Below are 57,671 nucleotides of genomic sequence, written 5' to 3' on the forward strand. Positions count from 1 at the left end.
GTAACATCATCGATGCGGACGAGAAAAGAAAGTTCATAATGGGGAGTGGAGGTATATTTGCTACCACACTTGACACGGAGATAATCATCCACTATTTTTCCATAGCACCATATACCAATCCTCGCGAATCTCTCCAGTGGGCATTTTCACGTATAAAAGCAGCCTATTCCGTTGTGGTGCTTCACGACACCTTCCTTGCTGCCGCAAGAGACTCTTTCGGTATTCGACCACTTTTTTACGGTAAGTTCCAAAGTGGATACATTGTAGCATCGGAAGATGTGGCGTTGAGGGTTATAGGTTGCGAAGACATAGTAGAAATCGAGCCCGGAACGATCGTGTTCTTCACTGATAGGACTCCCCCAGAAGTTGTTAGATTCGCAAAGCGAAACGACAGGTTCTGCTCGTTTGAATTCGTTTATTTTGCGCGACCGGATAGCAATTTCTACGGTGTGAACGTCCACGAAGTGAGAAAAGCACTCGGTATGAAATTGTACGAAGAACACAAACTTGGAGCTGATGTGGTTGTCCCTGTACTGGATAGTGGATTTTCTGGTGCACTCGGATACAGTCAGGCGTCAGGAATACCGATAGAGTACGGACTGATAAGGAACCATTACGTTGGCAGAAGCTTCATTATGCCAAAGAACAGACAAGATATCGTCCGAAAAAAATTGTCCGCTCTCTCTGCCGTACTGGAAGGGAAAGAAGTGATACTGATAGACGACTCGATTGTTCGTGGAACGACCATGAAGCTAATAGTTGAGATGGTTAAGGAAGCTGGCGTGAAAAAAGTCTACGTAGGTATCCATTCTCCACCTGTTATTGGTCCTTGTAACTACGGGATAGACACTTCAAGAAGAAGCGAGCTCATAGCGTCCGAAAACGATATTAAAAGTTTGCAAGAATACATCGGTGCAGACAGGTTGGTTTATCTGTCCGTTGGAGCATACCGAGAAGTTTTCGAAAAATGTGGGGTGCATGGTGTATGCATGGGCTGTTTCGATCTGAACTATCCAGCGTAAGTAAAGAATTACCAACTATCGTTGTTCTTGCTTCCGGAAACGGGAGCAATTTCCAAGTCTTGGCGGAAAAATCGATTTCTGGTGAATTGAGGGCTAATTTGAAAGCGCTTATTGTTGATAGACCGTGCGGCGCAGTTGAGCGGGCTAAGAAATTAGGAATAGAAGTAGAAATGCTTTCTAAACCCTGGCATGAAGACCTCGAGAGAGTTCTCGATACTTTGAAACCAGATTTGATCGTCTTGGCAGGTTTCATGAAAATCATACCGGAGCGCATTGTAAATAAGTACTTTCCAAGGATCGTTAACATCCACCCATCTTTGCTACCAGCGTTTCCTGGAAAAGACGCAATAAAGCAGGCATTTGATTACGGTGTCAAGGTAACAGGAATCACGATACATTTTGTCGATGCGGGTGTCGATACAGGTCCGATAATCTTTCAAAAGGCTATAGAAATAGAGGAAGGTTGGGACTTAGAGACCTTAGAATCGAAAATCCACGAACTTGAGCATGAAAGCTACTGGAAAGTGGTAAGCAATTTGCTCTATAAAGCATACAAGATAGAAGGCAGAAAGGTCAGATCCTGTTAACTTGTAGTGATGGAAGACAATAGAACACTCATAACACGCGCAATATCATTCCCGTTCAGTTTCAAGAGATTTCTCACTACACAAAAGCTATTTACGTACATTGGAAGATTCTCAATATTCTTAAATCCACGCTTGGCTCGTACAAAGTCTTGGAATAAGGAAAACTTCGATTCACATTGATTGTTTTGCCCAAGTCTCACAACAATATGATTGATATTCTTGTATAGTATCTTCACTGCACCATACGCACCAAGTCCATCTGTAATTAGTTCGATTGTTCTTTCGTTGTTACCAAAGAACTTCTCTAACAATATCTTCACTTGACCCATATCGCGATATTTGGATACATGCCAAGCAACAATAAGATTCGAATCGTGCTCAACTAAGAACCAAACGTAGTACTTTTTGGATTTAAACAAAACGACAGTTTCATCACCATGGACTTTGAAAGCATCTACAGGAACGAGGATGGAAAAGAAACAAGACAACTTAAGGATCCACTTGTAGATAGCGACATGAGAGACTTTGATATTAAGTGAGTCTCTGATGGAACGCAAGGACACAGCTTTGAAATAAAGGACGAAGGCTTTAAGGACAATAAAGATAGGGAAACGGAAGAACTTGAAAGAGTCGAAAGGAAGAGGGACAAATTGAGGTAAGTTAGTTGGGATTTCGTCTCTGGTATGGCAAGAACGGCAACGGAACTTAACGAAGGCTTTTTTGATTTTGTGGATTTGCATAGTTTTTCCACAGACAGGGCATTTAGGATAAGGGAAAGAGAAGAGCTTGTGTTTTTTTGAATGAACAAGTCTGAAAGTGCGCTTACAGTCTTTGCAAAAGTATTGTTGGTTACCGTACTTATCATGACCGTTTTTGTAGATGTTGGTAGAGCCGCATTTGGGGCAAGAGACTACAGAATTTTGCATAGTGGAGTACCTCCTTTTTGTGAGAATTGATGGTGGGGGGTGTTCCACTAATAAGAAGATAATACGGTTTTTGGAAATTTTCAATACTTTTAGTTAACAGCATCAAAGGTCACGTGGGGGGTGTAGTTCATGGAGTTTTTGAGTGCGGAAAACGTGGAGAAACTTGAACTGAAAAAGTTTGACATCAAGCTGAGGTATGGTGAGAACTCGCACGAGCAAGTTTACATCTTTGGAAAGCCTCAGTTTGAAGTATTGCACGAAGGAAAGCAACTTTCTTACAACAACATACTCGATGCGGAGGCTGCTTGGGTACTCGCAAGGAACTTGACAACCATCGGTGGTGGCGCAGCTGTAATAAAGCACCAAACACCATGTGGAGTAGCGTACTTGAAAAATGAAAGTGAAGACGGAAAGATAGAAGCAATCAAATTGTCAATCCAAGCAGATAGCGAATCGAGTTACGGTGGCATCCTTGCAACGAGCTTTCCGTTCACACTGGAGATGGCAAAAGCGTTAAATACATACCTTGAGGTTATCGTTGCTCCCGAATTTGAGCCACAGGCAGTGGAGTTCTTATCAAAGAAAAAAGTCAGGTTAATAAAGCCTAAAGAATACACACCATACGCAGGAAAAGTTGCATTTGGTAGTTTGGTTTTATCTGAAAGAAGATTCGAAGGTGAGCCCGAGCTGTTATTTGGCACACCTATCGACATTAAAGACGTGAAATTCGCTCTCATCGTTGTCGAAGCGGTAAAGTCAAATGCGATTGTGATCGTAAAAGACGGAGTTACCGTTGGAATTGGTGGCGGGCAGCCGTCAAGGAAGAGGTCTGCGTGGATCGCAACAACATTGGCAGGAAACAATGCGAAAGATGCAATAGCAGCATCGGATGCGTTCTTCCCATTTACCGATGGCTTGGAGATCCTCATAAATGCGGGTGTGAAATGCGTTGTTGCACCACTTGGTTCCATACGAGACGAGGAAGTCCTAAGCTTTGCTCGTGAAAAAGGCGTCACGTTCTACAAATCACCTATAAGACTCTTTAGACACTGAAGATATCGGTATCTGGGGAGTGATTTTATGGAAAAAATCAGGAAAGTGCTGATTCTTGGAAATGGTGGTAGAGAGCACGCTATTGGCTGGGCTTTTAAAAATGCGCACTTTGAAGTCTACTTTTTCCCTGGCAACGCGGGGACCAAGTTGATCGGTGAGAATTTAAATATCAGTGAGCAGGAAATTTTCAACACTGCTGTTCTGAACGATTTTGACTTGGTTATCCCCGGCTCAGAAGATTTTTTGGTGAAAGGTGTAGCCGACGGGAAAGAGAACGTCTTCGGACCTGACTCAGCTGGTGCACGGCTTGAAGGTTCAAAATGCTTTGCTAAGCTTTTTATGGAAAAATACAACATCCCAACAGCCAAATTCCAAATTGCTAAGAACAAAGTTCAGCTTGCAAATGCTCTCAAATTCTTTTCCCCACCTTACGTGATTAAGGCAGATGGCCTTGCGCAAGGCAAAGGTGTGATTATAGAGGACGACTTTTCAACAGCCTTAGAAAAAGGTTGTAAACTAATAGACGGAAGTTTGATTCCCAATGTCAGTGGTCCAGTTGTCGTCGATGAGTTTTTAAATGGCTGGGAACTTTCCGCCATAGCTATCGTAAGTGGGCGAAAATTTGCCTTGCTGCCATTCACCCGAGATTACAAACGTGCATTCACAGGTAACAAGGGTCCAAACACAGGTGGAATGGGCGCGTACGGTCCAGTTGAGATAGATGAACGGCTGAAAGAAAAGATAAAAGAGATATTTGAGAAAACATTGTACGGTCTGGAAAAGGAAGGGATTTTTTACAAGGGATTCCTTTACATAGGGCTGATGGTTGTAGAAAACGAGCCGTACGTTCTTGAATACAATGTCCGACTCGGTGATCCCGAAACAGAGGTCATAGTCTCTATGGAACCAGAGAGATTTGTTGAAAACGTCTTAAAAGCATTTAGCAAGAAAGACTTTGAAGAGTACGTACCTTCAAAGTACGCAGTTGATGTTGTCGTTGCATCTGAAGGTTATCCAGAAAATCCAAGGAAGGGGCAAAAGATAACGATTGGAACGACTGATAGTATAGAAAGCGAAGGAAGTTTAATATTCTTTGCAGGCGTTAAAGAAGTAAACGGCGAGTTATTTGTTTCTGGCGGTAGAGTTATCCACTCAGTTGGAACCGATGTAGAACTGAAAAAAGCAAGAGAAAAGGCTTATGGTAACATAAATAATATCCATTTCGAAGGTATGTTCTACAGAGAGGATATAGCTTTGTAACGCACTGCTATTTACATTGTGAGTCAACTATGCAAAATTAAATTTTTGTTTTGAGTGTGAGATAGCATAATCAATATTGAACTTCTCTTTCTTTCTCAACATTGCGTACAACGTTCGCAATAACTTGTGTACTACTGACATTATCGCTTTTTTGTACGGTATACCTTGCTGCCTTTTTCGTTCATAGTATGTTCGGAAATATTCGTTGTGAATCACTACACTCACTGCCATTAGCCATAGTATTCGTCTTAGGTGGGCATTGCCCCTTTTCGATATGTGTCCTTCTACTTTGCTTTTGCCTGATTGGGCAATGCTTGGATCGAGTCCACAATACGCAATGAGTTTTTTGTATGTACTAAATCTTGAGATATCTCCAACTTCTGCCAAGAAATGCATCGCGCTGTTTTCACCAATACCTGGTATTGACGTGAGTATCTCGATATCAAGGTTTATCGCACTACATTCGCAATATTCTTTCATCATCTTGTCGTATTCTTCAAGCTGTTGCTGTAAAAATTGTAGTTCTTTGATATTTTGCACAAGAATCTTTTCTTTCATCGGCCAATATTGAGCAATCGAGTTATTAGCGAGTTCTTTAAGTTTTTGAGCATTAAGTTTTGTACTTCTGCCACGGTCTTTGGAAAAGAACACATCCAGATTACGAGCCTTTTGAATAGCCTTGGCAGAAGGGAAATGAGAAAGAAGATTGAGGATAGTGTCACTGTAGATATTGGTAACTCTTTCGAGTTCAGGGAAAAGAACGTTGAGCAGTTTTTCGATATTGTCTTTAACTTTTGCGATGCGGTGGATAATGTTTTCGCGTGCTCTGACAATATCACGAAGCTCAGAGTTGACAAAAGCAGAAGAAGGAATTTGATGTTGTAGGTAAAACAAAGCAGTAGCGATAATGCGAGCATCGATTTTGTCGGTTTTGGTCTTTCGAAGAGAAGCAAAGTTTTTAACAGTTAGAGGATTAAAAACAGCGCAAGCAAAGTCGTTGGAAGAAAGGAAAGCCAGAAGGTTGAGATGATAACAGCCAGTAGATTCCATAGCGATGATGATGGATTGTTTTGGGAAGGCAGAGAGTTTGTTTGCGAAGGAGGAAAAGCCTTGCTGGGACATATCGAAAGAAGATTCGAAGATGATGGAACTGGGATTAGAGATAGCGCAGACGTTGAACTTATCCTTGGAAACATCGATGCCGACGAATATGGAGAAGTTATTCATACAAGAACCTCCTTTCGAATGATGAGGGCAGGGAGCCTACTGAACCAATCCTCCATGCTGACGAGGGCTGAAAGCCCAACCAACTTATCATGGTTAAAGGCAGGCAACAGACTCCTTAAATGGCTTAAAAGCCAAGGTGACATAAGTTGTCCTGCCCTCAATTTTTTTAAGCTAAATTATTTATACCATATTTTTATGTAGGAGGTGAAAGTATGAAAGGTATAAATGGTGAAAAGAAATATACGTACTCAGGTTCTGGCGTGGATGTTCTGAGGAATGATGAATTCACTGATTACATCAAAAACGTTGTGAAGGTCCCGGAATGGGCTGTTAAAGAACCAACCGGATACGCGACGATCTTGAATTTCACAAATCCACCGATAGTGTTGACAGCGGACGGAGTTGGTTCTAAGCTGCTACTACACATCGAACACAACCGTTGGGATGATGCAGCCCAAGACCTAATTGCTATGAATTACAACGACATTGTTTGTGTTGGAGGGGTCCCGAAGGCATTTGTTGATTATCTGGGTGTGAATCACATCGATAAACAGCACTACGAATTCATAGAGGCGTTGGTGAAAAAACTTACCGAATACGAAATGGCACTTGTTGCTGGTGAAACTGCGGAAATACCATCCATTTACAGCGATAAAGATTGGGATGTTGCAGGTTTTTGCGTAGGAGTGCTCCAAAGACGGATGCCTGTTGAAACGATATCTTACGGGGATATTATCGTAGGATTGTCAGCCAGTGGTTTTCATTCTAACGGATGGTCGCTGATAAGGAAGATACTGAAGGAAGAAAAAATAAGAATTGAAGATTTAGATTTCGACCTTTTGAAAGGAACCAAGATATACAGCGAAGTTACTAATGTATTTGAATTGGTAAAAGGCATTGCGCATGTTACAGGTGGGGGAATATTGAGAGCGTTAAAAAGAATTTTGAAGGACAAAGGATGGCATATAAGTATCAAATTGCCAGATTACATGCGTTGGGTTTTAAATTACGTTGAAATTGAAGAGGCTATGAAAACGTTCAATATGGGATACGGAATGATTTTGGTTGTCTCAAAAGAGCACCTAGAGAAAGTCATGGAACATGTCCAAGGTGAGATCATAGGCGTTGTTAGTACAAATACCGAAATTGTGGTAGAATAGTGTAGTAATCGAAAATTATAGGAGGTGAACAACTTGAAGCTACATCCTGCGGTGATAGTGCTAATAGTTGTGCTCGTCGTTGTATTGATAAGTGTTTTCTGGGCAATAGGTATATACAACAGGATGGTCTCTTTAGAACAAAGGGTACAAGAGTCTTACAGTCAGATCCAAAACCAGCTTCAAAGAAGGGCGGATTTAATACCCAACCTTGTAGAAACTGTGAAAGGTTATGCTGCGCATGAAAAAGAGATTTTTGAAGCACTTGCGAACGCGAGGGCAAAACTGGCAGGTGCTCAAACTCCGCAAGAACAAGCAACAGCTGATGCGGAACTGAGCAATGTACTTTCAAGATTGCTTGTCATTGTTGAAAATTATCCAACGCTGAAGGCTGATGCCAACTTCCGCCAGCTCATGGATGAACTTGCCGGTACGGAAAACAGAATAGCAGTTGCAAGGAAAGATTACAACGAGGCTGTTAGAGAGTACAACGCATTCATAAAAAGATTCCCGAACGTACTTATCGCAAATGCATATGGATTTAAAGAAAAGCAATATTTTGAGGCAAAGCCCGGAGCGGAAGAACCACCGAGTGTGAAATTTTGAACCTTTTAAACAAGTAGTAAGAATTAAAAAGCCCGGGATGGCCGGGCTTTTTTACTTTATTTTGGAAATTACTTTAGGTATGTAATAATCTTCAATTGCTGCGTAAAGTGCTCCATAGAGGTACGTATCTTTTGAAAAGGTTGGTGGCAAAATCTTAAGAATTTTACTCGCATGTTCGAGAGAATAGGACTTTACTTTGTCTTCCAAGAATTTGTAGAACTCTTGACTCAGACCTGCGAGTTCGCCACCAACAATAAGATACTCCGGATTAAGCGAATTGACCACATTTGCTAAAGCTTTTGAAAGTAAATCGATGTATTTAAGCACCTTTGGGGAATTTTTCCAATCTTCTGAGGTGAAAAACTTTTGAAGATTTCGCGAATACTCGCCGAAGTTTTTGGATACGGAAATGTAAGGATCTATACACCCATCTTTACCGCACTTACAATGTTCGGCACCTTCTAAATCAATCGTAGTATGACCGAATTCACCTGCTGTAAATGAAGGCCCACGAAATATCTCGCCGTTAATCCACAAACCTGTACCAAAACCTTCACGAACGGTTACAAATACAGAACATTTGGACTTTCTAACCTCTTCTCTCTTAAAAGCTTCGGCTATCATGGCAAGATTCGCCTCGTTATCTGCGTAAACCACCTTACCTGTGATTTCAATCTTTATATTTTTCCAACCATGTGTTGGAACAAAAAGAATGGTATCATTCTCAACATCAACCATACCTGGAATAGAAAAAGCTACAACTTCCACGTCTTTTGTACCTTTGTAGGAATGGATTAAAGATTCCGCTTCAGCTATGATTTCATAAAAATCGTCTGGTGTAGCCGAAGATTCGAGCTTTTCAATAGTTCCATCTGCGTAACCGAAAGCATAATTTGTGACGTACGCACCTACATCGACTAGTAATACACGAAAAGACTTTGGGTTAATTTTTAAAGAGATGGCCCTTCTCCCAACCTTTTTCTCTTTCCCTTGCTTCAAAGTACCAATTTCGACCACATAATTCTCGTTTATAAGTTCGTTAACGCACCGTGTTACAGTGCTTGGTGAGAGTGCGGTTAACTCAACAAGCTTTACGCGTTCAATTGTTCCATAGTGATGGATCGTACGCAGTATCAGAGAATAGTTATTTTCTTTCATCGTTGTATGGAGTATTTTTTTCAGTTTAGTCGCCCCCGATGTTCTTTAATTTTTGTTTCCTCAACGGATATAAGCTGCTAATTGTAAAACTCAGAAAGTACTTTATCTTACTTTGCTCCTTGTCTTAATATCAAAAACTACAGCAGCTATTAGAACCCCACCTCTGATAATGTATTGCAAAGAGATACCCACACCGAGCAGATTCATTCCATTTATTAGCGAAGCCATAACAAGTGCTCCAATAAGCGAATTCATGACTTTACCAACACCACCTGCAGCCGAAACACCACCAACGTAAGCTGCCGCAATCGCATCCAGCTCAAACAACGTACCGGCATCTGGTGTTGCCGACTGGAGTCGTGATGTGTACAGAATTCCTGATATTGCTGTTAAGAATCCCATTGAACCGAAAACGAAGAGTGTGATTTTCTCTACATCGATACCACTCAACCTAGCAGCTTCGGGATTTCCACCAACTGCATAAATATGTCTACCAAGAACTGTTTTTGTTGTCAAGACATGGTATGCGTAAGTTATAAGCAATGTTATTACAAACGTCCAAGAAAGTCCATTGTAATTTGCAAGCGTCCAGAACACAAAGAATATTATGGAACTTACGAAGAACAGTTTTATAATGAACATACGAAGTGAAAGTACTTCGAAGTTGTACTTGATCTTATTATTCCTGTTCTTAATCTCTCCGTATATGTAAAAACCAATTATTGCAAATCCTATTAAGAGAGTAAGGATGTGGATATTTTCGTTCTTGAATATATCAGGAATAAACCCATTTCCTATTGCGTTGAAAGCTTCGTTAGATACGATGATTGTTCCCGTACTTTGGGTAAAAAGGAGTAAAGAACCCCTAAATATCAACATACCAGCGAGAGTGGCGACGAAAGCAGGCAACCCAACCTTAGCTACCCAGAAACCGTTGACAAGGCCAAATACAGTGCCAAGTGCGATTACTATCAAAATAGTTGGCAAAACTGGCATACCTTCTCTGAGCATTCTTGCTGCGATAGCGCCAAGAAAACCCGCCATGAATCCAACTGAAAGGTCTATGTGCCTTATAACAATCACAAGTGTCATTCCAACTGCAAGAACTGCGATGTATCCCATCTGGTTGAAAAGGTTGCTAATATTTCTCGATGAAAAGAACAAACCGCGAGTGAGTATCGTGAAGATTATCATTATGGCACCGAGGGCAATATACATACCGTATTCGCGAATGTTTTTCTTGATTAGCGTGACCAGTTCCTCTGTAAATCTCATGCTTTCTGTCCTCCTTTTTTAACTTTTATTATTTTAAAAAGTTCCTTTACCTTGAGAAAATTAATAATCAACGGCCATATGCATGATTTTTTCTTGAGTTGCTTCATCTCTGTCTAATTCTCCAACGATCTTTCCCCCAGCCATAACATACACCCTGTCACTCATTCCAAGTACTTCAGGCAATTCTGAGGAGATCATGATAATACTCATTCCTTCTTCTTCGACAAGTCTGTTCATAAGTGTGTAGATTTCGTACTTCGCACCTACATCTATACCACGCGTTGGTTCATCAAGGATAAGAAGTTTTGGTTTTACAAATAACCACTTGGCAATAGCAACTTTTTGCTGGTTCCCACCACTTAAATTCATGACCTTTTGTTCGATCGATGGTGTCTTGATCCTGAGTGAATTTTTGAAATTTTCAGCGATAACTATCTCTTCGTTTTCATTTACAAAGAATCCCTTTTTCAGTTGCTTTAATCCAGCAAGAGTGATATTAGTCTTTACGTCAAAATCTAATATCAATCCAGTTCCTTTCCTGTCTTCTGAAAGGTAAGCAAACCCCTCTTTAATTGCATGAGTAGGGGACTCAAAGTGTACCTTCTTCCCATCGAAGAACATCTCACCTTCGACTATATATCCTTTTGGATTTCCGAATAAACTGAGTGCAAGTTCAGTTCGACCAGCCCCCATTAAACCTGCGATTCCAACAATCTCTCCTTTTCTCACGTACATGCTTGCGTTCTTTACAACGTATCTGTTGAGAGATATATCGTATGCTTTCCAATTTTTGATTTCAAATATCTTCTCACCAAATTCTCTCTTTTTTCTTTTTGGATAGATGTCCTCTATTTCTCGTCCAACCATGTATCTCACAATGTTTGCTTCAGTAAATTGGGATCTGTCTTCCAACCTTGCAACCATCTTTCCATCTCGTAGAATACTAATGGTATCCGCAACTTCTATAACTTCCTTCAACTTGTGAGATATGAGTATCGATGTAATCCCGCGTTGTTTTAGTTCTCTAATGATTCTCAATAAGTTTTCGCTGTCATCCTCGTTCAACGATGAAGTTGGCTCATCCAAGATGAGAAGTTTGACGTTTTTGCTCAACGCTTTTGCGATCTCGACAATTTGCTGTAATCCAACACCGAGGTCCTTAACTTTGACAGAAGGATCTAAGTCCGGTCTTAATGTTTTAAGGATCTCCTTTGCCTTTACTATAGTTTCATTCCAGTCTATAAAACGTCCCTTCTTTATTTCGTGGCCAAGGAAGATATTTTCATACACTGTCAGTTCAGGAACAACGGCAAGTTCTTGGTAAATAGTGCTTATGCCGACGTTCTGACTATCATGGACATTTTTAAACCTCTGTTCTTTTCCTTCAAACACAATAGTTCCTTCATATTCCCCATAAGGGTAGAAACCACTTAATATCTTCATCAAAGTGGACTTACCTGAACCATTTTCACCCACTAAACAGTGAATCTCGCCACGCTTTACTTTGAAATCAACGTTGTCGAGTGCACGTACACCGGGGAATTCTTTGGTTATACCGTGCATTTCAAGGATGTACTCATTTGCCATTTAATCACCTCCGTGATAACGACTTTCTTTCGCCGCGTGCTTTTCTAAAAACTGGGCGGTGATATTTCACACCACCCAGTTTTGCTTTACTATATAATCAAACTATTACTAAAGTTTCCTTGTAACAATTACCACTTAAAATCTTTTTCTGAGTAGTAACCAGATTCAATGAGTATCTTCTTAACGTTTTCCTTTGTAACAACTTGAATCTCTGATTGAATAGCTGGTACTTTCTTCTTACCGTTGTCGTACGTTGCAGTTGTTACGGGTTTCTTACCTTCCAACAAGAGTTGAGCCGCATTGATGGCATCCCTAACCAAGAGCCTGACGTCTTTAAAAACGGTCATGGACTGTTTACCGTCGATTATATACTGAACAGATGGTTTTTCTGCATCCTGACCTGTGATAAAGTAAGCTTTGACGTCTTTATCAGCTCTGAACGCGTCTGCTATTGCTCTTGCGGTTCCATCGTTTGGAGCGAGTATATAAACAGTTCCTTTGTCGGAGGCCTTTGCTTTTGTAAGGTCATCTTCCGCTTTTCTCTTGGCTACGTTGAAATCCCAGTTTGTTGTTATTTGGCCGATTATTCTAGCCATTTCGTCTCTTGTTAGGTCCTTTTTGTTCTGAAGTTTAACCGCTTCGGAGGAGTTTATGATCCTGAAAGTACCATCCGCGATCTTGGGTTGGAGAATTTCCCATGCACCCTGGAAGAAGAGGAATGAGTTGTTGTCAGAAAGAGCACCTGCATAAAGATAAAGTGGATTTCCCTTCGTCCCCGCCTTGACGTTCTGGACAAGGAATCTACCCATAGCTCGACCCACTTCAACACTGTCGAATGTAACGTAGTAATCAACTGCGTCCGTTCCCATAATAAGCCTGTCGTAAGAGATTACGTAAACTCCAGCTTTCTTTGCAATTTCTGCTGCTGCAGCTGCTGCAACCGCATCGTGTGGGCATATGATGAGAACCTTAATACCTTTTGCAATAAGAGCTTCAACGTTTTCCCTTTCTTTTGCTGGAAGACCTTGGCTAAAGAGTATCTCAACCGAATACTTTGTGTTCTTCAGTGCTTCTCTGAATCTCGTTTCGTCTTGTACCCATCGTGGTTCTGCGTTTGTTGGAAGAACAACACCAACGTCAACTGCAAAGTTTAACACCGCTGCAAGTAGTAATACTGAAAAAATCCCTAAAAGCAGAATCCGTTTCATACTTTCGCCTCCCTTTGTGCTACGTGATTTGGGTGTTGCCACCCTTGTTTTGAAATATATCATATTTGCCTCTGAAAACATAATTCAATAGGTCTTCCTTATATTTCTTTCAGAAAGAAAAAAATAACCATCTTTTTCAAATCCTTTTCCTTACTCTTTCTTTCTTCAGTTTTCTTCTATTTTCGATGTAAGTTTTCAAAAACGTCATGAGTCTTGCGGATTTAAACGCATCGCTTAGGATTTCCAGCCGTAAGGGAGCAGAAATAGTTTTTTATGTAGTCGATGGTAATAGAGTGTTCGAAATTTTTGTAGTATAATTATTCCAAACAAGTTATAACCCATTCAGGAGGGGATATCAGTGAAAACCGACTTACTCTTTGCGGAAATAGGTTCTACAACTACTGTTTTAACGGCATTTCATTTTGGTTTTAAGCCAAGAGTAATTGCTCAAACGGAGCACTGGACAACGGTTAATGAGGGTGATGTGACAATTGGAATAGAGCTGGCCTTGAAAAAGATGGAAGAAGAGCTTGGTGAGAAGGTAGTTTGGGAGAAATTTGCAGCAACAAGCAGTGCAGCCGGTGGTTTAAAGATGACGGTCCATGGCCTTGTCTACGACATGACGGTGCGGGCTGCCAAGGAAGCAGCACTTGGCGCTGGCGCGGTTATTAAGTACGTAACGGCTGGTAAGATGGATGAGTTCCATTTGAAGAAGATAGAATCTATACAACCAAAGTTGATTCTTCTTGCCGGTGGTGTGGACTACGGTGAAAGTGAAACGGTTATCCATAACGCAAAGATGCTTGCCAAGTTGCCACTGGATGTGCCTATCGTATATGCAGGAAACGTAGCCGCAGCCGAGCATGTAGAGTTCATCCTCACAAACGCTGGAAAGAGGGTCTACGTAACAGAGAACGTTTATCCAAGGATCGATTATCTAAATGTCGAGCCGACAAGGAATGTGATAAAGGAAGTGTTCGCTGAGCACATAATAAAGGCTCCGGGTATGGACAAAATAAAAGGCATGGTCAACTACGAAATTATTCCAACACCTGCTGCAGTCATGACAACAACAGAACTGGCGTACGAGCACTTTGGTGACTGCTTGACAATAGACATAGGCGGGGCGACAACCGATGTTGATTCTGTTACCGACGGTTCTCCAGAAGTCCAGGAATTGCTTATCTCTCCCGAGCCTTTCGCAAAAAGAACAGTAGAGGGTGATTTGGGACTGTATGTTAATGCTCATAACGTTATCGAAATGATCGGTGAGGAGAATCTGAGAAAGCAATTCGAAGATTACGACGAACTTGTCAAAAGGATCAGTCCGTATCCTGCAACTGAGCGAGACGAATATTTCATAAGCAAACTTGCAACATTCTGCGCCCAGCAGGGGTTAAGAAGACATGCCGGAAGCAAAAAGCACCTCTACACCCCAACTGGTAGGAAGACAATAGCCGAAGGTAAGGATTTGACTGCCGTTCGAGTTATCTTCGGAACAGGGGGATTTTTATCAAGATCAAAACACGCAAAGGAAGTTTTAGAGAGTTTGAGACATCTTTCGAAACTTCATCCGATGGAGCTGCTACCACCGGAAGAAGTCAGGTTGTTTAGAGATAAGCATTACATATTTGCTGCGATAGGGCTTATCGCAAGTAAAATCGATAAGGATGTGGCAAAGCAATTGCTCGAGATGGATGTTGAACCATACTAAAAAATACAGGGGGAGAAATCATCATGGGCATTAGTGAAAATAATGCGATGAAGGAAAAAGTACTCGTTGTGAAGACAGAGGAAATTGAACGGCTGTGCAAAGGGAAAACAGGTGTAGTTAAGGTCCCACAAGAGGAATTCTTTAGTGTGCTAAAAGATGGTTTCTTCGTTGAGCGCGAAAAGGCGGAATACGATGAATCAATGCGACAAGTGATTCCGTACATTGTTTTAAAAGAGGGTGATGAATACATATTCTTCAGAAGAACGGCCAACCAGACGGAAAAAAGGCTCCACAATCTCATTACTCTTGGGGTCGGAGGGCACCTGAATATCGAAGATTCGCAAGATCCTGTGGAATGCTTTGAGAATGGTTTGAAGCGAGAACTGGCAGAAGAGGTTGATGTTGAGCTGAAATCATTGAGATACGTCGGCTTGATAAACGAAATTGAGAATCCCGTGAGCCGTGTCCATGTGGGAGTTCTTTACATTGCAGATGTGAAGTACAATGGAGTTGTTGAAAAGGAAAACTTCGTTGAACTACGTTCTAAAAGACTACAAGATTACGTTGGGGAGATGGAAGGATGGGCAAAGGTGGTAGCGTTGTACTTAGAACATTCGCAAAGCTGAATCTTTGCTTGGATGTTTTAAGAAAAAGAGAAGATGGTTTTCACGAAATAGATTCGCTCTTCCAGACGATTTCCCTCTTTGATAGAATGATTGTCAAAGTTAGGCAAGGTAATGGAGATTTGAAAATAGAATCGAATGTGGATATTGAGAACAACATTATTGAGAAGATTTGGAGTTTAGTAGGAGTTCGGGACCGTGATGTACACGTCTTGCTCGAAAAGAATATACCGATCGGTGCAGGACTTGGTGGCGGAAGTAGTAATGCTGCAGGTTTTTTAGTTGCTTTAAAGTTGTTCGGACTGATATCTGAGCAAGAAGCCTTTGAATTGGCAAAAGCGGTGGGTAGCGATGTTCCGTTTTTCTTATACGGCGGCACCGCGATTGTTTCAGGCAAAGGTGAGGTTATCAAGGAGGTTGAACCTCTGGAAGGTTACGACGTCGATGTGTACTTTCCAGGTTTTTCGATATCAACAAAAGAAGCGTATGCAAAATTGAAACCGGAATGGTTTGGAAAAGCACCTTCGAAAGCTGCTGAGCTTTACGAAGCTTACCGTACAAGAGATTTCGAGAAGATAAAGTTAGGAACCTACAACATTTTTGAGAAGGTCATCCCTGATGAATTACTCGATAGGATTGAGGTGCTAAGAAGCGAAAATCCTGCAGCTCTCACCGGTTCAGGCAGTGCTTATTTCGTCTTGACACCGCAGGGCAAGTACCACTTTACTAAGAAGGGAGTGGAGATCGATGCCTTTGAAGAAGATTAGGGTGGAAGAGCTTGTTGTAGATAAAAGAATTATTCCGCCTATTGAATCTACGGAAGATGTTAGAAAAACTCAATCGTTTATCGGTCGACAGAGCGCTATAAAGGCTCTGCGTTTTGGTTTGGATATGGATAAAGAGGGATACAACATCTTTGTTGTAGGACTACCGGGCACCGGTAGGAAAACTTTTGTCAAACACTTTGTTAGCGAGTACGCACAAAAGAAACCTGTACCTTCTGATGTTGCGTACGTGATGGATTTCGACGACCCGCAGAAGGCTAATACTCTCTTCTTACCTGCAGGGAAAGGTGTTGAGTTCAAAAAGGACATGGAGAAACTCGTGGAGAACCTAACGGAGAAGATTTCAAAAGTGTTTGAAGGAGAAGATTACAAAGCGCGCAGAAAGGAGATAGACGAGGAATTCGAAAGTGAGCAGGAACGGGTTGTGAACGATCTAGTTGGAAAAGCACAAGCACTGGGCTTTTTGATAAAATTCACACAAACAGGTGTGAATTATTATCCTTTAAAGGATGGAAGACCATTGAAAGAAGAGGAGTTCGCCGCATTGAGCGAAGAAGAAAAGAAGAGATTCGAAGAAAATGAAAAGAAGGTTCAGTTATTAATAGAGGCAGCCACCGAGAATGTGCGTAAATTGGAGAATTTGTACAAAGAGCGGGTAAGAGATTTGAACCGTTACGCTTTGCTATTTGCTACCGAGGAGTTCTTCTCAGTGATTGAGGAAAAGTACCCGTTCAGCGATGTGAGGGAATTTATTCACAAGATCAGAGAAGATATCATCGAAAAGGTGAGTTCAACGAAGAAATTGGCAGAGCTTGAGTACTATTTCAGAAGAGCTTACAGTATAAACCTTGTAGTTGATAACTCGGATTTGAACTGCGCGCCTGTGGTTTTTGAAGATACGCCGACTTATCACAACCTGTTCGGTAAGATCGAATATATTGAACGTGAGGGAATGTTGTACACAGATTTCAATATGATTCGACCCGGCGCTTTGCATAAAGCAAATGGTGGATATTTGATCGTTGACGCACGGGAATTGCTTATCCACCCATTTGTGTGGGATAGACTTAAAAAGATACTCTTTTCAAAGCAGCTTGAGGTCGAGAACGTCGATACAGCCTACGGATATTCCACGATAGCGACTTTGAAAACTGAACCTATCCCACTGAGGGTAAAAGTGATACTCGTAGGTACCCCCGAGATATACGAACTACTGCACGAATACGATCCTGATTTTGAGAAACTTTTCAAGGTAAAGGTAGAAATGGATTGGGAACTTGATACCACTGTTGAGAACATTTCGGACCTGGTTGCGTTTATCACGGATTATACGCGTGAAAGGGAGATATTGCCTGTTAAAAGAAGCGCTATAGAGAAGATTGTTTGGTACTCAACAAGATTGTCAGGTGATAGGACTAAGCTTTCGATGAAACTCGGGTCAATAATAGACCTTTTGGAAGAGGCAAACTTTTTTGCTGTAAAGAGAAATTCAAAATACGTTGAGTACGAAGATGTCTCTCGTGCTTTGAAAGAGCGGGAGGAACGACTGAAACTTGTTGTGGAAAAGTACGATGAGATGTTTAGAAGGGAAGACTTGATGGTTGATGTAACGGGCAAGGTTGTTGGACAGGTGAACGGTTTGACTGTTATAAACTTCGGAGATTTCGAATTCGGTCTGCCTGTAAGAATAACGGCAAAGACGTACCTTGGTAGTTCCGGGATTCTCGATATCCAAAGGGAAGCGGACTTGAGTGGGCAGATACATAGCAAAGCAGTAATGATTTTAACCGGTTATCTTGGAAGTAAGTACGCAAGAAAAGTACCTTTTTCAATAGGAGTCTCGATTTCGTTTGAGCAAGTCTACGGTTACGTTGAAGGTGATAGTGCTTCTCTTGCCGAGGTACTCGCCATTATTTCCGCTATTTCGAAAATTCCAATTAAGCAAAATATAGCGGTCACGGGTTCGATAAACCAACATGGACACGTTCAACCAGTCGGCGGTGTTACCGAAAAGGTGGAAGGCTTTTATCGAATCTGCAAAATTAAAGGTCTGACAGGTAATCAAGGAGTTATCATACCAAAGGCGAACGTGAGAAATCTCGTACTCTCTGACGAGGTGCTTGATGCTGTTAGAAATGGCCTATTCCACATTTGGACTGTGGATGATGTAGATGAAGCCGTAGAATTGATGACTGACATGAAAGCGGGAATCATGAACAAGAATTACGAATATCCACGCGGGACTGTTAATTACTACGTTGTTCAGGCTCTTAAACAGTCGCATGATATAGCTGAAGGGAAAGGTAAAGAGAAGAAGGCCAAGAAAAAGCGCGAAAAAATGTAAAATAGTTTAAAAGAAACGCTGATAAAGCAATAAGTAGACTATTCCAAAAGTTTGTGGTATAATTCAGCTTGTCTTGAAACGACAATGTAAGACTTTTTTAGGGAGGCGATTAAGTTGAAGAGGATAGCAGTGATGACTAGTGGAGGAGACTCTCCTGGAATGAATGCCGCTATAAGGGCTGTTGTTCGATACGGTATCAAGTCAGGACTGGAAGTTTACGGTATCAAGAGAGGTTATGCAGGACTTCTCGATGAAGACATAGAGCCTATGACTTTCGCTTCCGTTGGTGGTATCATGGAAAAAGGTGGTACAATCCTGAGAACGAGCAGATGTCCGGAGTTCGTTAGAAAAGAGACAAGAGCAGAGGCCGCGAAAATCCTCAAAAAGCACGGAATTGAAGGACTTGTAGTTATTGGTGGAGAAGGAAGCCTGCACGGTGCGATGTTTTTGGAAGAAGAACAAAAAGTCCCTGTTGTGGGGCTGCCCGGTACGATAGACAACGATATCGCCATGACAGACATGAGTATCGGTGTGGACACGTGTCTTAATACAGTTGTCGATGCGATACAAAAGTTAAAGGATACGGCAAGCTCACATGAAAGGGCATTCATAGTCGAGGTTATGGGTAGGTCTTCAGGTTATATCGCCACTGTAAGCGGGCTTGTAACAGGCGCAGAGGCGGTTATTATCCCAGAGGTGCCCGTCAATTACGAAGAGTTGGCAAATAAATTGCTCGAAGAGAGGGAAAGAGGAAAGATAAATTGTATAGTGGTTGTTGCAGAAGGTGCCGCAAGTGCGTACACAGTTGCAAGACACTTAGAGCACAGAATTGGATACGAAACGAGAATCACTATACTTGGTCACATCCAACGCGGAGGTTCACCGACTGCGTTTGATAGACTACTTGCTTCGAGAATGGGTGTGGCAGCTGTTGATGCCTTGCTGCGCGGCGAAAGTGGAGTCATGACCGCACTCCAGGGAGGAAAGATTGTAACCGTCAAGCTTGATGAGGTTTTGAAAGAAAAGAAGAGATTAGATATGGAATTGGTCAAGTTGGCTGGTATGCTTTCGTAATTTTGAAAAAAGTGAGTCGATAGAAGGTGTTAATTTGGTTGTAAAAAATGGTTACGTTTGGAACGGAAGGATTTTTGAGAAGAAGGACCTTTACATTGAGAATGGTGGATTTGTGCCCCACTCAGACAACGGACCTGTGGTTGACGCCACAGGTCTATTTGTAATGCCCGGATGGGTAGATTCGCATGCTCACATCATCGGAACTGGAGTGAAGATTCTAACGCACGACCTGGCAAAAGAAAATTTGGCAGATGTGTTGACAAGCGCAAGTAATTCTTCTGAAAACTTTGTAATTGCTCGTGGCTGGGAGACGTTACCTGAAAAAGCTTTGCTTGATAAGGCAAACGCACTAAAAAGACCTGTGGTGCTGATAAGAAAGTGTGGACATGTTGCGTGGATAAACAATTACATGAAAGAAAAGATTGGAAAGACGGGAAATAGTGCAAATAATGAGAACTTAATCTATGAGAATGAAATAGAAGAGATTTGGCATTCTTTAGGCGATGAGTTCTTTAAAAGGGCTTTTGAAATAGGTCAGCGGGTATTCTTAAAACACGGTGTCACGCAGGTGCATTCCGATGACTTTCATGGAGTCAGTTTTGATGTGCTAAAAGAATTGTTACAGAATAGCGAGCTTAGAGTGTTTGAAAAGCTTTACACTTACGAGCCTTGGAATTACGAATTTGGAGTGTATGGCAATTCCAAAATCGGTGGTATTAAGTTGTTCGCCGATGGTTCGCTTGGTGGGAGGACTGCGTGGATGCACAATCCGTACAAAGATACTGGAAATTACGGAATGAATACCTTACCCGACAATTTTGACGAAATAGTGAAGTTTGCCGAAGCCAAAGGCATACAGTTGAACATCCATGTGATTGGAGATAGGGCGCTTTCGGAAGTTCTAGAAAGGCTTGAAAAAAATAGAACGAAGTTGAGACACAGGTTGATACATCTGCAATTTGTTTCAGAAAGAGATTTTCCAAAACTAAAAAGGTACTACCTATCGGTTCAGCCACACTTCTTTTTCGAAGACATTCCCTTACTAGACAACGTATCTTTTGAGCTTGCTTATCCGTTTGTCAAAATGCACGAGGCTGGATGTTTGATGGCATTTTCCACTGATTCCCCCGTTTCACCTGTCGATCCAAAGTACGTGCTTGAACATGCGTTGAAGATGGGATTTACAAGGGAGGATGCGATCTATTACTATACAGAAGCAGGTTCTAAGATTGGTGGATACAAATGTGGAAAAATAGAAATAGGATACCATGCAGATTTTGCTTTATACGATGGTAACCCGTTGGAAAGAGATCCAGTTGCCGTCTTTGTTAACGGTAAGGAGGTAATGAGCAGATGAAGATAGACTACGGTAGTTATTTTGAAAGGCCAGAGGACGATTATTCGTTCGATATCATAGTCATAGGTGGAGGACATGCAGGAATCGAGGCTGCTTTGGCAAGTGCAAGGCTTGGGTTTAAAACGATGCTCATAACTGGCAACCCAGACAACGTGGGATGGGCATCGTGTAATCCCGCTATCGGTGGATCTGCCAAAGGGATTGTTGTGCGTGAAATAGATGCACTTGGTGGGGAGATGGCGAAAACCACCGATGAAACGATGATAAATGTGAGAATGCTCAATACAAGTAAGGGACCTGCAGTTCAAGCTTTGAGGGCACAGATAGACAAGTACGGTTATTCAAGAACGATGAAGAGAAAATTGGAAAGTCAAGAAAATCTGCTGCTGCGCTATGGAATTGTAAGGGAAATCATCGTCGAGAACGGTAAAGTTTCAGGGGTTGTGGACTCATTCGGAATAGATTATCGCGCACGTGCGGTTATTGTTACTACAGGAACGTTTTTAAGGGGACGTATATTTATCGGCAGAGAGACGATGGAAGCTGGTCGAATGGGCGATTTTTCAGCGCATGGCTTGACGGACTCACTGATAAAATTGGGATTCAAGGTGGGAAGGTTTAAAACTGGAACTCCCGCTCGTGTTTTGAAAAGGAGCATAGACTTTTCGAAAATGGTAAGACAAGACACCGACGACGTGCCTTGGGCGTTCTCGCACTTTAACGAACCAAAAGTACTGCCGAAAGATTATCCGTGCTGGTTAACTCATACCGTTCCAGAGACTCACAAAATCATAAGAGATTACCTTATCTTCTCACCTCTTTACGGTGAAGTGAAACTCATCCAATCGAAAGGGCCAAGGTACTGCCCTTCGATAGAAGACAAAGTGGTAAAATTCGAGCGTGAAAGTCATCAAGTGTTCGTTGAGCCGGAAGGAAAGGATACGGAAGAGTACTATCTTAATGGCTTATCGACCAGCCTGCCGTACGCTGCTCAAATCAAAATGCTTAGAACAATTCCCGGACTTGAAAATGTGGTCATCGTTAGACCGGCCTATGCGGTTGAATACGACTACATCGACCCAACACAGCTTTATCCCACATTAGAATCGAAACTTGTTGAGAATCTTTACTTCGCCGGACAGATCAACGGAACGAGTGGTTATGAAGAAGCGGCGGGTCAGGGGATAATAGCGGGAATCAACGCAGCATTGAAGCTGCGCGAGGAAGAGCAGCTGATTTTGAGAAGGTCGGAAAGTTACATAGGTGTCATGATCGATGACCTTGTTACAAAGGGCGCAGATGAGCCCTACAGATTGTTGTCATCAAGAGCGGAGTACAGATTACTTCTCAGGCACGATAACGCACATATCAGATTGGCAAAATACGGTTACAAAGTCGGGTTAATTCCAAAGAGTTTCTACGAAAGAGTTTTGGAAATTGAGCAAGAAGTGCAAAGGCAATTGGAAAGACTCGAAAATGTGAAAGTACCACCTTCAGGACAGGTCAATGACTTGTTAGTAAGAGTTGGTTCTACACCTTTAACGGAAGGTACAAGACTTGCAAAGCTGCTCAGAAGACCTGAGGTTAAATACGAAGATATTCATATGTTGGATCCAGAACCGATTACCGATAAAGAGGTCCTGACACAAGTAGAGATACAGCTTAAATACGAAGGTTACATTAAATCAATGCTGGAGCAGGTCAGAGTGTTTGATGAGTACGAAAATTTACAAATTGGAAACATAAAATTTACAGAAGTACCAAACTTGTCGACAGAAGCGCGCGAAAAATTAGAAAAAATCAAGCCATTCTCAATTGGACAAGCTATGCGAATCCCAGGTGTGACTCCTGCAGACATTATGGCATTGTTGACGTATATTAGGAAAAAATGAGAATTTTTGGAACTTAATCGGTAAAAACAATTAAGCGCCACCCAATTTTGACAAAACGAATTTTTATGGTAAAATATAACAGGATTTTTTTGTTACAATCAGAATAAGGGGTGGTAGAAGTGCGAAAAATATTGGTGTTTTTGATATTATCAATTGTTGGATTGACATTTGCATTTTATATAAACTACCAGGTTCAGTCGGGGGACACTCTTTACAGTATATCGAAGGGGTTTGGAATTCCTATTCCCGTTATTCTTGACTGGAATCCAGAGGTGTCACCATCAAGTTTAAAAGTTGGTCAAAAGTTGAAGATACCATTTGTACCTGGAGTGATGTATAAGCCTGTTAAAACGTTAACCCTTTCTGATTTGGCGAAGATATTTTTTATTGATCCCGAAGAGATTTTAGCGATCAATCCTTCAATTGGTAGTAAAGTTACAGCAGGTAAAGAAGTGTTTGTACCGCTTGGTAAAGTGAACACTTCTTTTACACAGCTTGCAGATTACATCTGGCCTGCTTATGGGCGCATTTCTTCGGAGTTTGGATGGAGGATCCATCCCATATACAATAAAACAATGTTCCACACGGGGATTGACATAACTGCAGATACGGGAAATCCTGTTTTTGCATCAAGGTCGGGGGTAGTTAAATTCGCTGGATGGAAGTCTGGATACGGAAATTTGATAATCATTGACCACGGCAGTGGAATAGAAACCTACTACGCACATTTATCGAAAATTAATGTTTTTGTTGGTTTAAGAGTAGAAAAGGGCGATTTGATCGGAAGAGTCGGAAGCACAGGTACGTCCACAGGCCCGCATGTACATTTCGAAGTTAGAATAGGCTCAGAAGCGAACGATCCTGTAGCCTATCTACCAAGAACGAACACTTATGTTATGAGGAGGGTGCTCTCTGAGTAATTTGAACAAAGATAGTAAGGTATTTAAAGAGGTTGTCTTTGTTTTTGATGAATTGAAGCAAGATGTTGTCGATGAAATACTTTACGGTGAATACGATTATTACGAGATAGAAAGCAGCGAGGGAAAATTCCTCGCTGTTGTTTCGCCATATGGGGAAAAATTGGAGGAAGTCAAGAAGACTTTAATGGACGCTGGCCTAACGTTTGTGGGTTACCGAGAGACGAGACCAGAAGACTGGTTTAAGAACATAATAACGGAGCCTTTTGAAATGATAGAAGGTGTTTGGGTTGACCCTGATGAGCACCATTTAGAAGAAAAGAATGGAATTGTTGTTTTGAAAATACCACAGGGGTTGGCTTTTGGAACAGGTCTGCATCAGACAACCAAGATGTCGGCTATGTACCTGAAAAAGTATTTGAAACCAGGTTTTGATGTTCTTGACCTTGGTTGTGGGAGTGGTATACTCGGCATACTTGCAAAAAAGCTTGGTGCTGGGAGAGTCTTGGCTGTCGACAACGACCCACTTGCCGTTGAGGTAGCTCAGGAAAATGCGATGAGAAATGACGTAGATATCGAAATAAGGTGGTCGGATCTATTCTCGAATGTTGATGGAAAGTTTGATATAATTGTTTCAAACATCATTGCAGAGATTCTCGTCGAAATGCTGAAAAATGCAAAGCACTATCTTAAAGATCACGGATTGCTTATACTATCAGGCATCATTGTTCAGAAAGCAAATCTTTTTGAAGGATACAATATTCTTGAAAAAATGGTGATGGACGAGTGGAACGCATTAGTGATAAAGATCTAAGAGTTATACACGCTCAGCTTGAAAGAAGCGTTGACAACGTTTTAGGAGTTGAAAAACGCTGCTCTTGTGGTTTCCCTCAGGTCATCCTCAGCTACCCCATCAGAGACGGTAAACCGTTCCCCACAATTCACTACCTTACATGCCCTCACCTAAGAAAAGAAGTTGCTAAGTTGGAGGAAAAAGGTTGGATCAAAAAATTCGAAGAGTTGCTTAGCAACAACACAGAGCTATTCGGAAAACTTCAAAATGCCCACAAGCAGGTTATATCCAAACGACAGGCTCTTTTAAAACCCGAAGATTCAGACTGGTCATCGGTGCTCACTTCTGTTGGTACTGGTGGAATCAGGGATTGGAAGACGATAAAATGTCTGCATCTGCATCTTGCGGATTATCTTGCTGGAATCGATAATCCAATTGGGGAAATGGTGTATAATCTCATTGTAGAAAAAGAGTGTGCGGATTGTTTTTGCAAGACTTTTGAACTTTGAGCTTCGTCTTTTCAGGGATGAAGGGGGGCAAGGATATGGAGGGTTCAAGTTTTCTAAGCTCTTCTAATATCTTCCTGCTTTTTGATTTCCAAAATCAGCCCGTTGATGTCCAGCTTGTCTACAAAGAGGCTCAGAAATATGGAAGAATCGTAGGTGGAAAAGCATACGGTTCGTGGTCGAAAAACAAAATGGCTGCATTCGCTTTGTATAACTACGGCATCGAACTTGTCGAAGTGCCGGAGGCAGAGTTCTTGCCAAATAAAAAGGGGAACGATATAAGGCTTTCGGTGGACTGTATAGAACAGGCACTCAGAAATGAGGTTGTAGATACGTTCTTCCTTGTTACAGGAGATGCAGATTTTACCGCACTGGTGTATAAACTTAAATCGTATGGTAAACGTGTCATAGCACTTGCCAGAACCAAATCAACAAGTTACGAGTTAGTCTCCGCTGTCGATAAGTTCATACCTTACGAGGACCTTGTGAAGAGCGAAAATCTCACCGATCCCGTTGATAGACTGGCTGAAGAAATGGAGATATTCCTGAAACGTTCCGGCAAAGAATTTACGCGTGACAACCTTTCTCGCTTCTTAACATCTTTTAACATCAATCCTTCAAAATACGGTTTCCAAACCATGCACGAACTTGTTGATGAAGTCTACGAAAGGAAGGTTCAGAAACCCGAAAGATTAAAGAACGTTAAATTGATGATTTTGAATGCGGTACTGTACGAATCGTTGAGTGAAAAGACACTACCAAAGTTCGCAGAAGAGAATAAGATTCCAATAAGCGATCTTAAAGCAGCGGTTGAAATTTTGGTAAACGACAACGTTTTGAAATTTTCAGAAGGTACATATGAAATAAACAGAAAAAAGGCGTTCTTTGCTACGTTGCTTGAAAAATATCCGGTGGTTCCCGAACACCTTTCGGAATTTGTAGAAAAGACTTACAAAGCGTTCGTTAACGGGCGTGTCAAGGCTTTAAATCAGCTCCTGCCAAGTGAATTTAAAGTCCCATCAAGCGAGTTTAAAAGCTACGTTGAAGCTATAAAAAGGAGCGGGTGTTTGAAAGGACTTGATGATAGTGACTACATATCGTACTCCACACCTGCGAAGATTGTATGCGATATTGAAACATTCAAAATATCCACATTCGCCTACTTTGTCAAGCGTGTGTTGGCACAGACTTTCGTCTTTGAAGATGAGTTGCACTACATAAGAGAGCTAATATTCTCAAATGACGAAACATTATTCACAAAGACTATGGATTACCTGCAGCAAACAGGGGAAGTAATAGAAGTGGGAGGTGTCTATTTCTACTCTCCGATATGAAGATAGAGATAATTATTCCAGGTAAAATCTCCAAGCATCTTTTACCAGCTCAAGAGTTCTACGAAGAAAAGATCTCGCGTTTTACAAAATTAGACATAAGCTTTGTTCCACTCGGTGGGGATATTAACACCACAGACCCAAAGGTCATACTCTCAAAAGAGGCAGAGTACATTTCAAGAAAACTAAGAGAGCGCAAATACACACTCATCGACCTTTGGGGAAAACAGATGAGTAGTGAAGAGTTTGCACAATATTTGGACAAAAGTTTTCTCAAAGATTCTGAATTAGTCTTTGTCATAGGTGGACCTCTTGGGATTGATGAAAGTCTAAGGAAAAAAGCCAATGAGAAGATTTCATTTTCGAAGATGACGTTTACACATGAGATGTGTTTAATTCTTTTGTTAGAGCAGATATTCAGAGGTTTTAAAATTTTGAGGAACGAGAAGTACCATTACTGAGGACTGTGCTTAAGAAAGCTTCAAATGTATCCGATAATTATCTCGGGAAGATTAATAACGTTTTGAAAAGGCGGTGACGTGTATGATCGACAAAATCAACAAAGCGGGAATGCAGAGTGCACAGAACGTTCCGGAGGTCAAAGGAAAAACCGAAAAGGGTGTAGAAAAATCTAAGGGGAAGGAAGTAAGAAAAGGTGCAAGTGATTCGATCGTAGTTGAGGAAGGAAGGAAAGTGGCCGAGTATATCGAGATGGCGAAGAGCTATCCTGAGATCAGAGTAGAACTCGTTAATAGTATCAAGCAGGCCATTGAAAACGGGACCTTTAAGGTTGATCCGGAAAAGATAGCTAAGAAGATATTGGAGGGGTAAGATGTTGCTAATGGAAAACTTGAAAAGCGAAGTCCGGGTTTTTGAAAGTATGATTCAAGCCTTTAGAGGGCTTGAAAGTGCTGTTTTAAACAGGCAGACAGATATGCTCTCAAAATATGCAGTTGCAATTGAGGAACTTTCCTTGGAAGTTTCGAGATTAGAAGACGAAAGGGATATTATTTTGAAAGAAATGGGGTACCACAATATAAAAGATTACATCAATAGGTCGACAGATGAAAACACTCCACAGGTAGCCTACCTTGCTGCTGAGATTGTTGAGAAACTCAACGAACTAACAATTGTTATCGAAAGCATAAGGCAAATATTCGAATTTGAGAATCACTACTTCGAGTTTCTCAACAATCTTGTCAGAGGTATTAACCCTTCCCCAAATTATTCGTTTAACCAAAACAGACATGGGGTTTCTTCTTACAGTTCAAACTACAACGCTCCCAGGTACGATAGTTTGAAGTAACTGTTTCCTCAGCCAATAGAGGGAGTGATGAGACTTGCCAGACATCAGCCTATTTGGGACACTGAACACCGGATTGCTTGGTATTTATGCGAGTAAATTGGCAATGAACGTGGTTGCACACAATATAGCCAACGCAAATACGCCCGGCTTTTCAAGGCAAAGGCCGGAACTTCTCACTATGCCACCTATACCGGCGAGTTCGCTAACGCAACCATCAATACCCCTTCAAATCGGAACGGGCGTTTACGTTCGTGATATAAAGCGAGTAAGAGATGCTTTTCTTGATATACAGTTTCGTCAAACGAACAACAAATACAACTACTGGGACACAGTAACTTCAAACCTCCACTTCGTTGAACAACTCTTAGCAGAACCTTCCGAAGCCGGTATTAGGTATCTGTATGATTCACTTTGGTCAGGAATCGAAGAAGTTATCACTGATCCAACAAACACAGCAGCAAAGCGCGGACTTGTGAGCAGGGCAGAGCAATTAGTCCAGCACGTGCAAGACCTCTACATGCGTTTAGAACAACTGCGCGTTGATTTGGACAACGAAATAGCACAACGCACTCAGCAGATAAACGCAATGGTTAAAAGGCTCGCTGATATAAACGCAAAGGTGAGAACAGCTGTAAGCTTGAGGTACACACCTAACGATCTACTCGATGAGCGAGATAGAATCTTAGATGAGTTGTCTAACCTTTCCGATATTTATTACTACGAGGATAACGCAGGTCAGATTACTCTCAGAATTGGTAACCAGATAGTTTTGACTGGTCAAGATGTAGTTGAATTGCGTGCACTCGAAAGACCGTACGGAAAAGGTTTCAAGGAGGTATTCGCCGGAAATTCAAAATTGGTGTTTAACGACGGAAAGCTGAAGAGCCTTTTCGATCTGCGTGATGAAATACTTGTAAAATACATGAACAGGCTTGACGAATTCGTGTTGTCACTTACGGATGAATTCAACCTGATACATCAAGATGGCTTCAACAGTGACGGGAGTGTAACTGGCTTAAAATTCTTCAACGATATTTCTGCAGAAAGGATAGAGGACTCCAAACTTTACCGGTTGGCTGGTGCCAAACGTGTTGAGAATGGACCTATCAATTTCATCTCTGGCATGAACGATAGAAAAGATTTCGCCGATATTACGACAAAACCGTTCATAGAAAAGGGTGCGATAGTGTTTTTTGACGGAACAGAGAAAATCTTTGCCGCGCGAGTTAACCCATACGACAAGGTCGAAGACTTTCAAAATACACTCTCGACAATTACCGATAGGTGGTTTGATTTGAAAGTTGGTGCCCACGGTGATGGGGGTTATAGGCTTTACTTTGAATCTTCGCAAAATCTTAGAAATACACTTGCGCTTGACTTCAACGGTAATATGTTCAATACAATGGGATTTGCGACGAAAAACGTGGATGTCTTTGTTGTTGATAGAAAGGATTTCAAAGTCAAAGCAGGAAGTTATAAGATCGCTATCAATGGGAAGGAAGAGATTTTGAATGTCACCGAAACAACAACACTCGAGGACTTGGCAACCCAGCTTAACACTCACTTTGGAACAGATATAAAGGCCTTTGTTCACGATGATAAATTACTCGTAATTCCCACGAAGGTGAACGAATTCAACTTGAAGAACATAAAACTATCGGATTCTGGTGGATTATTCACACAGGCGAACATCCGTGTTGAAACGTATAAGGCACTCGATACAGGTCGCGAAACGCTTGAAAACATACTCGGTAGAAGTCAGGCATTCTCTATTAGAATCGGTGCCACGGAGATAAGAATTGATCCCACGAAGACAACTTTGAGAGATTTAGCCAAGATGATAAATGATGCCAATACTGGTATCATAGCTGAAGTCACACCGCACGGCAAGTTTGTTTTGCGTGGTTCAAGGTCGCTTGATTTCGAGCTTAAGAAAGTAATCCAAGGTCCAGAAGCTCTGTGGACTGCTCTTGGATTTATAGACCCAGACGGTAACCCTTTGAACGATTGGGATGAAGGATTTGTGTTCCTCAATCCTTTCGAGCCACCGAAAGACCAGAGGATGAGGTACATTAAAGCTGATGCATTATTCATAGACAAGGGAATTCCGAAAGACCCATATCGATTTGTTGAGAAATTCGCAGTCAACTCGACGATAAGAAGCAATCCAGAAACGTTGGCTGTGGATATTGGATACACTGAGGAGAACCCGAACTGGGATGCAAAGGTCTTCAAACCATCCGGTCGTGCGAATACAGGCATAGTAGAGCTACTTTCGGCTTTGAGAAATAAAAAAGTCCTTAACGATGGACTTGAATCATTCAATGAATATCTTGGTAGTGTTGTGGCCGAACTCGGTGTTGAGAGTGAAACGGCGATGAAGATAAAAAGTAACACGGACTTGATGAAAAAAGAGATCGATGGAGAACGAGAAAGAGTGAAAGGTGTCTCTTTGGACGAGGAGATGGCGAATATGATAAAATACCAGCAAGCTTTCAATGCAGCCGCAAGAGTAATGACCGCTGTAGATGACATGATCTCAAGAGTTATAGACAGATTGGGTATGGTGGGAAGATAGTCTAATTAGGAGTTTGAATAATCTAAGGGGTGATTTGTGATGAGAATTACGAACAACATGATAAACGAAAGAACCCTTTTCAACATACAGCAGAGTTTGTACAGAATTGCTAGAATGCACGACAAACTCTCTTCTGGAAAAGAAGTTCAGTATCCAAGTGATGACGCTGTCATCGCTACGAGGTCTTCTAACATATCAAGTAGGTTGAGAGAACTCGAGCAATTCAAAAGGAACGTTGACCATGTCAATAACTTCGTTCAATCGTACGATACCACGCTCCAGGAGCTCTCGGATTTGTACCACCGAGTTCGAGAATTGATGGTCCGTGGTGCAAATGGAACAAATACCGTTGATGAGAGGAATTCAATAGCTGCTGAACTTAAGGCATTAAAGGAGCACCTTATTGAAATTGCAAATACTAAGGTCGGAGATGAATATATTTTCGGAGGTGCGAGATCAGAATTAAGACCTGTGGATGAAAACGGCAACATACAGACACCAATGGAAGCTAACGTGAGAAGGAAAATCAACGCATTAGGTTACACCATCACTTACGGTGTTACCGTCTATGACGTTTTCACATTGGAAAATGGTAAAACGGTATTTTCAACAATTGATGATGCGATAAATGCACTGTACGAAGGAAATGAAAAGAAGCTCTCTGAAATATCGTTAAAAGAGATCGGGATTTTGGAACGTTCCGTGATGGAGCACTTCGCATCTGTTGGTGCAACCTCTCGCATGGCAGAGATGGTTGCCTCAAGGATTGAAGATTTGAAACTCTTCAACACAGAATACCTTTCAAAAGAGCAGGATGCAGATTTAACGAAAATTTTAACTGATTTGAGCATGCAGCAGGCGGTTCTTGAAGCTTCATTAAAATCGGCAGCCATGGCCATACAAAAATCACTTGTCGATTTTGTCGGTGGATGATATTCGCTGTTCGCACGAGAGGTAAGTGGTGAAATGCATCTTGAAAGGTTTTCACCTGACATTTTGAGAGTAATAAAAACAATCGATACACCATATCATAAGCCGACGCACGCGTCGGCTTTTTTAGTTTGGTATTCAAAACCAACGAGTGATATAAGAACCGTTGCTGAACTTGGTAGTGGGACCGGTGTAGTTGCATTTGCATTAGCTAAATTGTATAATCTTAGTGTTGAAGGGATTGAAATCCAGAGTGAACTTGTTGAACTTGCTCAGCAGGGGGCAAAGTTAAACGGGCTTGAAGACAAAGTGAGTTTCAAAAACTTGGACGTTAAAGACGTTAGAGACTATTATAAACCAGAAACCTTCGATATGATTGTGTCAAACTTCCCGTTTCACGTTGCAGGCAGAGGGAAAGAAAGTCCATATCAAGTGCGTCGCTTGAGTAGGGCAGCGGATTTAGAAACCATAAACTCTTTCATTCAAGGCGCTTCGTACTTGTTGAGAAACCGTGGGACATTTGTATTCGTTTTCTCACCGAGTATATTACTTACCGTCTTGGAGTACTTGGACAGTTCCAATCTTACTGTACAAAGAATGTGCTTTTTACACGGCACACCAGAAAAAGAGGCGAAATTGGTGGTTGTTAGAGGAAAGAAAAATGGTGGGCAGCAGTTGGTAGTTGATCCACCGCAGTGGGGGGTGTAGAAAAGATGGTAGAAAGGTACGCACTTGAACCATTGAAAAGCCTTTGGACACTCAAAGCACAGTACGAAAGATGGTTGGAAGTAGAACTTGCTGTAGTTGAGGCTTACGAAGAGGTCGGGATCGCACCAAGAGGGACAGCTGAGAAGATAAAAGATAAAGCCGTCATAGATGTTGACGATATCTTAGCTATTGAACAGATAGTTGATCATGATGTTATCGCTTTCATAAAGTCTGTAACAAAAAATATGGGTGATGAGGCAAGATACTTTCATTACGGTTTGACCTCTTCTGATGTGGTGGATACAGCCAATTCACTTGCCCTTGTGCGTGCAACGGATGTCATTATAGAATCGATGCTCAGGCTAAGTGATGTTTTGTACGAAAAAGCTCTTCGATACAAATCACTTCCAACGATTGGCAGAACGCACGGGATACATGCCGAACCTACGTCATTTGGATTGAAATTTCTTTCTTGGTATGCAGAACTTCTAAGGAATATTGAGAGACTCAAAGCCGTGCGTGAGGAAATAGCCGTCGGTAAACTGAGCGGTGCGGTTGGTAATTACGCAAATATTTCACCAGAAGTTGAAAAAATAGCACTTCAAAAACTCGGACTAAAACCAACACCTGTTGCAACACAAGTCATATCGAGAGATTACATAGCACACCTGATTTCTATATTTGCTTTGATTGCAGGTTTGATAGAACGAATAGCAATAGAGATAAGGCACCTACAACGCACAGAGGTACTTGAAGCAATGGAACCTTTTAAGGAAGGACAAAGAGGTTCCTCTGCAATGCCGCACAAGAAAAATCCCATTCTCTGCGAGCGACTAACCGGTATGGCAAGACTCATGAGAAGCTACGCTCAGGTTGCATTCGAAAACATGGCGCTGTGGCATGAAAGGGACATATCGCATTCATCTGCCGAGCGGTACGTACTGCCAGATTCGACGATGACGATGTATTACATGCTTGAGAAAACAAGATATTTGATTGAGAATTTGAAAGTCTTTGAAGAGAGGGTTAAGAAAAACATAGACCTGACACACGGTTTGGTTTATTCCCAAAGGGTTCTCCTTGCACTTGTAGAAGCAGGCATGAGCAGGGAGGAAGCTTACATCCTTGTCCAAAAGTACGCTTTGCAATGTTGGGAAACTGGGGAATCGTTCAAAGAAAAATTGCGTTCAGATACAAGGATCAATCAGCTCATCAGCGACGAGAAGTTTGAAGAACTGTTCAGACCGGATTACTACCTTAGAAACGTCGAACAAATATACGAAAGATTCCAAAAGTAAATAACAATATAAAAAGCGGGCTGAAAAGCCCGCTTTTAATTAACTTAAAATGTCCATTAAAACGCTTGTTCGGTTGCCTCTTCAGTTGTTCCTTCCGTTGTTGTTGCTTCAGTTTCTGTTCCTTCCGTTGCTGTTGCTTCTTCTGTTGTTGTTTCTTCAGTTGTTACCTCTTCCGTTGTTGTTTCTTCCATTGCTGGTGCTTCTTCTGTTGTTGTTTCTTCCGTTGTTACTTCTTCAGTTGTTGTTGCTTCTTCTGTTGTTGCTGCTGCCTTGCTCTTGTTTGCTGCTACTGCCCAGATGATAGCGACTACGATGATGGCGATGACAATAAGTGTTACTGTCAAACCTTTCTTGGATGCCATAGCTCCAACCTCCTTTTGATAAGTTATGAAAAAGCTTTCCTAACTTTCACGGTTATTATACCATTCTGTATGTAACTTTCAATGAGCAATTAGTGAAAAAAGTATGTTAAATCCACATTAAGCAACTTGTTATACTGCATCGTGATTATATTTGTAGTAGTTTACGCATTCATAAAACTATGCTTTCTTCTTGTTTTATGTGTTGTTGCATACCAGCGCATAAACGAGCAAAAGAAAGAGAAAATGAGTATAAAGGGGCTATAATTTCATCTCTTCGGTTTTAGCTACTATCACACACTTAGGAACGTTTGAATTACGGTGGTGAAATTATGTAAAATAAATAACAGAGCACACTTTAGCCATGAAATTAACAGACAAAATCTACCAGTGGGAGGGGATTAGAGTGAGGATAGTAACATGGGGTTTTGGTGCTATGGGACGTGGTATTGCAAGAAACATCATCGAAAGCAAGTTCATGAAATTGGTTGGTGTTATCGATAAGAACCCTGAGTTTATTGGGAAAGATGTTGGTGAACTGCTTGGTGTTGGAACGTACGGTGTTCGCGTTAGGGATTCTATCGATGTAATCGAAGAGACAAATCCTGACCTTGTTGTTATTGCTACAAGCTCGTTTGTGAAGGATGTCCTGCCACAGATCGAGTACGCAGTCAAGAACCACGCAAATGTCATCACCATTGCCGAGGAAATGGCTTTTCCGTTTGATTCCCATCCAGAAGAATCACTTTACATGGACAGTTTGGCCAAAAGATACGGGGTGACGATCCTTGGAACAGGTGTCAACCCGGGATTTGTCCTTGATACGTTGATAATTGCACTCACGGGAGTGTGTACAAGAGTTGAGAGAATCGTTGCGAAGAGAATCAACGACCTGTCACCATTTGGAAAAACCGTCATGGAAACACAAGGTGTTGGAACAACACCAGAGCAGTTCGAAGAGGGACTGAAAAAAGGCACGATAGTTGGACACATAGGATTTCCGCAGAGCATTGCGATGATAGCGCGGGCTTTGGGATGGAACATCACAAAGATAGAAGAGGAAAGAAAACCGATAATTTCGAACGTCCATAGAGAAACACCAGTTGTTAAAGTTGAACCCGGTATGGTTGCAGGATGCAATCATTCAGCAAGAGCATATGTCGGTGATAAATGCGTGATTGAACTGTACCACCCACAGCAAATTCACCCGCACCTTGAGGGTGTCGAAACTGGAGATTACATAGAAATATACGGCGACATAAACATAAATCTGTCGATAAAGCCTGAAATCCCAGGTGGTAAGGCAACGATCGCTATAGCAACAAATATGATACCGATAGTCATAGGGGCACAGCCTGGTTTGAAATGCATGGCCGACTTGCCAGTACCGAGGTCAATACTTTCTTTTACAAAATGATTTTTTAGCTCTTTAAAAAATCGTGGAGGTGAGCTTAATGCTCGCTAATCTTGCCAAGAAAGGCGATTGGGTGCAGGTTCAGGTGACGATACTCCAGCCGCACGAACGTGCACCGCAAGTACCTGAAGATACCAAAAAAGTTCCCCTTGAAATGAGAGTAAAAGGTTTTTTACAAGACGAAGCTGCCGAAATAGGTGCAATGGTGACAATAAAAACAATGACTGGCAGATTGGTAACCGGGAAACTCGTTTCGGTTAATCCAAAATACGAACACGACTTCGGTGAACCCGTACCAGAGCTCATCACGATAGGTATGGAACTACGGGAAATATTGGAATCATCGGATGGTGATGAGAAATGAGCAAAGATAAATCATACACTGCAGTAATGGCAAGACGTGCTGAAATTATGCGCAAAGCTGTTGGAATAGACTACGAAAAGTTCATAATTGAAGGTATCGCTTTTGATTACGAAAAGATGATGAAAGAAGTTGGGTATTCGCTTGAAGAAGTACGAAAGATTCAAGCAGAAACATGTGTTGGCAACACTCCACTGGTCGAACTCAAGAACATCAACAAACTCATCAAAAAGCTCGCCCCGAAAGGCAAAGGTGCGTGGATTTTCCTAAAAGATGAAGCTACAAACCCATCAGGTAGCTTCAAAGATAGAAGGGCAGCAATAAGCGTTTACCATGCTCAAAAACTTGGGTACAAAGGCGTGATAGCAGCCACAAGCGGTAACTACGGCGCTGCGGTTGCATCTCAAGCAGCCAAAAGAGGTCTAAAATGCATCATCGTCCAAGAATGTTACGACAGCCAATGGCGTGGCCAACCTGAAATTCTTGAAAAGGGTCGCTCTTGTGAAGCGTACGGTGCAGAAGTTGTCCAGCTAACAGTAGGACCGGAACTTTTCTATTACACGTTGGTACTGCTTGAAGAAACCGGATATTTCAACGCATCACTGTATTCTCCGTACGCAATTGCTGGGATAGAAACTCTTGGATATGAAATTGCAGAGCAGATGAAAGCACTAACCGGAAGATTTCCGGATGCCGTTATCGTTACGCATGCAGGTGGTGGTTTACTTACAGGTACTGCACGTGGCTTGAAAAAAGCCGGCGCGACGGAAACTAAAATAATCGGTGCAAGCGTAGATTTGAGAGGGCTACATATGGCTAGTGATACGGACTTCAACAGGAAATACTTCACAACAGGTCACACAGGGTTTGGGATACCATTTGCCGTGTTTCCAGATAGATCAGATGTACCGAAAAACGCGGCAAGACCTTTGAGATACATGGATAGATATGTACTCGTAACGCAAGGAGAAGTTTTCTACGTTACTGAAATGCTTGCACAACTTGAAGGCTTGCAAAGGGGACCAGCTGGGAACACATCACTAACGGCAGCAATCGCACTTGCGCTTGAAATGGACGAAGACCAGACGATAGTGGTGAACGAAACAGAGTACACGGGTGCTGGGAAACTGCCCTCAGCTCAGCTCACATTTGCAAAGAAGATGGGCATGATTGTAAAACGGGGGGATCCGATAAAAGAGGACGTCCCCGGGAAAGTCATTGCAATCCCTGAACATCCTTCACAAATAGGAGTAATCGAATACCCAGTCGAAGAGATGAAAAAAAGTTACCTCAAAGAACTTATCAAACGCGAGGGCAGAAGTGAATTCACAGAGACTGAAATGAAATTCTTGGAAGAAGACCTGAGAGCAACAAGGAATGAAATAACACGCTGGATAGAAGAAGTTAAGAAAATCTTGTAGAGAGAAGAGATTGAGGAGGGAAAGGGATGAAGCCAAGACCAGATGATTTTGCAGAAAGGTCGAAACACCTTCAGAACATGACCGATGAAGAACTCAACGCCTATTTTTGGCAACTTGTTGAAAAAGTTGTCGATCCTCTTGTTGAACTTGCAAAGACGCACACAAGCCCATCTATCGAAAGGTCCGTTCTACTGAGGATGGGGTTCAACAGTCTGGAAGCGAAGAAACTTGTAGACATGATCTTTGAACGAGGCCTTCTTGGGAAAGGTGCTGGTCACATCGTCTTGAGGATTGCCAAGGAACACAACATAGATTACATAGAGGCAGGTAGAAGGATGATAAACGGCGAATATTGGGATGATGTGGACAGGATTTTCAAAGGGGTCAACCACCCCTGACTGAAGTCGAGAGCTTGTAATAGCCCTGGTTGACCAGCCTGAGCACTGGACCCGAAGGACAAGGGGATGAAGGTGCTACGTTGGTAGTAGGCTCAAGACCCACTCCGGGATGCTTCTCCAGTCTCTGACCCTGGAAGTGAGTGAGAGGGAGCGGATTTTTCGACATTAAGGATACGAATGGCAAAAGGATTAGTCAGGGAATAAGATATAAGTACTGCAAGCTGATTCAAATATCTGACGGCTGGCAATATAGCAAGAGGAAAGCAAACTATTACAAGTCTCACACGCCTGAAGTCGCGTGTCTCTAAGTCGGAGGTGAAGAAGAATGGATAAACTCGACCCAAAAGTTCCAATCGATGTTGAAGAGATACTGAAAGACTTAGATAAATACCGTCCAAGAAGAAGGGGCTGGACTTGGCGAAAGAAACTTCCAGAAGGCACAAAAGTTGATAGGTACGAATACTACCAAATCAGCGAGCCATTGAAAAACAGCATCCCACTACCAGCTGCGCATTATTTCAACAACATCGACCCGCAGCCAGATGTCGTAATCACAAGTGAAATCGCTTCCGGAAGGTTCGAAGATGACATCAGGAGAATGCGCATGGCAGCATGGCACGGTGCGGATCATATAATGGTCATACGGACACTTGGGCAATCGCACTTCGACGGGCTCATCGAAGGAACCCCAGAAGGCGTCGGAGGGATACCAATCACGAGAAAGCAAGTTAGGGCAACCAGAAAAGCGCTTGATTTGATAGAAGACGAAGTTGGAAGACCTATAAACTTCCACAGCTACGTTTCTGGTGTTGCAGGTCCTGAGATAGCTGTTCTCTTTGCAGAAGAAGGCGTCAACGGTGCTCACCAAGACCCGCAGTACAACATTCTTTACAGAGGTGTCAATCCTGTTAGATCGTTTGTCGACGCAGCCGTTGCAAAAAAGATAATGGCATGGGCGAACATGCTCCAAATAGATGGTGCACACAACGCAAACGCATCCGCAAAACTGGCGTGGACCGTAATGCCAGAACTACTCGTCCAGCACGGTATCAACTGTATGTTCTCCGTCAAAGTCGGAATGCCGAAGGAAAACATCGCACTATCAACAGTTCCTCCGGTGATTGCACCGCTACCAGAGATGAGAATAGACTTACCATATGCCGTCGCACTTAGAGAACTATTCAAAGGATTCAAATTCAGAGCGCAGATGAACACAAGGTACATCGAATCAGACCTTTTCGATGCAACAAGGGTGCACGTTTTGAATGCCGTACTCTCAAGATTAACAAGCGCGGATTTACAATCAACGATAACTCCCGATGAGGGAAGAAACGTGCCATGGCACATCAACTCGATAAGGGGAGTAGAAACGGCAAAACACACACTTCTTGCGATGGACGGAATCAAAAAGTACGTCAAAATCGACCAAGAAGCGATTCGAGAAAAAGTCAGAGAACTGAAGATGAGGGCCATTTTGATGCTCGAAGAGATCCTCGAAATGGGAGGCTACTTCGAGGCACTCGAAGCAGGTATGTTTGTTGACAATGGGTATTATCCTGAACGACTTGGCGATGGTATCGCAAGGAAGAAAGACGGAGAAATCGCTGCAGGAACGGTTGTTCCAAGGGAACCAGACTACATGGCACCAGTTTGCGAACACTTTGGATACAACAACTTGCCGGATGGGCTCGAAAAACCGTGTGATCTCATCGGTGGTTGTACGTTCCACAAACCTGAAAAGATACAGTTCATAGACGAGCTTGACGAAACGGATAATGTCAATCTTAGACTGCAACGCATTAAAGACATGAAAGCAAGAAACGTCATCAAACCGGAAGTTGAATGGTATTCTGATGGCTGGATCCAGATTGATATGACGTTCGCACTTCCAGAAGAGTACGCAGAAGCAGCGGCTCTTGCAGTATGTGAAAAGCTTGGGCTTGAGGATCCTACGGTAATTGCAAAAACCGTGCTACATCCAGCTGAGGGAACGTACGTTGAAGTAAAAGCAAAAGTTCCATTCGAAATTAAGATAGATGAATTGAAACTTCCCAAAAAACCAGAAACACTTCCGGAAGAAGAAATATTCGAGTATGTAGCCAAACGTCCAATAAAAGTGGTGGCAGCAACCGTAGGAGAAGACGAACATTCGGTCGGCCTGCGTGAAATTCTTGACATCAAACACGGTGGTATCGAAAAATACGGAATCAAATACGTCTACCTTGGTACAAGCGTTCCACCAGAAAAACTCATCGACGCAGCAATCGAAACGGGTGCGGATGCGATACTTGCTTCCATGATCATCACACATAACGATGTGCACATTAAGAACATGAGAAGACTCAACGAACTTGCAATTGAAAAAGGTATAAGGGACAAGGTATTGATAATCGTTGGTGGAACACAGATAAACAACGACATGGCCGTAGAAAACGGTGTCGATGCAGGATTCGGTAGAGGAACAAAGGGTATACACGTTGCCTCATTCATTGTAAAAAAGCTCAAAGAAAAGGAAGGAAATTAAGAATTTAAAGACAAAAGCCAAATCTATTCCAGGGGGGATTGGGATGTACGAAGTAACGGATTGGACGATCATACCACCTTTCAAAAATGAGCCTGTAGCCGACTTCTCAAAACCAGAAAACGAGCATAAGATGAAAGAGGCTCTTGAAAAAGTCTACAAAGAATTCGGGAAAGAGTACGATATTGTCATCGGAGGAAAAACGTACAAAACGGAGAAAAAGATTAGGTCCATCAACCCGAGCAAACCAGACGAAGTTGTTGGTGTTGTGAGCAGTGCAAACGAAGAACTGGCGGAAAAGGCGCTCGAAGCAGCGTGGGAAGCTTTCAAAACGTGGAGTAAAACACCTGCGCATGTAAGGGCAGAGTACTTACTAAAGGCTGCGAAAAAAATCAGAGAAAGGAAATTCGAATTTGATGCAGTAATGGTCTACGAAGTTGGTAAGAATTGGGTTGAAGCTGATGCAGATACATCTGAAGCTATAGACTTCTTAGAATTTTACGCACGCGAAATGCTAAGGTATGCATCAGAACAACCAGTTGTCAGAATTCCTGGAGAGTACAACGAGCTAAGGTACATACCACTCGGTGTTGGCATCATCATTCCACCATGGAACTTCCCACTCGCCATACTCATTGGAATGACAAGCGCTGCTATAGTCACAGGTAACACCGTTGTGTTAAAACCAGCGAGCGATAGCCCGGTAATTGCAGCTAAATTCTTCGAAGTATTGCAAGAAATCGGACTTCCTGATGGAGTTGTCAACTTCTTGCCGGGCAGTGGTGCACTCGCTGGTGAATTTTTAGTGAAGCATCCGAAAACAAGGTTCATAAGCTTCACCGGCTCAAAAGATGTCGGTTTGCGCATACACGAACTTGCCGCAAAACCACAGCCCGGACAGATTTGGATTAAGAGAACTGTGCTCGAAATGGGTGGAAAAGACGCCGTTGTTGTTGATGAAACAGCGGATCTTGATGCAGCAGCGGAAGGAATAATCGTCAGTGCATTCGGATTCCAAGGGCAAAAGTGCAGTGCGGGAAGCAGAGCAGTTATTGTTAAAGATGTCTACGATGTGTTGATTGAGAAAGTTATAGAAAGGGCGAAGAAGATAACGATTGGTGACGTAAGGTACAAAGAAAATTGGCTCGGTCCGGTTGTAAACAAAAGCTCGATGGAAAAGATAATGGCGTACATAGAAATAGGCAAAAAAGAAGGGCAGCTCATATTCGGTGGTAATGCACGTGAAGACCTTGGTGGATACTTCATTGAGCCGACGATATTCAAAGACGTACCATGGGATGCAAGAATAGCACAGGAAGAAATATTCGGTCCAGTGCTCGCGATAATTAAGGCAGAAGACTTCGACGATGCATTGAGAATAGCGAATGCTACAGAATACGGATTAACTGGTTCTCTGTACTCGCGTGACAGAAGCCGTATAGAGCGAGCAAAAGAAGAGTTCCACGTTGGAAATCTGTACTTCAACCGAAAATCAACAGGTGCACTTGTGGGAGTCCATCCATTTGGTGGATTCAACATGTCAGGTACCGACAGCAAAGCAGGTGGAAGAGATTACCTTGGTTTATTCTTGCAAGCAAAGGCGATAAGTGAGAAGATTTGAAAACTAATCATGTTGAAAAAAATCGGCCTGAAGAGGGCCGTTTTTTTAGTTTTGGTGTTGTTCGATATGAGCGACATAAATTCGATATTTCAGGATTTTAATTGTGCATGGTTAAATAAATCAGGAGTCTCCTTACTAAACAAACCGAACCACATCGATGTTTGGTTACTGGAAGCAGAAAAGTGCAAATTTCGGAGAAATTTGCTGAAATGAGAAGTTTTTTCTCGCGATTCATTGCTATTCTTTTTTAATGTGTATTAATCAGTTCTTAAAATTGTGATATAATAATTAGCTACGGTAATAGGGCACGTTTCTTTTTCTCTATCTTTAGTAATTGAGAGACTTCGCTGAAAGAGTTTGAAACAGGAGCAAGATGTTCTGGTATAGGCTTAGCACTAGTTAAAGGGATTTTTGTTATATGAAAACCATTCGCAGGATTTGTAGGTTCTAAGTTTTTTTCAACACATACTTTAGTTGTGGAAAGTTTTGGATAAAAAAGTTGTGGTTTATAAGTAAAAGAATTTTTTGTGGTTTTTTGGAAATTTTCAACGCTCTCACTTTGCAAAACCACTACTTACAGGGGGTGTATGGTTATGGGTAAAAGTAGGGTCTTACTTTTGACAGCGGTGGTAGTAACTTTGCTGCTGATTTTCTCTTGTGTTCCTCAGAATCAAGGTAGCGGAGGTAACGGTGGTGGCGGAGGCGGAACAACAGTGAAGGACATCTACGGTTGGAAACTTGAAATTCTGAACTCAGCAAACCCGGATACGGGGATAACGATACCGGAAATCTCTGGAAAAGTGATTTACGTATCATCGACTAACGCGATAATTTCAGATGCAACAACGGCCATTTTTGTTTACAAAGCAAACTTAACGAATAGCGACATTGGTAAGAAACTCACAATAAAAAATGCTGTTGGGAAGACGTACAGCAAGTCCTTAGAAATAGACCTTAGCAGTGGGACTAAGGAACTTAGCGAGGATACAAGTGTTATTGAGCCGGCTCTCTTGAACACAGCTCTCGATAAAACAAAAGAAACAAGAGCACTTTGGGATATAAGATATGCATATGTTTACGGTGAATTTACGGGTAATGCTGGCGAACTTCCAAATACTTACGAGTTCAAATATCCTGTGGGTGATGAGAAACTTTCGATAAGTGTTTACAAGGTAGCCGATGTCGATGCTATATACAAACCAACGACAACTACACCAGCGACACTTGTAGGTTATACAAAATACTACAACGATGTGTGGGAGTTTGTCGTATTCCCTGATAAAATAATCATAGAGCTTCCTATGGTAACAAATGCCCGCGCCAAATACAATCCGAATTCAAAACTCTTAACACTGAGTTGGGAGTCAGATGTGACAGATGCAGCATTCAATATTTACATCTCGGATGAATCTGAAACGACACTTGCTACAACAACAACATCGAAGGAAGTTATAATACCAGTTAACGAAGCGCCAAAGTCAGTTGGCATTGAAATTGTGAAAGGAACTTCAAAGAGCAAAATTCTGACAATTTCCAAAGAAGAAATCGAAGTTGTGATAATAAATCCAGTAACAGGTTTGCTTGCTTCATACGATGACTATAACGGTAAGATGTACGTTAGCTGGTCTTACGATGGTGAAGCTCAGTTCAAAGTCTACACAAAGGTTGCAGGCGAGTACGTGCTTAAGGGAACGACAAGTGACAAGAGCTATTCTTTTGACTTAGCACAGGGAGATTACAACACACTTGAAGCTATCGCTGTTACACCCGTTGTTGACGGCCAAGAAGGACCAAGTGAAGAAGTGAAAAAAGAGAATATCGGATACACATTTGCAGGTGGAGATGGCTCGGAGAGTAATCCGTATCTCATTGGTACCGTGAATCAGCTTAAGCTTTTGAATAAGGATGCTTATAGAACGACAGGCAAGTATTTCAAACTCGTTGCCGATATCGATCTGCAGGGTGCCAACTGGGAACCAATAGGAACGTACAGCTTCAACTTAGCTCAGTCGGCATTTGTCGGTGTCTTCGATGGAAATGGGAAAAAGGTAAGGAACTTAACTTACAACGACTCGTCGAAAACGAATGTTGGTTTGTTTGGGTACATTTACAATGCAACAGTGAAGAACTTGATACTCGAAAATGCGAACATAACAGCTCAAGCTTACGTAGGTGTACTTTCTGGAGGGGCTAAGAATTCGACTGTTGAAAAGGTTGGAGTTAGAAATTCTTCTGTTACCGCAACCAACTCGGGGAACTATCCGTACGTTGGTGGATTAATAGGCGATGTTAACGCAGACACAGGTTCTACGAACCCTATGATAGTGCGCCAGTGTTTCGCTGACAACGTTACTGTAAGTGCACCGAACAATGATAACGCAAGAGCTGGAGGACTTTTCGGAAGGTTCTATGCAAATCAGACAACAAACAGCGTTGTCGAAGACTGTTATGCTACAGGACAAGTCAACTTCAAATCGACAAGTAGTTCTAACATAGGTGGTCTAATTGGTCTTGTTTCAAGGAACACAAGTGGTTCACCACTTGGTGAAGTTACAATTCGCAGATGTTATGCAGCGGTTCGACCAGGCTCGAGTGGGAATAACAATTGGAAAGGATTCATAGGTGGTAGCAGTGTTCCGGCAAGTTCAGGTAGTGGTAACAACTACTTTGATAAAGATGTAGCTGGAGAAAATTCTGGTTCAGCAAACAGTTCATTGCAGGCAGCCAAAACCACAACTGAAATGAAACAGCAAAGCACGTTTGTGGGTTGGGACTTTACAAATATTTGGAGAATTAACGAAGGACAAGATTATCCAAGGCTGAGATGGGAATACTGATAATCAATTTTGGGCGAAGTATCAAAAATGCCCCGGGCAGTTCCTTGCCCGGGGTGTTTAACGAAAATCCAGCATGATAATTTTTGGGAGGGATTAGCGTGAGAAAGTTTGTTTTTATCTTGATTTTAGTGTTTGCTACTATTAGTTTTTCCTTCAAACTTGATTTTCAAGTACGAGGTTATCTGACTTATGATCTTAACTCCGGCGCTATAGATAATTTTCCTATAGCGTACTGGACAATCTCTTTACCAAGCCCGCTTGACTCTTTCGCTATAAAGCTAACTGATTACATGACCTATTCACATCAAACGTTTAATTTGTTTGGAATGAATTTTATAGTTCCAAGATATTACTTTGTTGATTCAAGGTTTAGACTTGACAACAGCTACATAAATACGTTGTATATAGCGATAGGTCGAATGAGGTTATCGCGTAGCCTTACAAATAATTACGACGGTGTTCAAATCGGGGGGTTAAAATACGACACCTACAAAACTTCAGCAACGGAATTGGGTATCGGTGGTGTTGTTGGTTACGTATCGGGAAAGGTTGGGAACTACTCTTACGAGGTTGGCGGAGCTTACAGCATTGAATTAAATAATTATGCCCTTTACGGTACGCTTAAGACAGATTTCGGACAATTTGGGGCGTATTATGAAACAAGGTACTATCAACTTTCGCTCAATTATCAAAACACGCAGAACTTGCCTTTCGGTACTTTGAAGTACTGGGCTGGTGTTGGGTCAGCGACGAATACGATAAATGAACCAAGTTTTCTCGCAGGTGCAACATTAAATTCTGGTCCTATTTTCTTGGCAGGTCAATTCGCTTGGATTGGTGGAAACAAATACGATGTGAGTTTTGCAACAGGTGAGCCTTCCAACCCCAACCAACCAAGATCATGGAATGTCATGGGCGAGATAGGTTACAACCTGCCTAACTTCTATGTGGGATTGTTTGCAAAGTACAACAGCATCTGGGCAGAAAATGGTTGGCTACCACTTTACGGTGTTAAGATAACGTCTGGGGACTTTTCACTATCGTTTGCTAACGGTGATTTGTACGTTTCTTCCTCAATGCCCGGAACTCAGTCAGTGCTTCTAAAAGTGACTTATAACTATCAAGCGAGTATAGATTTACTTGCTGGTGTGCAAGGTGTCTTATCTCAGTTCGCGCCAAAAGTAGTTTCAACATCCGCTCAAAGGGAACAAACGATAACAGTTGCTGATCTGTACAAGATGCCTGAAGGTTCGAAGGTTAAAGTCACTGGTACTGTACTTGCACCAGTTGGACTCTTGAGTGGTTCAACAACATACATACAGGATAAAACAGGTGCGATAATGTTGTACGGAAGGTCCATTCCTACAACACTCAAGGTTGGAGATGTGGTATCGGTAACTGGTTCGACAAAGGTCTACAACGGTATACTTGAAATAGTTGTGGACAGTGTAACCGTGGTTGGAAATGCCAAAGTCGAACCCGTAGAACTGAGAGAACTTTCAGACAAATACATGTCCAACTTAGTCTATGTGATCGGAACTGTTGAAAATGTGGCAAAAGACAATTTTATTGTCAACACAGGCAACTTTAAAGTGAAAGTTTATATAAAAGCTGCTACGGGCATTAGTTTAGCTAACATATCAGAGGGAACAAAGGTAAAGGTAACTGGTATTTTGACGCTCTTTAAAGGCGAGTACGAAATTCAACCGATTCAGCAGTCCGACATAGAAGCAATGTAACTGATGCAGCATTTATGAGGTTACTTTATAGAAAGGTGGTTTGCAAGTGAGAAAGTTTTATAAAAACTTTTGGATAATCATAGCTCTTGTCGTAACACTTTATCTATCATCTTGTGCAACTCAGCAAGAGATACTAAAGAACGTTGAAGTAATCGATGGTGACACAGTCAAAGTCTATGGTCAGTCATACAGACTAATAGGTATTGACGCACCAGAAATCCATTCTGGTGATAAACCTGCTGGTGAGTACGGAATCGATGCCAAGAACTACCTTATATGGTTCGCAAACAATTTTGAGCTAACTTATGAACAAAAAGGTACAGATAACTACGGAAGAAAACTGGTTTACCTTTTTGGAATTGATGGAAAGAACAAATACTTATACGAAGCTTCGGTTACCGAGCAAGGTTACGCAAGACCTCTTATTTACGAGAGCACAGCTGTACCGATGTACACAAATCAGATAGTCGCTGCATATAACAGAGCTTATCAAAATAGGAAAGGCATATTCTCAAAATATGATGAAGCACCAATTATTACGAAGTCAAATCTTTCAAGTTCATACATAGGAAAAATTGTATGGCTTGAAATGGATGTTTCCAACGTGAGATACTCTAATTATACGTACTATATAGAATCTGATTTCGCTCTTGTCAAAGTGAGATATGAAGAATACAAATACCTATTCAACGGGTACAATTTGTATGGTTTAAAAGGCAGAAAAGTTAGGTTCTATGGTGAATTGTGGTACGATAACTATGAGAAGAAATACATGATAATGCTGCGCGCACCATTTGAAATTAGAATCGTTAGCTAGAAAGGGAGGTTGGGATGATGAAAAGGTTGCTTATCGTTTTCTTGGTTATTCTCAGCACGCTTTTCTTTGCAAATAGTCTTCTTAAGATCGCAGATATTTACAAGACAAAGGAAGGGACAACTGTTGAAGCAACAGGTATAGTTTTGGCACCAGTAGGCGTACTTGGAACACTGACAACATACATGCAAGATGAAACAGCTGGTATTATGCTCTACGGTAAGGTGCTTCCAGCAGACTTAAAAGTGGGCGACGTTATTAAGGTGGCTGGGAAAACGAAAGTGTACTACGGAATCTTGGAGATCATCCCTGACAAAGTAGAAATCCTTGGGACGGCTACACCGACTGCAGTTGAGCTCAAGGATGATAAATTCGAGAAATATCTATCGAATCTTGTTGTGGTTGTTGGAACCGTGAGTTCTGTTGAAAAGTTCCAGTTCAGAGTGAAGACTGATAAGTTCGAAATACTGGTCTACATCAGGAAAGAGGTACCATTCAAAGTCGATACTCTGAAGGTAGGGGACAAGGTAGAAGTTACCGGTATAATGTACCTTTATCAAGGCATGTACGAAATTCTGCCAAGAAGACCAGAGGATATAAAGAAGTTTTAATTGGGATTTTATCAAATCAGCTGGCGACCGCCAGCTGATTTATATTTCTTAATGATAGTACACAATCCCTTTTCAGACTTCCTTTTATAATATAGTCGAAGCGCATCATTTTGTACACACTAAGAGGAGGTGTAGGGTATGAAGTTGAGAAGCGTATTGGTTTTAGCACTTGTTTTTATCACAGCTTTAGCATTTTCTCTCAACGTGATATTCTTGGTTGGGGATGGTATGAGTTTTAACCAGCTTCTTTTAGCAAGCATTTTGGAAGGAAGAGTACTGACAACGATGACGCTTCCTTACACCGGCATAACCACTACTTATTCTGCAGATTCTTGGGTTACCGATTCTGCACCGGCAGGTACAGCTCTTTTCTCTGGTTACAAGACTTTGAATAGGGCGATCGGTGTTCCTCCAGACGGTACTTTGGTACCTTCAATGTACGAACTTGCGAAGAAATCCGGATACAACATCGGTATTGCTGTAACCTGCAGAGTCACGCATGCAACACCAGCTGCTGTCTACGGTCATGTTGCCAGCAGGGATGATGAAGTTACCCTTGCAAAGCAGCTTGCTGAATCAGGTGTTGTTGATGTCATCTTCGGTGGCGGTTGGGACATGTTCGTTCCAACTGCGCAAGGTGGTAGGAGAACAGATGGACTAAACCTTATAGAAATGATGACCAAGAACGGATACGAGTACATCACCACACCAGAACAACTCAACAAAGTCAGTTCCTCAAAAGTTCTTGGTTTGTTCACAAAAGGGCACTTGGATCCAGTATCAAGCAGACCAGCAAATCAACCAACACTCGATGCCATGACAAAGAAAGCAATCGAACTTCTCTCCAAAGATGGAAAACCGTTCATGCTCATGGTTGAAGGTTCTCAGATAGACTGGGAATCACATGCTAACGATTTTTACGGTGTGTGGAAGGAAGTTGTTGAGTTTGACAACGCCGTAAAGGTAGCTCTTGAGTTTGCAGCCAAAGATGGGAACACGCTTGTTGTTGTTCTTGGAGACCATGAAACAGGTGGATTGTCACTTTCTAAAGGTGGGTACACAATAAACGTGGAACAGGCAAGGAAAGCAAAAGGCACAACACAGATGTTCCTTGCACAGTATAACATAAGCGAAAAGGATAAATTCATGGCAGGGCTCAAGGAATGGTACGGAATTTCCGTTACGGATGCTGAATACGAAAACCTCAAAAAGATTCCAGCAAGTGATTTGAGAAGACAACTTGCAAGATTTGTGGGCGAAAAATTAGGCTTTGGTTGGACAACATTCGACCACACGGCAGCCCCAGTTCCAGTGTACGCATTTGGTCCTGGTGCACATTACTTCACAGGCTTCATGGACAATACCGACGTTCCAAAAATACTTATGACATTAACGAGAATTTCATCAATCACATTCCCTGTCATCAAGGAAACAGGTAGTGGATACTAATTAAGCAAATCCTATGTAAAACATCGCTTATGCTTTTCTAAATGATTATTCTCCCCTGCGCGTTTAACGTGCAGGGGCTTTTTGTTGTTTTTTAGGTTTTGTTTTAGACGGAAAAAGATGTAAAATAGAATTGTAAATACCATCCATTGATTATCTTAGGGGGGAGCAACGTGCCAAAGATGGATTTTCTTACCTATCCACTTCCAGATGTTTTGAAAAAATACATATATCAAGGTTTTTTCAAAAAAGCGCACAAGCAAATCGACAAGATATTAGAACACAGACTGCCACCACAGATGAGAGAGCGGCTGAAATTTGAACTGTTTAGAATGGAACTTCTCAAACGAACCTACAAATATCCCCACGACGAAGCACTTAGGATTTTCAAAAAGTCCTATAAGAACGCAACCAAGTCTGAATTTGAGCAGCTTTGGAAAGAGGGCAAAATCGACTGGATATACATCGAAACGCAGAGGTTTTTCGAAAGCAGGTTCGATAAAAACTTGGCTTTCAACGAGAAAGAATATAAATCGAGACAAAGAGTCGACAAGCAAACAATTCGAAGACGGGAGACAATAAACAAGGCGGTTGAAAGGTTGCTTAAGAGTGGAAAGCCGAAAAGCTACCGCGTGCGTGCAAGAATAACCGTTGGAAAGGAAAATCCGAAAGAGGAAAAGGTTCGCGTGTGGTTGCCCTTCCCAAAAGAGGGATTTCAGCAAAGTGATGTGCAGTTGATAAGTTCGAGCCATGAATGTGAGATTGCAGACAACTCGGTTGGTCAAAGGACGGTTTACATGGAAGGGAAAGATACGGAGAAGTTCTATGTAGAATTCGAATACACGATTCACGAATGGATTGGACAGCAGTCACTCTTCACTGAAAAGCCCACAAAAGAAGACCTCAGCGAGTTACCCCCTCACATCGTCTTCTCACCTTTCTTAAAAGAGCTCATCCATACGATATTTCACGGAGAAGACTACACAACTTTCGATGACCTCACTCGTGCAAGGAGGATATACGATTTCGTTACGCTAAACGTGAACTATTCGTACGTTCTTCCGTACGCACTGTACGATAATATCCCCGAATACGTAGCGACAACGTTCAAAGGAGACTGCGGATTCCAAGCGCTACTTTTCATCACGCTATGTCGAATGATTGGTATACCGGCAAAATGGCAATCGGGCTGGAGTATAACGCCACTGGGTGCTTCGTCGCACGATTGGGCACTTATCTATCTTGAAAAATACGGCTGGGTTCCTGTTGACCTTTCGTTTGGTGGAGGAAGAAGAGAACAAGAGCCCATGCGCATATTCTACTTCACTAACCTCGATGGGTTCAGGATGTTTGCAAACACAGAATTTCAAGGGGATTTTTATCCTGAAAAAAAGGCTTGGCGATTGGATCCCTACGATAACCAGACGGGAGAGATGGAAATTATCAGCAAAGAGGAAGACGGGTACGTAGTAGATTTAAAAAGCGAGATCGAAGTACTGAAATTCGAAGAGATTCGTTAAACTTGTTGAGATGGAGGGGACTGAAGATGGGTAAAATCAAATCTGTGAAATTCAAGCTGAATCGCTTTGAATACGTCAAACCGTTCCACATAACGAACAACATTTCGTACGACACAGAAAATATTGAAGTTGCCGTCGAATTGGACAATGGTGTTGTCGGATATGGCGAAGCTTCACCATCGTTTAGAGTCAACGGTGAAAAGGTAGCTGCTTTGATGGGATTAGAGAGTGTTGTAAATGATATGATAGTAGGGATGGACGTAAGGCAGTATCGACAGATATTCGATGTGACAGACAAGTTGTTCAGTACACCAAGTATAAAGGCTGCTGTTCAGTACGCAGTTCTTGACGCTTTCAGTGAGGAGACAGGTGTTCCAGTCTATCAGATACTCGGCGGTGCGAAAACGAAGATAGAAACAGACTACACGATAAGCATTGGTTCTATTGAAGAACGTGTGGAAGAAGCAAAACAGATAGTTGAACGCGGGCATAACGTAATCAAGGTCAAAGTTGGGGAAAACTTAGAAGAAGACATTCAAGCGATGATGGCGATTTACGAAGTTTCAAAAGGATGCAAATACATCGTCGATGCGAACACCGGTTACACACCGAAACAGGCGGTTAAGTTTGTGACAGAGCTATACCGGGCGGGTATCGATATACATGTATTTGAACAGCCTGTGGCTATGCACGATATCGAAGGTCTCAAGTACGTGAGATGGAATTCACCGTTCCCAGTTGCTGCAGATGAAAGTGCAAGGACCAAATACGATGTGATGAGGTTGATAAGAGAAGAAGCGGTGGATTATGTAAACATCAAGCTTATGAAATCAGGTATAAGTGATGCACTTGCGATTGTTGAGATGGTGAAAGCCGCAAATTTAAGGTTGATGATTGGTTGTATGGCAGAATCGAGCCTTGGTGTTAATCAAAGCGTTCACTTTGCACTCGGAACAGGTGCGTTCGATTTCCACGATTTGGATAGTCCGCTGATGCTTAAAGAACCAGAATTTAGAGGGAAATACAAAGTTGATGTTCCATACTACTTTGTTTGATACCAATCCGGTTGGCAGTTATTAACATAACCTGGAATTTCTGCAAATTTCTACTGAAATGGATAAGCCTTTTCATGCTATACTATTCTTAACCAACATAGGGAGGTGAAAGGTATGAAAAAGCTCTTGTTCTTGGTTTTCGTATTATCAGTAGTTATCGCGTACGCAGGCAACTACGTTAATGCTTATACCACTCTTGAAGAGCCACTTGCAAAGGCTCTTTTCCAAGAATTCGAAAAGGAAACGGGTATAAAGGTCAACTGGGTAAGATTATCGACTGGTGAAGTACTTGCAAGGCTTGAAGCAGAAAAGAACAATCCACAAGCCTCGATATGGGTCGGTGGTGTTGGTGTCTTCCATGTTGAAGCGAAGTTGAAAGGTCTTACAACTCCATACAAAGCTCCATACAGTCAGTTCATAGACGAGAAATTCAAAGACCCTGACGGCTATTGGATAGGTCTCTACGTTGGACCTCTCGCGTTTGCGACAAACAAGAACAAAGCCAAAGAACTTGGTATCACACCACCAACAAGCTGGGCAGATTTGATAAAGCCACAGTACAAAGGGCTAATAAGAATGGCAAATCCGAACACTTCAGGTACTGCGTATAACGTTATTACAACCTTGATTAACCTTTACAACAGAGATGAAAACAAGGTTTTTGACTACTTAAAGAAGCTTGACGCAAACGTAAACATGTATACCAAGTCAGGTTCAGCACCAGGAAAAGATTGTGCAATTGGTGAGACGACCATAGCGATTGGCTATCTCCACGACCTTGTGAAACTTCAAAAAGAGGGAGCGCCTATCATCATCACACTGCCTTCAGAAGGCTCCGGATATGAAATAGCAGCAATGTCACTTATAAAGGGTGGAAAAGAACCTCTCGAAGCAAAAAAACTCTACAACTGGATACTTGGCGACAAAGCACAGGAAATAATCGCAAGCTGGTACGTGATTCCTCTATCACCTAAGGCACCGAAAAATAAGATGGTTTACAAACTATCAGATGTGAAGTTAGTCCAGCAAGATCTTCTTTGGGAAGCTCAAAACAGAGAGAGGTTAGTGGACAGATGGAACAAAGAAATTGGAAAATAATTAAATATGTTATTGTCCTCAGCATTTTGTTTTTTGTGCTCTTTTGGATACGTACAACGATAAGAAACGAGTTCTCCCGCTCCTTGCGGGAGAACTTATTCAGGTTGGCAAACTCAATATCGACTATGGAAGTTGACTCTATAAGTGAGAGATTCCCCGACATCCTTGTCTACAAGTCAACATTTGAAGGTGAAGAATACGAGACAAGAAAGGGTTTGAAGGGACTTGTTAAAACGCTCCCTGACTACAGCTACGGAGAAGAACATGCTTTTTATGAAGAAGTATATCTTTCCTCTAATATCCTAAGAGTTGACAACAAAGACTATTTTGTAGTCTTTACACCTATTGTTAAAGACTTTGAAGTAGCCGGGATTCTTATCCAGCTCCATCCAGCAAGTGACTCTTTGAAACTACTCAGAACAGTAGATGTTATGTTCCTGATATTCTATGGACTTTTCGCAATTGCTTTTGCGATTGCTACGTTCTCGATAGATCCGGTGACAACGTACGCAATAATTGTCACTTTTGCAGTCGTTTTGGTATTCATCGTCTACCCGCTTTATGAAGCGGTTAGGCTGACCTTCATGAGAACCGGCACGTTTACTACCAGTGTATGGAAGACAGTACTTACTGAAAAAGGATATTTGAAAGCGTTTGCTAACAGCGTGTTACTCGGTTCCATAACAGCGACTGTTTCCACGATCGTAGGTTTCCTTTTTGCATTTTTAGTTACGAGAACAGCAATCAAGGGAAAGAAATTTATCTCCACATTAGCAACGCTGCCGGTCATTTCACCGCCGTTTTCTTTAACCTTGTCCATAATACTCTTGTTTGGTTCAAATGGACTTATAACCAAGCAATTTCTGAAATTGAATTGGGATATATACGGTTTAGATGGTTTGGTAATTGCGCAAACGATGGGAATGTTCCCAATTGCGTATCTTACGATGGTCGGTGTTTTAGAAGCTATAGACAGCACGCTTGAAGAAGCCTCAATGAACCTCGGTGCAAGTAGGTGGAAGGTCTTTACAACAGTAACGCTACCACTATCACTTCCAGGGCTGCTAAGCTCGTGGCTGCTTGTTTTTACGAATTCGGTGGCCGACTTTGCGAATCCTCTAATGCTTGGTGGAAAATTCAACGTGCTTTCAGTCACTGCCTACCTCGAAGTAACTGGTATGAATCGCTTAGACAGAGGTGCTGCTCTGTCGTTATTGCTGTTACTTCCTACGCTCACCGCATTCTACTTGCAAAGGTATGTCGTTAACAGGAAATCGTACGTTACGGTCACAGGTAAACCCAGCGGTAGGATAGTTGAGATTGTAAGCCCTGGTGCAAGAAGGGTTCTCAGTGTGATAGCGTATGTAATTATAATATTCCTGGTAGGTTTGTATTCAACAATCTTTATGGGTTGTTTCGTCAAGAACTGGGGAATAGATTATACCTTTACAACTGCAAACATCGTCGAGGCACTCCAGCGCGGTAAAAAAGCGTTAACGGATACAACTTTGCTTGCGACTGTTGCGATGCCAATTGCAGGTGTATTTTCAATGATTGTTGCGTTTCTCTTTGTTCGTAAAAAGTTCCCAGGCAAAAAACTGTTGCAAGGTCTTGTACTATTACCATTTTCAATACCAGGTACGCTTGTGGGTATAAGTTATGTGATAGCGTTCAATAAGCCACCACTAATATTGGTTGGAACGGCTGCGATTATTGTGATAAATTACGTGATCAGAGAATTGCCCGTAGGGGTAGAAGGCGGAGTTGCTACTCTGAAACAGATAGATCCATCGATAGAAGAAGCAGCTCAAAATCTGGGAGCTAACCCACAGACGGTGTTCTCGACTATAATTCTTCCGCTCATAAGACCAGCGTTTATTTCAAGCCTTTCTTACACTTTTGTTAGATCTATGACCGCAGTTAGTGCAGTGGTGTTCTTGATTTCGGCGAAGTGGTATCATATTACTATGCAGATATACAATTTCTCAGAGAATCTAAGATTCGGTCTTGCGAGCGTACTATCTTCGGTACTTATAATCATAATCCTTGTTGTCTTCGGATTATTGAGGCTTCTCGTTCGTAAGAGTGAATATTTAGAAAAAACGATTGTCCAACAATGAAAAGAGAGGGATACATACGATGAAGCAGGTCTCATTGAAAATAAAGAACGTGTCTAAAGTATTTAAGGATTTCAAGGGAAGAGAAGTAAGAGCGGTTGATGATATCAGCTTCGAAGTTAACCCAGGGGAATTCGTTACTTTGCTGGGGCCCTCTGGATGTGGTAAAACGACAACTTTAAGAATGATTGCTGGCTTCGAGAAGCCAACCAGTGGAATGATACTAATTAACGATGTAAACGTGGTAGAAATTCCACCATGGAAACGAGACACAGCTATGGTCTTTCAGAGTTACGGACTGTTCCCCCACATGAACGTTGCTGAAAATATTGCCTATGGATTGAAGATGCGAAAAGTACCGAAGGAAGAGATAGAGAAGAGGGTCAAAGCCATTTTAAAGGTTGTTGGACTTGAAGGGTTTGAAGAAAGGCCGCCTTCCAGTCTCTCGGGTGGACAACAACAGAGGGTGGCTCTTGCAAGAGCGCTTGTTGTTGAACCTTCGGTTCTTCTTTTTGACGAACCGTTGTCAAATCTTGACGTATTGTTGAGAGAGCAGATGAGGGTTGAAATCAAGAGAATTCAAAAAGAAGTAGGTATAACGGCAATATATGTCACGCACGATCGAACAGAGGCACTAACACTTTCAGATAAAATTGTTCTCATGAAAGGTGGAAAAATAGAACAAATAGGTACACCGGAAGAGATTTACGAAAAACCAGTGAGTAAATTCGCGGCTGAGTTTATGGGTAAAATCAACTTTTTCCCAATAGATGTTGTGGAATTTCAGCCGGACAAAACGGTTGTCAAACTGAAGAATGCAGTTTACGAAATTCCTTCAGTTCCTACTAAGAGAAGTGAGAAGTACGTTCTCGGTTGCAGGCCGGAAGGCTTGAAACTATCAAAGGAAGGACCGGTGAAGGGAATAATAACGACGATAGTCTATCTTGGAAACTTCTCAGAATACTACATTCAAACGGATTACGGAGAGGTGATGGTCAAGGTGTTACCTCCGTTCGATAAAAATCTCACTGAAGGCAGGGAAGTGTTCATCGAAGTAATACCAGAAATAGCAAAGATTATACCAGAAAGCTAATAAAAGGGCGCTCAAACGAGCGCCTTTTTTCGTGCATCTTAAAAAATACTGAACTTTTGAAAGAGCGTTGCGAAGATAAGTGAAATCACCGCCATGATTTTTATCAGTATATCGAGGCTAGGACCGACCGTATCCTTCAATGGATCACCAACAGTGTCGCCTACAACCAAAGCGGCGTGCTCCGCCGATCCTTTTGCCAAACCTGGGATTTTGCCCTGCTCCAAATGTTTCTTTGCATTATCCCACGCACCACCGGCATTTGCTGTAAATATTGCGAGCATTATTCCACTAAGCGTTGTTCCCACAAGTAGACCACCTACAAAATCAACACCGAAGGTGAAACCAGATATCAAAGGTGTCACGATAGCTATCATCGCCGGAAGGACCATCTGTTTGAGAGCGCCGTCCGCACTGATCGTGATGCATCTTTCATAATCGGGAGTCTGGGTACCATCAAGTATACCAGGCATTTCTTTAACTTGTCTTCTGATTTCATCAACCATCTTCGAAGCAGACTTAACGACCGCTTCTATGAGTATCCCACTGAAAAGAAAGCTGAGTAAGGACCATATCGGAATCCGTAATTCACAAGTGCTTCGTTTGATTCGCTTTTTAACAATATCCCTGTAAGTGCAAAATTTCCAACACCGGTTAAGAGAGCGGATATGATAAGCGCTGTGTTGAGCTCTTGGTGTGGTTTATCTGATAGTTTTCTGAAAACCACAAACATTATACCTATCGAACATGCAATCAAGCCGACCGTAGTAAAGGCTATCGGGTAGAGAATTAGTTTTACTGCCGTTTCATAGAATTTGCCAGAAAGTACGTAGTTGTAAGAAGCAAGTACAATAGCAGACAGCATCGCACCCACAAAGCTTTCAAGTAAATCCGCACCAAGACCGGCGACGTCTCCAACGTTGTCACCGACGTTATCAGCAATCGTTGCAGGGTTTCTGGGATCATCTTCGGGAAGTTTTAACTCTGTTTTTCCAACAAAATCAGCTGCCATGTCGGCTGCTTTAGTGTAAACCCCTCCACCAACCCTGTCGAACATAGCGACTATCGAACAACCAAGTGAGTAACCTGATAAGGTCATGGCGAATGGGATGAAATTAACACCTATGTGATTACTAAAGATCCGCATGTTTTCAAAGTTCAGCTGGTTTTTGAATAGGGTTAGCACTATGTTAATTCCCAAGAGCGCCAGTGCACCGACTGAAAGTCCCATAACAGAACCGCCTTGGAATGCAATCTTTAAAGCAGGTCCAATTCTTTTCGTTTACCTTGCAGCTTCCAAGACTCTTACATTCGCCCTAGTGGCGGCTTTCATGCCGAAGCAACCTGCTAAAGAACTCATAAATGCACCGAAAAGAAAAGCAATACCTACGTACCATGCTGTTAAGAGACTGAGGACGACCGCGATAACGATGGTATAAATTGCAACTGTTCTGTATTCGTGGTAATGAATGCGTCTGCTCCTTTGCGAATGCATATAGAAATTTCTCTCATCCGTTCAGTTCCTTCTGGTTTCTTGAGGAATGAATAGAAGTTGTAAGCAACCAACATAAGTGCGACTACAGGCCCAAAGACGAAAAACAGTTGCATAAGGCTCCCACTTGTTTGGTATTACAGTTCTCATGGCCAACTTTTTACTCTAAGTCTATCGCAAATTATTCAATTCTCAAAATTGCCGAGTTTATTTCAGAACAGTCTAAGAAAACAAAAAAGAGGGCACCATTTTTGATGCCCTCTTTCTGCTTTTACTTTTGGTCGGGGTGACTGGACTTGAACCAGCGACCTCTTGCGCCCCATGCAAGCGCGCTAGCCACCTGCGCTACACCCCGACTCTTGTGTTGATACGGAATTATTTTAGCATATGCTCAATAAAAAATCAAGTAAGTGGGAAGTGGACAACTTTGGTGTTGCTTGTGTTATAATATTCAAAAATTCTGGAACGTAAAGTAGGGGGGATTATTGTGTACGAAGATGTGGAACTCTCTCTTAAGAATTTGAGAGAAGCTTTC

Annotated in this window: 48 protein-coding genes, 1 tRNA gene and 1 pseudogene (2 of these 50 cut by a window edge); 41 read left to right on the top strand and 9 right to left on the bottom strand. The window is 42.0% G+C overall.

What is annotated here, in order from left to right:
* Both purF and purN read left to right on the top strand, forming a co-directional pair.
* Window positions 1-1,022 carry the 3' portion of an amidophosphoribosyltransferase gene (gene purF / locus NA23_RS09980; protein WP_033191669.1) on the top strand. The gene continues 286 nt to the left of window position 1, outside the view, so 1,022 of the gene's 1,308 nt are visible here — the last part of the coding sequence; its start codon lies beyond the left edge, outside the window; its stop codon occupies window positions 1,020-1,022.
* The gene (gene purN / locus NA23_RS09985; RefSeq protein WP_033191668.1) at window positions 986-1,609 is read left to right on the top strand and encodes a phosphoribosylglycinamide formyltransferase; all 624 of its coding nucleotides are present in this window, start codon (window positions 986-988) and stop codon (window positions 1,607-1,609) included. Before purF ends, purN begins: the two co-directional genes overlap by 37 nt.
* Here the strand turns inward: purN and NA23_RS09990 are convergent.
* The gene (locus NA23_RS09990) at window positions 1,606-2,535 is read right to left on the bottom strand and encodes a DDE-type integrase/transposase/recombinase (protein ID WP_033191667.1); all 930 of its coding nucleotides are present in this window, start codon (window positions 2,533-2,535) and stop codon (window positions 1,606-1,608) included. The two genes, purN and NA23_RS09990, sit on opposite strands and share 4 nt — an antisense overlap.
* 129 nt (window positions 2,536-2,664) lie before the next feature.
* Between NA23_RS09990 and NA23_RS09995 the strand changes: the two genes are divergently transcribed.
* Window positions 2,665-3,588 carry a phosphoribosylaminoimidazolecarboxamide formyltransferase gene (locus tag NA23_RS09995; RefSeq protein WP_033191666.1) on the top strand — a complete coding sequence of 308 codons (924 nt, stop codon included), beginning with the start codon at window positions 2,665-2,667 and terminating at the stop codon, window positions 3,586-3,588.
* A gap of 27 nt (window positions 3,589-3,615) precedes the next feature.
* Entirely contained in the window at window positions 3,616-4,848 is a 1,233-nt protein-coding gene (purD, locus tag NA23_RS10000; RefSeq protein WP_033191665.1) for a phosphoribosylamine--glycine ligase, read from the top strand.
* 27 nt (window positions 4,849-4,875) lie between these two features.
* On the opposite strand, the gene NA23_RS10005 is transcribed toward purD, so the two are convergent.
* On the bottom strand, window positions 4,876-6,075 hold the full coding sequence (locus NA23_RS10005) for an IS110 family RNA-guided transposase (protein ID WP_128998116.1): 1,200 nt from the start codon (window positions 6,073-6,075) through the stop codon (window positions 4,876-4,878).
* Window positions 6,076-6,287: 212 nt separating this feature from the next.
* Here NA23_RS10005 and NA23_RS10010 point away from each other — a divergent pair, with 212 nt between their 5' ends.
* Window positions 6,288-7,235, top strand: coding sequence for a phosphoribosylformylglycinamidine cyclo-ligase (locus NA23_RS10010; protein ID WP_033191664.1), 948 nt, complete (start codon window positions 6,288-6,290; stop codon window positions 7,233-7,235).
* A gap of 33 nt (window positions 7,236-7,268) precedes the next feature.
* Window positions 7,269-7,838 carry a LemA family protein gene (locus NA23_RS10015; RefSeq protein WP_033191663.1) on the top strand — a complete coding sequence of 190 codons (570 nt, stop codon included), beginning with the start codon at window positions 7,269-7,271 and terminating at the stop codon, window positions 7,836-7,838.
* A 51-nt stretch (window positions 7,839-7,889) separates the two neighbouring features.
* Here the strand turns inward: NA23_RS10015 and NA23_RS10020 are convergent, their stop codons facing one another.
* The 4 genes from NA23_RS10020 to NA23_RS10035 all read right to left on the bottom strand — a co-directional run bounded on the left by NA23_RS10020 (window position 7,890) and on the right by NA23_RS10035 (window position 13,066).
* Complete coding sequence (locus NA23_RS10020) at window positions 7,890-8,996, bottom strand: ROK family transcriptional regulator (protein ID WP_033191662.1); 1,107 nt, start codon at window positions 8,994-8,996, stop codon at window positions 7,890-7,892.
* Between the two features lie 102 nt (window positions 8,997-9,098).
* Complete coding sequence (locus tag NA23_RS10025) at window positions 9,099-10,271, bottom strand: sugar ABC transporter permease (RefSeq protein ID WP_033191661.1); 1,173 nt, start codon at window positions 10,269-10,271, stop codon at window positions 9,099-9,101.
* A 60-nt stretch (window positions 10,272-10,331) separates the two neighbouring features.
* Window positions 10,332-11,858 carry a sugar ABC transporter ATP-binding protein gene (locus NA23_RS10030; RefSeq protein WP_249477072.1) on the bottom strand — a complete coding sequence of 509 codons (1,527 nt, stop codon included), beginning with the start codon at window positions 11,856-11,858 and terminating at the stop codon, window positions 10,332-10,334.
* Window positions 11,859-11,986: 128 nt separating this feature from the next.
* Window positions 11,987-13,066 carry a sugar ABC transporter substrate-binding protein gene (locus NA23_RS10035; protein ID WP_033191660.1) on the bottom strand — a complete coding sequence of 360 codons (1,080 nt, stop codon included), beginning with the start codon at window positions 13,064-13,066 and terminating at the stop codon, window positions 11,987-11,989.
* A 358-nt stretch (window positions 13,067-13,424) separates the two neighbouring features.
* Between NA23_RS10035 and NA23_RS10040 the strand changes: the two genes are divergently transcribed.
* From NA23_RS10040 to purB, 18 genes are all read left to right on the top strand, one after another.
* Window positions 13,425-14,780, top strand: coding sequence for a GlmL-related ornithine degradation protein (locus NA23_RS10040; RefSeq protein ID WP_033191659.1), 1,356 nt, complete (start codon window positions 13,425-13,427; stop codon window positions 14,778-14,780).
* Window positions 14,781-14,803: 23 nt separating this feature from the next.
* Complete coding sequence (locus tag NA23_RS10045) at window positions 14,804-15,406, top strand: NUDIX hydrolase (RefSeq protein WP_084384131.1); 603 nt, start codon at window positions 14,804-14,806, stop codon at window positions 15,404-15,406.
* Entirely contained in the window at window positions 15,361-16,170 is an 810-nt protein-coding gene (gene ispE, locus NA23_RS10050; protein ID WP_033191658.1) for a 4-(cytidine 5'-diphospho)-2-C-methyl-D-erythritol kinase, read from the top strand. Before NA23_RS10045 ends, ispE begins: the two co-directional genes overlap by 46 nt.
* On the top strand, window positions 16,151-18,532 hold the full coding sequence (locus tag NA23_RS10055; protein WP_033191657.1) for an ATP-binding protein: 2,382 nt from the start codon (window positions 16,151-16,153) through the stop codon (window positions 18,530-18,532). The genes ispE and NA23_RS10055 overlap by 20 nt, the downstream gene beginning before the upstream one ends.
* A 114-nt stretch (window positions 18,533-18,646) precedes the next feature.
* On the top strand, window positions 18,647-19,606 hold the full coding sequence (gene pfkA, locus NA23_RS10060; protein ID WP_033191656.1) for a 6-phosphofructokinase: 960 nt from the start codon (window positions 18,647-18,649) through the stop codon (window positions 19,604-19,606).
* 34 nt (window positions 19,607-19,640) lie between these two features.
* The gene (locus tag NA23_RS10065; protein WP_033191655.1) at window positions 19,641-20,963 is read left to right on the top strand and encodes an amidohydrolase; all 1,323 of its coding nucleotides are present in this window, start codon (window positions 19,641-19,643) and stop codon (window positions 20,961-20,963) included.
* Window positions 20,960-22,855: a tRNA uridine-5-carboxymethylaminomethyl(34) synthesis enzyme MnmG gene (gene mnmG / locus NA23_RS10070; RefSeq protein WP_033191654.1), complete on the top strand. Its 1,896-nt coding sequence runs from the start codon at window positions 20,960-20,962 to the stop codon at window positions 22,853-22,855. The genes NA23_RS10065 and mnmG overlap by 4 nt, the downstream gene beginning before the upstream one ends.
* 119 nt (window positions 22,856-22,974) lie before the next feature.
* Window positions 22,975-23,775 (top strand): LysM peptidoglycan-binding domain-containing M23 family metallopeptidase, encoded by an 801-nt coding sequence (locus NA23_RS10075; protein ID WP_052107138.1) that lies wholly within the window; start codon window positions 22,975-22,977, stop codon window positions 23,773-23,775.
* 1 nt (window position 23,776) lies between these two features.
* Window positions 23,777-24,586 (top strand): 50S ribosomal protein L11 methyltransferase, encoded by an 810-nt coding sequence (locus NA23_RS10080; protein WP_033191653.1) that lies wholly within the window; start codon window positions 23,777-23,779, stop codon window positions 24,584-24,586.
* Window positions 24,559-25,074: a DUF501 domain-containing protein gene (locus NA23_RS10085; protein WP_033191652.1), complete on the top strand. Its 516-nt coding sequence runs from the start codon at window positions 24,559-24,561 to the stop codon at window positions 25,072-25,074. Before NA23_RS10080 ends, NA23_RS10085 begins: the two co-directional genes overlap by 28 nt.
* Before the next feature lie 35 nt (window positions 25,075-25,109).
* Entirely contained in the window at window positions 25,110-26,405 is a 1,296-nt protein-coding gene (locus NA23_RS10090; RefSeq protein WP_033191651.1) for an NYN domain-containing protein, read from the top strand.
* Complete coding sequence (locus NA23_RS10095) at window positions 26,402-26,863, top strand: 23S rRNA (pseudouridine(1915)-N(3))-methyltransferase RlmH (RefSeq protein ID WP_033191650.1); 462 nt, start codon at window positions 26,402-26,404, stop codon at window positions 26,861-26,863. Before NA23_RS10090 ends, NA23_RS10095 begins: the two co-directional genes overlap by 4 nt.
* 82 nt (window positions 26,864-26,945) lie before the next feature.
* Window positions 26,946-27,233: a flagellar biosynthesis anti-sigma factor FlgM gene (gene flgM / locus NA23_RS10100; protein ID WP_033191649.1), complete on the top strand. Its 288-nt coding sequence runs from the start codon at window positions 26,946-26,948 to the stop codon at window positions 27,231-27,233.
* A 1-nt stretch (window position 27,234) separates the two neighbouring features.
* Window positions 27,235-27,708 carry a flagellar biosynthesis protein FlgN gene (locus tag NA23_RS10105; RefSeq protein ID WP_236938379.1) on the top strand — a complete coding sequence of 158 codons (474 nt, stop codon included), beginning with the start codon at window positions 27,235-27,237 and terminating at the stop codon, window positions 27,706-27,708.
* A gap of 34 nt (window positions 27,709-27,742) precedes the next feature.
* On the top strand, window positions 27,743-30,286 hold the full coding sequence (flgK, locus tag NA23_RS10110; RefSeq protein WP_033191648.1) for a flagellar hook-associated protein FlgK: 2,544 nt from the start codon (window positions 27,743-27,745) through the stop codon (window positions 30,284-30,286).
* Between the two features lie 39 nt (window positions 30,287-30,325).
* Window positions 30,326-31,219 (top strand): flagellar hook-associated protein FlgL, encoded by an 894-nt coding sequence (gene flgL / locus NA23_RS10115; RefSeq protein ID WP_033191647.1) that lies wholly within the window; start codon window positions 30,326-30,328, stop codon window positions 31,217-31,219.
* Window positions 31,220-31,252: 33 nt separating this feature from the next.
* Window positions 31,253-31,924, top strand: coding sequence for a tRNA1(Val) (adenine(37)-N6)-methyltransferase (locus NA23_RS10120; protein WP_033191646.1), 672 nt, complete (start codon window positions 31,253-31,255; stop codon window positions 31,922-31,924).
* A gap of 5 nt (window positions 31,925-31,929) precedes the next feature.
* Window positions 31,930-33,222 (top strand): adenylosuccinate lyase, encoded by a 1,293-nt coding sequence (gene purB / locus NA23_RS10125; RefSeq protein WP_033191645.1) that lies wholly within the window; start codon window positions 31,930-31,932, stop codon window positions 33,220-33,222.
* 56 nt (window positions 33,223-33,278) lie between these two features.
* Here purB and NA23_RS10130 read toward each other — a convergent pair whose 3' ends face one another.
* Window positions 33,279-33,584 carry a hypothetical protein gene (locus NA23_RS10130; protein WP_033191644.1) on the bottom strand — a complete coding sequence of 102 codons (306 nt, stop codon included), beginning with the start codon at window positions 33,582-33,584 and terminating at the stop codon, window positions 33,279-33,281.
* A gap of 403 nt (window positions 33,585-33,987) precedes the next feature.
* Here NA23_RS10130 and ord point away from each other — a divergent pair, with 403 nt between their 5' ends.
* From ord to NA23_RS10210, 16 genes are all read left to right on the top strand, one after another.
* A complete protein-coding gene (ord, locus tag NA23_RS10135; RefSeq protein WP_033191643.1) occupies window positions 33,988-34,998 on the top strand; it encodes a 2,4-diaminopentanoate dehydrogenase in 1,011 nt (336 codons plus the stop codon).
* Between the two features lie 37 nt (window positions 34,999-35,035).
* Window positions 35,036-35,359, top strand: a complete 324-nt coding sequence (gene ortA / locus NA23_RS10140) for a 2-amino-4-oxopentanoate thiolase subunit OrtA (RefSeq protein WP_033191642.1) — start codon at window positions 35,036-35,038, stop codon at window positions 35,357-35,359.
* Window positions 35,356-36,777, top strand: a complete 1,422-nt coding sequence (gene ortB / locus NA23_RS10145) for a 2-amino-4-oxopentanoate thiolase subunit OrtB (RefSeq protein WP_033191641.1) — start codon at window positions 35,356-35,358, stop codon at window positions 36,775-36,777. Before ortA ends, ortB begins: the two co-directional genes overlap by 4 nt.
* A 26-nt stretch (window positions 36,778-36,803) precedes the next feature.
* A complete protein-coding gene (locus NA23_RS10150; RefSeq protein WP_033191640.1) occupies window positions 36,804-37,175 on the top strand; it encodes an ornithine aminomutase subunit alpha in 372 nt (123 codons plus the stop codon).
* A 325-nt stretch (window positions 37,176-37,500) separates the two neighbouring features.
* A complete protein-coding gene (gene oraE / locus NA23_RS10155; protein ID WP_033191639.1) occupies window positions 37,501-39,699 on the top strand; it encodes a D-ornithine 4,5-aminomutase subunit OraE in 2,199 nt (732 codons plus the stop codon).
* A gap of 43 nt (window positions 39,700-39,742) precedes the next feature.
* Window positions 39,743-41,317: an L-glutamate gamma-semialdehyde dehydrogenase gene (pruA, locus tag NA23_RS10160; RefSeq protein ID WP_033191638.1), complete on the top strand. Its 1,575-nt coding sequence runs from the start codon at window positions 39,743-39,745 to the stop codon at window positions 41,315-41,317.
* 593 nt (window positions 41,318-41,910) lie between these two features.
* A complete protein-coding gene (locus tag NA23_RS10165; RefSeq protein WP_033191636.1) occupies window positions 41,911-44,154 on the top strand; it encodes a M26 family metallopeptidase in 2,244 nt (747 codons plus the stop codon).
* 98 nt (window positions 44,155-44,252) lie between these two features.
* Window positions 44,253-45,893, top strand: a complete 1,641-nt coding sequence (locus NA23_RS10170; protein WP_052107137.1) for a hypothetical protein — start codon at window positions 44,253-44,255, stop codon at window positions 45,891-45,893.
* 46 nt (window positions 45,894-45,939) lie between these two features.
* Complete coding sequence (locus NA23_RS10175) at window positions 45,940-46,710, top strand: thermonuclease family protein (RefSeq protein ID WP_052107136.1); 771 nt, start codon at window positions 45,940-45,942, stop codon at window positions 46,708-46,710.
* Window positions 46,711-46,727: 17 nt separating this feature from the next.
* Entirely contained in the window at window positions 46,728-47,318 is a 591-nt protein-coding gene (locus NA23_RS10180; protein ID WP_033191635.1) for a single stranded DNA-binding domain-containing protein, read from the top strand.
* Window positions 47,319-47,456: 138 nt separating this feature from the next.
* Window positions 47,457-48,767 (top strand): alkaline phosphatase, encoded by a 1,311-nt coding sequence (locus tag NA23_RS10185; RefSeq protein ID WP_033191634.1) that lies wholly within the window; start codon window positions 47,457-47,459, stop codon window positions 48,765-48,767.
* 179 nt (window positions 48,768-48,946) lie between these two features.
* Window positions 48,947-50,284 carry a transglutaminase-like domain-containing protein gene (locus NA23_RS10190; protein ID WP_033192570.1) on the top strand — a complete coding sequence of 446 codons (1,338 nt, stop codon included), beginning with the start codon at window positions 48,947-48,949 and terminating at the stop codon, window positions 50,282-50,284.
* Window positions 50,285-50,310: 26 nt separating this feature from the next.
* Window positions 50,311-51,339 (top strand): L-Ala-D/L-Glu epimerase, encoded by a 1,029-nt coding sequence (locus tag NA23_RS10195; RefSeq protein WP_033191633.1) that lies wholly within the window; start codon window positions 50,311-50,313, stop codon window positions 51,337-51,339.
* A 114-nt stretch (window positions 51,340-51,453) separates the two neighbouring features.
* Window positions 51,454-52,437, top strand: a complete 984-nt coding sequence (locus tag NA23_RS10200) for an ABC transporter substrate-binding protein (RefSeq protein ID WP_033191632.1) — start codon at window positions 51,454-51,456, stop codon at window positions 52,435-52,437.
* Complete coding sequence (locus NA23_RS10205) at window positions 52,413-54,557, top strand: ABC transporter permease (RefSeq protein WP_033191631.1); 2,145 nt, start codon at window positions 52,413-52,415, stop codon at window positions 54,555-54,557. The genes NA23_RS10200 and NA23_RS10205 overlap by 25 nt, the downstream gene beginning before the upstream one ends.
* 19 nt (window positions 54,558-54,576) lie before the next feature.
* Window positions 54,577-55,647 (top strand): ABC transporter ATP-binding protein, encoded by a 1,071-nt coding sequence (locus tag NA23_RS10210; RefSeq protein ID WP_033191630.1) that lies wholly within the window; start codon window positions 54,577-54,579, stop codon window positions 55,645-55,647.
* Window positions 55,648-55,685: 38 nt separating this feature from the next.
* Here the strand turns inward: NA23_RS10210 and NA23_RS10215 are convergent.
* Both NA23_RS10215 and NA23_RS10220 read right to left on the bottom strand, forming a co-directional pair.
* Window positions 55,686-57,252: pseudogene (locus NA23_RS10215) on the bottom strand (sodium/proton-translocating pyrophosphatase).
* A gap of 162 nt (window positions 57,253-57,414) precedes the next feature.
* Window positions 57,415-57,491 (bottom strand) — tRNA-Pro (locus NA23_RS10220).
* Between the two features lie 132 nt (window positions 57,492-57,623).
* Between NA23_RS10220 and NA23_RS10225 the strand changes: the two genes are divergently transcribed.
* Window positions 57,624-57,671, top strand: partial view of a glutamate-5-semialdehyde dehydrogenase gene (locus tag NA23_RS10225; RefSeq protein WP_033191629.1) — the beginning only. It continues 1,200 nt past the right edge of the window; only the first 48 of its 1,248 coding nucleotides appear in the window; it begins with the start codon at window positions 57,624-57,626; its stop codon lies off the right edge, out of view.

The sequence above is a fragment of the Fervidobacterium islandicum genome, from assembly GCF_000767275.3.
Classification (GTDB): Bacteria; Thermotogota; Thermotogae; order Thermotogales; family Fervidobacteriaceae; genus Fervidobacterium; species Fervidobacterium islandicum.

Excerpts from the sequence above, each read along its gene's own strand:
- NA23_RS10025 (WP_033191661.1), bottom strand. The coding sequence starts at position 10,271 with ATGAGATTTACAGAGGAACTGGTCACGCTAATCAAGAAAAACATTCGC.
- NA23_RS10020 (WP_033191662.1), bottom strand. The coding sequence starts at position 8,996 with ATGAAAGAAAATAACTATTCTCTGATACTGCGTACGATCCATCACTAT.
- NA23_RS10150 (WP_033191640.1), top strand. The coding sequence starts at position 36,804 with ATGAAGCCAAGACCAGATGATTTTGCAGAAAGGTCGAAACACCTTCAG.
- NA23_RS09990 (WP_033191667.1), bottom strand. The coding sequence starts at position 2,535 with ATGCAAAATTCTGTAGTCTCTTGCCCCAAATGCGGCTCTACCAACATC.
- NA23_RS10195 (WP_033191633.1), top strand. The coding sequence starts at position 50,311 with ATGGGTAAAATCAAATCTGTGAAATTCAAGCTGAATCGCTTTGAATAC.
- NA23_RS10210 (WP_033191630.1), top strand. The coding sequence starts at position 54,577 with ATGAAGCAGGTCTCATTGAAAATAAAGAACGTGTCTAAAGTATTTAAG.
- NA23_RS10005 (WP_128998116.1), bottom strand. The coding sequence starts at position 6,075 with ATGAATAACTTCTCCATATTCGTCGGCATCGATGTTTCCAAGGATAAG.
- NA23_RS10035 (WP_033191660.1), bottom strand. The coding sequence starts at position 13,066 with ATGAAACGGATTCTGCTTTTAGGGATTTTTTCAGTATTACTACTTGCA.
- flgM (WP_033191649.1), top strand. The coding sequence starts at position 26,946 with ATGATCGACAAAATCAACAAAGCGGGAATGCAGAGTGCACAGAACGTT.
- NA23_RS10185 (WP_033191634.1), top strand. The coding sequence starts at position 47,457 with ATGAAGTTGAGAAGCGTATTGGTTTTAGCACTTGTTTTTATCACAGCT.
- flgL (WP_033191647.1), top strand. The coding sequence starts at position 30,326 with ATGAGAATTACGAACAACATGATAAACGAAAGAACCCTTTTCAACATA.
- purD (WP_033191665.1), top strand. The coding sequence starts at position 3,616 with ATGGAAAAAATCAGGAAAGTGCTGATTCTTGGAAATGGTGGTAGAGAG.
- NA23_RS10200 (WP_033191632.1), top strand. The coding sequence starts at position 51,454 with ATGAAAAAGCTCTTGTTCTTGGTTTTCGTATTATCAGTAGTTATCGCG.
- NA23_RS10120 (WP_033191646.1), top strand. The coding sequence starts at position 31,253 with ATGCATCTTGAAAGGTTTTCACCTGACATTTTGAGAGTAATAAAAACA.
- NA23_RS10165 (WP_033191636.1), top strand. The coding sequence starts at position 41,911 with ATGGGTAAAAGTAGGGTCTTACTTTTGACAGCGGTGGTAGTAACTTTG.
- NA23_RS10105 (WP_236938379.1), top strand. The coding sequence starts at position 27,235 with ATGTTGCTAATGGAAAACTTGAAAAGCGAAGTCCGGGTTTTTGAAAGT.
- ispE (WP_033191658.1), top strand. The coding sequence starts at position 15,361 with ATGGGCAAAGGTGGTAGCGTTGTACTTAGAACATTCGCAAAGCTGAAT.
- ortA (WP_033191642.1), top strand. The coding sequence starts at position 35,036 with ATGCTCGCTAATCTTGCCAAGAAAGGCGATTGGGTGCAGGTTCAGGTG.
- NA23_RS10190 (WP_033192570.1), top strand. The coding sequence starts at position 48,947 with ATGGATTTTCTTACCTATCCACTTCCAGATGTTTTGAAAAAATACATA.
- NA23_RS10205 (WP_033191631.1), top strand. The coding sequence starts at position 52,413 with ATGGAACAAAGAAATTGGAAAATAATTAAATATGTTATTGTCCTCAGC.
- oraE (WP_033191639.1), top strand. The coding sequence starts at position 37,501 with ATGGATAAACTCGACCCAAAAGTTCCAATCGATGTTGAAGAGATACTG.
- purB (WP_033191645.1), top strand. The coding sequence starts at position 31,930 with ATGGTAGAAAGGTACGCACTTGAACCATTGAAAAGCCTTTGGACACTC.
- NA23_RS09995 (WP_033191666.1), top strand. The coding sequence starts at position 2,665 with ATGGAGTTTTTGAGTGCGGAAAACGTGGAGAAACTTGAACTGAAAAAG.
- NA23_RS10055 (WP_033191657.1), top strand. The coding sequence starts at position 16,151 with ATGCCTTTGAAGAAGATTAGGGTGGAAGAGCTTGTTGTAGATAAAAGA.
- NA23_RS10010 (WP_033191664.1), top strand. The coding sequence starts at position 6,288 with ATGAAAGGTATAAATGGTGAAAAGAAATATACGTACTCAGGTTCTGGC.
- NA23_RS10090 (WP_033191651.1), top strand. The coding sequence starts at position 25,110 with ATGGAGGGTTCAAGTTTTCTAAGCTCTTCTAATATCTTCCTGCTTTTT.
- ortB (WP_033191641.1), top strand. The coding sequence starts at position 35,356 with ATGAGCAAAGATAAATCATACACTGCAGTAATGGCAAGACGTGCTGAA.
- purN (WP_033191668.1), top strand. The coding sequence starts at position 986 with ATGCATGGGCTGTTTCGATCTGAACTATCCAGCGTAAGTAAAGAATTA.
- NA23_RS10130 (WP_033191644.1), bottom strand. The coding sequence starts at position 33,584 with ATGGCATCCAAGAAAGGTTTGACAGTAACACTTATTGTCATCGCCATC.
- pruA (WP_033191638.1), top strand. The coding sequence starts at position 39,743 with ATGTACGAAGTAACGGATTGGACGATCATACCACCTTTCAAAAATGAG.
- NA23_RS10045 (WP_084384131.1), top strand. The coding sequence starts at position 14,804 with ATGGGCATTAGTGAAAATAATGCGATGAAGGAAAAAGTACTCGTTGTG.
- NA23_RS10095 (WP_033191650.1), top strand. The coding sequence starts at position 26,402 with ATGAAGATAGAGATAATTATTCCAGGTAAAATCTCCAAGCATCTTTTA.
- NA23_RS10030 (WP_249477072.1), bottom strand. The coding sequence starts at position 11,858 with ATGGCAAATGAGTACATCCTTGAAATGCACGGTATAACCAAAGAATTC.
- mnmG (WP_033191654.1), top strand. The coding sequence starts at position 20,960 with ATGAAGATAGACTACGGTAGTTATTTTGAAAGGCCAGAGGACGATTAT.
- NA23_RS10180 (WP_033191635.1), top strand. The coding sequence starts at position 46,728 with ATGAAAAGGTTGCTTATCGTTTTCTTGGTTATTCTCAGCACGCTTTTC.